A 52,529-nucleotide genomic window follows, 5' to 3' on the forward strand; every position below is an offset into this window, starting at 1 on the left:
ATCGGCGTCCACCTGTCCGAGGAGTTCCAGCTCCACCCCGAGCAGTCCACCGACGCCATCGTGATCCACCACCCCGAGGCGAAGTACTTCAACGCGCGTTAGCGGCGGCCCCACGGCCGTGACCGCCCGTACAGCGAAAGGAGTTCCGTCTTGTCGACCGTGCCCGCGGGCCCTTACACGCGTCCCTCCCCGCGCCGGCTGCCGGTGGAGGGCGAGCCGTCCTTCTCCTTCGAGTTCTTCCCGCCGAAGACCGACGCCGGGATGCACCGGCTGTGGCGGACGGTGCGCCGGATCGAGGCGCTGTCCCCGACGTTCGTGTCCGTCACCTACGGCGCCGGCGGGTCGTCCCGGCAGCGCACCGTCGAGGTCACCAAGCGGATCGCGGCAGAGACGACGCTGCGGCCGGTCGCCCATCTGACGGCCGTCGGCCACTCGGTGGCCGAACTGCGCCGGATCATCGGCCAGTACGCGGACGTCGGCATCCGGGACGTCCTGGCCCTGCGCGGCGACCCTCCGGGTGATCCCGGCGGGCCGTGGGTCGCCCACCCCCAGGGCTTCACCCACGCGCACGAGCTGGTGTCGCTGGTCCGTGAGCTGGGTGACTTCAGCGTGGGTGTCGCCGCGTTCCCGGAGCGTCATCCGCGCTCGCCGGACTGGGAGAGCGACATCCGGCACTTCGTCGCCAAGTGCCGGGCCGGCGCGGACTACGCCATCACCCAGATGTTCTTCCACGTCGAGGACTATCTGCGGCTGCGCGACCGGGTGGCCGCCGCCGGGTGCGAGACACCGATCATCCCGGAGATCATGCCCGCCACGGACGTCCGGCAGATCCGCCGGTTCGCCGAACTCTCCAACGCCGCCTTCCCGGAAGACCTCGCCCACCGCCTCGAAGCCGCCCGGGAGGACCCGGACGCCTCCCGCCGCATCGGGGTGGAGTACGCGACGCGGATGGCCTGCCGGCTGCTCGCCGAGGGTGCCCCCGGCCTGCACTACATCACGCTGAACCAGTCCGACGCGGCCATCGAGATCCACCGCGACGTCATGGCGGAACGCGGTGCGACACCGGCCCTGCGGAGCTGACTCGCCCGAGCCGCACCACCCTTCCCGTATTCCACCGGCCCCAGGCCGCCGACAGCACACGGAGTAGGACATGTCTTCGCAGCGCCCCGCCGATGTCACCGAGTTCAAGGTCGCCGATCTTTCGCTGGCCGAGTTCGGCCGCAAGGAGATCACTCTCGCCGAGCATGAGATGCCCGGTCTGATGGCGATCCGTAAGGAGTACGCCGAGGCGCAGCCGCTGGCCGGTGCGCGGATCACGGGTTCGCTGCACATGACGGTGCAGACGGCCGTGCTGATCGAGACCCTGGTCGCTCTGGGCGCGCGGGTGCGCTGGGCGTCCTGCAACATCTTCTCCACCCAGGACCACGCGGCCGCGGCGATCGCGGTGGGCCCGCAGGGCACGCCGGAGGAGCCGCGGGGTGTGCCGGTGTTCGCCTGGAAGGGCGAGACGCTGGAGGAGTACTGGTGGTGCACCGAGCAGGCGCTGACCTGGCCGGACAGCCCCACCGGCGGTCCGAACATGATCCTGGACGACGGTGGTGACGCCACGCTGCTGGTCCACAAGGGCGTGGAGTACGAGAAGGCCGGTGAGGTCCCCGCGCTGGAGACCGCCGAGTCCGACGAGCACCGTGTCATCCTCCAGCTGCTGCACCGCACCGTCTCGGGCGGTTCGCAGAAGTGGACGCAGCTGGCGTCGGAGATCCGCGGGGTGACCGAGGAGACCACGACGGGTGTGCACCGCCTGTACGAGATGCAGCGCGAGGGCTCCCTGCTGTTCCCGGCGATCAACGTCAACGACGCCGTGACCAAGTCGAAGTTCGACAACAAGTACGGCTGCCGTCACTCCCTGGTCGACGGCATCAACCGTGCGACCGACGTGCTGATCGGCGGGAAGACCGCCGTGGTGTGCGGGTACGGTGATGTGGGCAAGGGCTGCGCGGAGTCGCTGCGCGGGCAGGGTGCGCGGGTGATCGTGACCGAGATCGACCCGATCTGCGCGCTGCAGGCGGCGATGGACGGTTACCAGGTGACGACGCTGGACGAGGTCGTGGAGACGGCCGACATCTTCGTCACCACGACCGGCAACAAGGACATCATCATGGCCTCGGACATGGCCCGGATGAAGCACCAGGCGATCGTGGGGAACATCGGCCACTTCGACAACGAGATCGACATGGCGGGTCTGGCGAAGGTGCCGGGCATCGTCAAGGACGAGGTCAAGCCGCAGGTCCACACCTGGACCTTCCCCGACGGCAAGAAGATCATCGTGCTGTCCGAGGGCCGTCTGCTCAACCTGGGCAACGCCACCGGTCACCCGTCGTTCGTGATGTCCAACTCCTTCGCGGACCAGACCCTGGCCCAGATCGAGCTGTTCACCAAGCCCGACGCGTACCCGATCGGCGTGTACACGCTGCCCAAGCACCTCGACGAGAAGGTCGCCCGCCTCCACCTCGACGCCCTCGGCGTCAAGCTGACCACGCTGCGCCCGGAGCAGGCGGCGTACATCGGTGTGGACGTCGACGGCCCGTACAAGCCGGACCACTACCGCTACTGACACATCGTCACCGCAGCGGTCCCCGCCGCCCGACGCCCCGTAGTGGCCGAGCGCCCGGTCAGACGGCGTCCGTCGTGCGCTCCTCGGTGGCGTCGTAGGCGGCGCGGGCCCGGGCGATGGCGGAACGGTGGCGCTCGGCCCAGTCCACCAGGCCGGTCAGCGAGGCGTACAGCTCGCGGGCCATGGGCGTCAGGCCGTACTCCACCCGGGGCGGCACGGTCGGGTACACGGTGCGCACGAGCAGCCCGTCCCGCTCCAGCCGGCGCAGATTGAGCGTGAGCATGCGCCGGCTGATGCCGCTGACGGCACGCTCGATCTCGGTGAAGCGGAGCGGTCCGTGGGCGGCGGCGATCAGGATGCCGATGCTCCACTTGCCCGCCACATGGTCGAGCACCTCGGTGACCGGACAGGCCTCGACCTGCATGGCCTCGGCAAGACGGGTCGTACTCCGCGACATCGATGTGCCTCCTTGCGCCGGGTGCGTGCCCACGTTACCGAAGCCGGCCGCCGCGGCCTATCGCGCGCCCGGGGGAGGACGCGGTTCCGCGACGGTGCCCGTCCTGCCCGTCGCCCACCAGGGGAGACGGCTGCGGGTGTGGGTGCGCGTGGTGCGCCCCGGCCCGGGAGAGCGCTCTACCGGCCGGGCCCGGCGGGCCGTTAGGGTGCGGGGCATGAGCAGACAGGCCCCGACCCTGGAGGACGTCGCCCGGGAGGCCGGCGTCTCCCGGGCCACCGTCTCCCGGGTAGTCAACGGCGTACGCAACGTGGACCCGGCGATCCAGGAAGTGGTCCGCCAGGCCATCCGGCGCACCGGGTACGCGCCCAACCGGGCCGCCCGTGCCCTGGTGACCCGGCGGGCCGAGACCGTGGCGCTGGTGGTCTCCGGCGCCGGGGACCCCGCGGAGGAGGCCCAAGCGGCGTTCGCGGCCCGGGTGTTCGCCGACCCCTTCTTCGGACGGGTCGTCGCGGGCATCGTCGGCCACCTCCGCCCGCGCTCCGTCCACCCGGTGCTGATGTTCGCCGAGTCCGCCGCCGCCCGCGAGGAGGTGCTGACCTACCTCAGACAGGGACGGGCCGACGGCGCGCTGGTGGTCTCCAGCCATGCCGACGACCCGCTGCCCGCGCTCCTCGCCGATGCCGGGCTGCCCGCCGTCCTCTTCGCCAGCCCCGCCCGTCCCGTCCCGCTCAGCCATGTCGACCTGGCCCACCGGGACGGCGGCCGGCTCGCCGCCGAGCACCTGCTCGCCCGGGGCTGCCGCCGCCCGGCCACCCTCTCCGGACCGCTCGCGGTCCGCGCCGGCCGGGAACGGCTGGCGGGCTTCCGCGACGCCCTCGCCCGCCGGGGCCACGCCCGCGTCCCCGTCGCGGAGGGCGGCTTCACCCACGCCAGCGGAGTCACGGCCATGACCGCTCTCCTCGCCGAACACCCCGAGGTGGACGGGGTGTTCGCGGCCAACGACCTCATGGCCCGCGGCGCCTGCCAGGTGCTGCGGGAGCACGGCCGGCGGATACCCGAGGACGTCGCGGTCGTCGGCTTCGACGACTCCACTGCCGCCGTCGACCGGCACCCCCACCTGACCACCGTGCGCCAGCCCGTGGAGGACATGGCCGCCGAGATGGCCCGCCTCCTGGACGCACACATCCACGGCACCCGCACCGCGCCCACGTCGGTCGTGTTCGCCCCGGAACTGGTCGTACGGGAGTCGGCCTGACCGGCCCCCGCCGCAGCACGGCGGGCCTGCCGCCGGGTCACGCGTGGGTGGCGAGGATCATGTACGGCGCGGTCCGGCACTCCGCCGGCCCCGCCGCCGGGGAACCGGGGGCGTCGGCGGGGAGCGTCGGCAGCTCGACGACGGGGGGCGGGAATCCGGCGTCGGACAGGAAGCGCCGGTACCGGTCGGGGGAGCGGTAGTACGTGGCGCTCGTCATCGTCCCGCCGTCGCGCAGCCGCAGCAGCGTGGGCACGGTGTCGCCGTCGTCGTAGACCGCGCCCGGCTCGCCGTGGCGCAGCGTGGAGAAGGTCACGCCGGTCGCCGCCGGGTTGAGGTCGGCCAGGAGATACGGCGCACCGGGGCGCAGCACCCGGCGGATCTCGGCGGTCAGGGCGGCCAGCCGGCCGTCGTCCGGGTCGGTGCAGTACACCAGGCAGCACACGGCGGCATCGACGCTGTCGTCGGCGAGCCAGTCCAGGCCGCGGCCGTCGAACAGCCGGTAGGAGACCCGGGGGTGGGGGCGGTCCGCGCGGGCGATGCGGAGCATGTCGGCCGAGGGGTCGAGGCCCTGGACCGCCCACTCCCCGGTGTGCGCGAGCCGCGCCGCGACCGCGCCGGTGCCGCACCCGACGTCCAGGGCCAGCCGGCCGGGCCCGGCGCTCCCCGCGAGCCGGCGCAGCACGGCGGGGAAGATCAGTTGTTCGGCCAGCCGCATGTCGCGGTCCCGGTAGGCGTCGGCCACGGTGGTGGTGTCCCAGCCGAGCGGGTCTTCGTCGGTCACGAACGGTCCCTCCTGCGTGAAACGGGCCGGACGGGTGAAGCGGCGCGCGTTCGGTGGCAGCCTGGCACACGACGGCGCCGGTCGGTTCCGCGGTCGGGCGGATTCCCTCGTCGGCGCGTCCCGGAGGCGGACGTTGACGGGCGAGCGAAGGGGGCCGCGGCTGGCCGCCGACCCGGTGTCCGCTCCCTCGAAGCCCTGCCGAAGAAGTCCTGCAGGGCCTTGCGACGGCGCCGGGTACGCGCGCGGGACCGGCAGCGGCCGTTCCGGCCCGAGGGCCGACATGGCGACATGGCGACATCCTGGGGAGACGGCCGGCGGCCGATGAGTTTTCGCGTGACTCACGGTCAGAGATCACGCATGATGTGCCGCGGCCGTCCTGACCCGTCGGCCGGCACACCGATCACGAGATATCGAGGAACCCCAGATGCGCACCCTGATCAGCACCGCCTTCGTCTCGCTCGACGGCGTCGTGGAGGCCCCGGGAGGCGAGCCGGGTTACCGGAACTCGGGATGGACCTTCAAGGACGTCGAGTTCCTGCCCGAGGCCTTCGAGATCAAGGGCCGGGAGCAGGGGGAGGCCACCGCGATGCTGCTGGGCCGGGTCAGCTACCAGGCGTTCAGCCCGGTGTGGCCCGGCATGGCGGACTTCGCGGACTACAAGGCGATGCCGAAGTACGTCGTGTCCACCACCCTCGCCGAGGACGACCTGGTGTCGAACTGGGGCGAGACGACGATCCTGCGCTCGCTCGACGAGGTCGCCGCGCTGAAGGCCACCGAGGGCGGCCCGATCATCGTGCACGGCAGCGCCGCCCTGAACCAGGGCCTGTCCGACGCCGGCCTGATCGACCGTTACCACCTGCTGGTCTTCCCGCTCCTGCTCGGTGCCGGGAAGCGTCTGTTCAGCGCCGCGGACAAGGACGCCCGGAAGCTGAGGCTGGTCGAGCACGAGGCCTACGCCAACGGCATCCAGAAGAACGTCTTCGACGTCGTCCGCTGACCCGCCCGCCCCAGGCGACGGCCGGGCTCAGGTGTCGCGCCGCCACGTGCCCCCGGTGCCCCGCGCCGCCGCCGTCTTGCGCCGGGACGCCCGCCGGGCGAGCGTGGACGAGGGCCGACGACCCGGGCACTCGCCGTATCCGTCGGACAGCGGACCAGCGAACGGAGAGAGCGATGAAGATCGTGGTCGTCGGCGGTACCGGACTCATCGGCTCGCAGGTGGTCGCGCTGGTGCGCGACCGCGGGCACGAGGCCGTGGCGGCCTCGCCCTCCACGGGCGTCGACACCGTCACCGGCCAGGGCCTGGCCGAGGCGCTCGACGGCGCGGACGTGGTGGTGGACGTCTCGAACTCCCCGTCCTTCGACGCCGAGCCCGCGCTGGACTTCTTCACCCGCTCGGCACGGCACCTGAGCGAAGCCGAGAAGGAGGCCGGTGTCCGGCACCATGTGACGCTCTCCATCGTCGGCGTCGACCAGGTGCCCGGCTACGGCTACTACCGGGCCAAGGTCGCCCAGGAGGAGGCCGTGCGGGACGGCGGGGTCCCCTTCAGCATCGTGCGTGCCACCCAGTTCTTCGAGTTCGTCGCTCCGGTGATGGACATGTCGACCGAGGACGGCCGGGTGCGCCTGCCGTCCATCCGGCTGCGTCCGATGGCCTCCGCCGACGTCACCTCCGCCGTCGCCGGGACGGCCCTGGGCGAACCGTCGTACGGCGTGCGCGACATCACCGGTCCCGAGGTCCACCGCCTCGACCGGCTCGGTGAGATCACGCTGGAGGCGCGGCCGGACGGCCGCAGCGTGGTCACCGACGAGTCCGCCGGCCTGTTCGCGGGCATGCCGGACGGGGCGCTCATCGGCGACGACACCGCACACCGCGCGACCACCCGCTACGAGGACTGGCTCCGGGGGAGCCGGGCGACGGACCGTTCCGGTCACTGAACACCCGCTGATCCCGGCAGGGTGCGGGAACGTACGGCGCCGACAGCGGGATCCCCCGGGCGGCAGCCGTGCCACCGCACCGCGGAACGCTCCCGCGCGGAGGCCGGCCGCGCCCGTGGACGGACGGCGGGCCGCCCCAACCGGCTGGCGGCATCGGGTACCGCCTCCGTCCTGTGGTGCCTCCGCCGTACCCCTCGCGGGTGCATGCGGGCAAAAGTGCCGATACCGTCTGATGCACGGACCAGCAGGCCCCAGAGGCCGCCTGGCGGTCGACGGAGGCCCGTTCGACGGTGGACGGCCCGGCCCGGCTGCCAGGCCAGTCAGGGAGACAGGCATGAGCCGAGCCAAGCGCAGGCCCAACGGCACCTTCCGCGGACGGATGACACCCAGGCAGGACGGCGGTTCCGGCCCCTCCGCGAAGACCGGGCCGACCGGCCGCCGGCGCGCGGTGCCGCCGGAAGAACCCGGGGGGCGGGCCGAGCCGGGGCCGATACCCGACGGCGGGCCGCCCCCGCCGCCCGAGCGGTCCGGCCGCGCCGACGGCCCGCGGAAGCCGGCACCGGGGCACCCCGCACCCGCGGGACACGCCGCCCCCGGGGGGCCACCCGAACCGCCGCGACCGTCCGGATCCGGATCCCCCCGACCACCGGGACCACCGGAATCGCCCGGACCGCCCAAGCCGCCGCAACCGTCCGCACCGCTCGCGTCCGCCGCCGCTGCCGGCCGGTCCGGCCCGGTGCCCGGAGCCTGGGCGCGGCGGGTGCCGCGCGGTGGGCCGCCCAGCCGTGCCGGCCGACGGCCGATACGGCTGCGTCTGGAGGAGGCCGATCCCTGGTCGATGATGGTGACGAGCTTCCTCCTGCTGGCCGGGCTCGGTGTGCTCGTGGTCGTCACGGCGGGCGTGTCCTGGCTCATGGTGAACGCCGTGGCCCCCGACGTCCTGCCCGCCTTCGGCACCTTTCTGGCCGTGGCGGTCGGCGTCGTCGTCGTGGAAGTCGTCCTGGGCACGGGCCTGGTGACACTGGGCGCCTTCCTCTACAACCTGTCGGCGCTGTACAGCGGCGGCGTCGAGATAGCCGTGACCGAGGCCCTGACCGGACCGGCCCCGGCCGCCACCAGGGCCCTGCTGCTCATGACCCGCGTCCGCCGCCGTCCGGGTGCCTCCGGCAGCGGCGGCGTCCGTCCCCCGCAGGAGCGGCGCGACACCGGGGAGCCCCGCACCGAAGGCGAGGGCCTGGGCACCCCGGAAGGCGTCTCCGACCCGACCTGACCGCCGTACGGCAGCGGATGCGGACGCCGTGCCCCGGAGGTCCGCGACGGCTCGGCGGCGGACCGCTTCCAGCACCTCGTTCAGGTTGTGCTCGGCGATGGCCGCCATCGCCGCCCGGCCCGGAAAGTCCCCGTCGAGCCGCCGCAGCGGTCCCGCCGTCAGGGAGTGCCGCTGGGCGAGCAGCTACAGCGCGAGCCGGTCTCCGTCCGCGACCGCCGCCAGCCGCCGCCCACCGCCCAGCGCGAGCCGCGCCGCGCCCGCCGACCACTCCCGCACAGCCGCCGTCGCCGCCATGTCCCGACCGCCTCCCCTCCACCACGACCCGCGCACCCTACGCGAACCGCCGATCGGACGGCGGCCCTCACTCGGCCCGCCGGACGGCACGGTCGTGCGCGGGACCGAGGCACCGTGTCCTGCGAACGGGTGAGGGTGCGCGAGGCGTGGCGGCGTGCGGGCGGGGCGGGGCTCTTTGATGGGGGCTGCCCCGGCGGCCGAGTGGCCCCGGCAGTCGCAGCATAGGTACGAGGAGGAGCAATGGGTCGGCTCACCAAGGGAGTTCTGGCACTCGCGGCGGCGGCGTCGATCGCCGTCGTCACGGTGCAGCCTGTGCAGGCGTCGCAGACATCGGACGGTCGCCCCGCGCTGCCCGACACCACGGACGAGGCGTTCAACAAGGAATGCCTCGCGGCGCACAACTCCTACCGCGCCCGGCACGGCGCCCCGCCACTGGCCCTGGACGACGCGGCGGTCGCGCACGCCATGGACCGTGCCCGGGCCGTCTCGAGGCAGGAGGGCCGCACGCCGTCACCGGGGACGCGGGGCTACGGGGAGAACCGCTTCTGGGTCGCGACATACGAGAACGAGCCGGCGTCCTGCGAGGAGGCGGTACGGCTCTGGTACGAGGCCCGCTGGACGGGCGGTTACGACTGGGACCGGCCCGGCTACTCGCCCGACACCGGTTCCTTCACCCAGGTCGTGTGGAAGTCGACCGACACACTCGGCTGCGGCCGGGCCGCGGGACGACCGGCCGGCGGTGAGGCGTACGAGACGTACATCGTCTGCAGGTACGGCCCGGCGGGGAACGTCATCGGCCGGTTCCGGGCGAACGTGGGAGAACCGGTCGGCGAATGAGCGCCCTCCGGTCCGGGGGCCCTGCCGGGCGGCGTGCCCCCGGACCGGTGCGTCCGGCGCGCTCCGGTCGCCCGGAGCCCGGTGGGCGCGCATCCGCGTCCCGGCCACGCCCTGGTCGAAATGGCCGGTTGTCGCCGCTCGCTTCGGCCCGGCGGGCGGGTGCGTCACGTACCGTCCGAGGGCGGTGGTGCCGCCCCGGCACGTCGCCGGTGGGCCTCGGCCGCGGGGCCCGGCCCGCCGCTCACGGCCGTCGCGGCCGTGCCCCATCCGTCCACCGGCCCGAGGAGCAGAAATGAAAGCCGTCGTGATCAGGACGTTCGGCGACCCCGACGGACTGGAGGTCGTCGACGTGCCCGTGCCCGTGCCCGCCCCGGGGCAGGTGCGGATCGCCACGGAGGCGATCGGGGTGGGCGGCGTGGACGCCGTGATCCGGCGGGGAACGCTCGCCGCCCACGGGTTCCGGGCGGGCCATCTCCTCGGCAGCGAGGTCGCGGGAAGGGTCACGGAGGTGGGAGAGGGTGTCGACGCCTCGTGGATCGGGCGGCGGGTGTGGGCGTTCACCGGCCTGTCCGGTGGGTACGCCGAGCAGGCCGTCGCCGCGGTCGAGGACGTCCTCACGCTGCCCGAGGGCCTGACCGGCGCCGACGCGGTGACGCTCGGCGGCTCCGGAGTGGTCGCCCATTACGCCCTGGAACGCGCCTCTTTCGCGCCCGGTGAGACGGTGCTCGTGCGGGGCGCCGCGGGCAGTATCGGCATCACGGCGGTCCAGCTCGCGGCCAGGCACGGCGCGGGTGCCGTGGCGGTCACCACCGCGTCGGCGGAACGCGGCGACCGCCTGCGCGACCTGGGCGCGACCCATGTCCTCGACCGCTCCGGCGAGGGCGGCCCGGACGCACCGGCGGGATTCGACGTGGTGATCGACATCGTGGGCGGGTCCCGGCTTCCCTATTTCCTGGACAAACTGAACCCCAACGGGCGGTTCGTGGCCGTCGGTGTGGTCGGCGGGCCGCCGCCCGCGGACTTCGGCACGCGGCTGATCGACGGCTTCCGCAGGTCGCTGTCGTTCGCCACCTTCAGCTCCGACACCGTGCCCCGCCCCGACCGGCAGGCCGTACGGTCGTCCCAGTTCACCGCTGCCGCGCACGGCGACCTGCGCACGGTCGTCCACGAGGTGCTGCCCCTGGGGCAGGCGGCACTGGCCCACCGGGAGATGGACGCGGGCAGGGTGTTCGGCAGGATCGTGCTGGCCCCCTGAGCCGGTCGGGCACGGCGTCCGCTGCGAACCCCAAGCTGCCACCGCCGACGAAGTGGGGTATTAATTAACTTCACACTCAATATCCCTTTTTTCGGGATGTTTTCCGAGTGGCAGCCCCCTTCGGGGACTCGTCGCCGACGAGGAGAACGGGATGGCGGACTCACGCATCGCGGCGCCGGTCACGGAGGTCGAGCTGCCATCGGCGGCCGATGGCACGTCCGGCACGCCGGAGGAGGTGCTCCGGGCCGGGCTCACCGCGCCCGCTCCGGCGCGGCACCGCAGGATCCCGTCGCTCTTCGGCTACGACGAGACCGGCTCGCAGCTCTTCGAGGAGATCACGCGGCTGCCCGACTACTACCCGCCCCGGGCCGAACGGTGGCTGCTGACCGAGCACGGCGACGACCTGGTGGGCTTGGCGCACCCGGCCGAGTTGGTGGACCTCGGGGCGGGCAGCGCGCACAAGTCCGAGATCCTGCTCGCGGCCATGGACAGGCGGGGCCTGCTGCGGGCGTACACGGGCGTGGACGTCAGCCCCGAGCCGATGCGGCAGGCGGCCGGCCGGATCCGGCGGCGCTGGCCGGAAGCCCGGGTCACCGCCGTGCACGGCGACTTCCTGACGGCCCTGCCCTGGCTGCGCCGGGCGGAGCGGGTCGCCGTCGCGCACAGCGCCGCGACCGCGGGCGACGGCACGGGCGGCCGTCTCCTGGCGTTGCTCGGCAACACGCTCGGCAACCTGTCCGAAGCCGAGCAGGCGCGCTTCCTGCGGGCCGTGCGCGCCGGCTGCGCCCCGAACGACCACCTGCTCATCTGCGTGGACCTGAACGAACCCGCCGAGGCCGTGCGGCGTGCCTACGGGGCCGGGTACACCGGACTGCGCCCCGTCCGCCGGATGTTCGCGCTGAACACCCTCCTCCACCTCAACCGCCGCTACGGCGCCGACTTCGACGTCGACGCCTTCGAGCCGGAACTCACCTACGACATCGCGCGGCGCGAGGTGCTCGGCGGCGTCCGCAGCCTGCGACGGCAGCGGGTGACGTTGCCCCGGCTGGGGCTGACGGTGGACTTCGACGCCGGCGAGCTGCTCCTCCACGACGTGGTGCGCAAGTTCACGGTGGACGACATCGTGCGTGCGCTCGGCGCGCACGGGCTGCGCTGCCGACGGCACTGGGTCGAGGAGGAGTGCGGCTACGGGGCCTTCCTCTTCGGCGTCTCGTCCGGCGCCTGAAGAATCGCCGGGACGAGCACGGCGAGCTGACGCAAGCGCCGGCGGACGGGCTCTAGCGGACCCCGGTCGCCGCGGCCGCCGTCGCGGCCGTCGCCGGGGTCGTGTCGCGCAGGCCGAGGCGTAGGTGTTCGACGTGGTAGAGGGCCTGTTCCAGGAGTTCGGCCACGTGGTTGTCGTAGAGGGCGTAGATGACCGAGCGGCCCCGGCGTTCCCCGGCGACCAGGCCGAGGTTGCGCAACAGGCGTAGCTGGTGGGAGCAGGCGGACTGTTCCATGCCGACGGCCTCGGCCAGCTCGGTCGCCGCGCACGGGCCCTCCTGGAGGCGGGCCAGGATCCGCAGCCGGGACGGCGTCGCCAGGGCCTGGAGGGTCGCGGCCACGTCGGCGGCGCCCACGGTCTCCAGGCGCTGGCGCGCGGTGGCGGTGGTCTTGGCGTCAACTCCGTGGCCCATGCCCCCATCCTACGGAGACGGGCGGGGCCGGGCGCGAATACATGAATAGGTCTTCATTTGGTCCTGTACGGTGGGGGAGCGGTACCGCCCCGCGCGGACCGCCGCCTCCTCATGCCCTCGTGAAGGACTCTGCCGATGACCTCCGCACTCGCCCCGGCCCCGGCCGACCGCGCGGCGCCCGCGCCCGGCGGGGCCGCCCCCCGGCGCCGTACCCCCTTCCTCTCCCTGCCCGAGGCCCGCTGGGCCGCCGCGGCCACCGTCTGCTTCCTGCTCGCGCTGCCCCTGCACCTGACCGGCGCCCCCGCCTGGCTCTGGGGCCCGCTGTACGCGCTCACCTACGCGGCCGGCGGCTGGGAGCCCGGCTGGGCGGGCCTGCGCGCCCTCAAGGAGAGGAACCTCGACGTCGACCTGCTGATGGTCGTGGCCGCGCTCGGGGCGGCTGCGATCGGGCAGGTGATGGACGGCGCGCTGCTGATCGTCATCTTCACCACCTCCGGCGCGCTGGAGGCCCTGGCCACCGCCCGCACCGCCGACTCCGTGCGCGGACTGCTCGACCTCGCGCCCGCCACGGCGACGCGCCTCGGCGCGGACGACGCCGAGGAGACCGTCCCCGTCGCGGACCTCACCGTCGGCGACGTCGTCCTGGTGCGGCCCGGGGAACGCGTGGGCGCCGACGGGCGGGTGCTCGACGGGCGCAGCGACGTCGACCAGGCGACCATCACCGGCGAACCGCTGCCGGTGACCAAGGAACAGGGCGACGAGGTCTTCGCCGGGACCCTCAACGGCACCGGCGCCCTGCGCGTCCGCGTGGAGCGGGACGCGTCCGACACGGTCATCGCCCGGATCGTGCGCATGGTCGAGGAGACATCGGAGACCAAGGCGCCGACGCAGCTGTTCATCGAGAAGGTCGAACAGCGCTACTCGCTGGGCATGGTGGCGGCGACCCTCGCGGTGTTCCTGGTCCCCCTCGCCCTCGGCGACGACCTCACCGGCGCGCTGCTGCGGGCCATGACCTTCATGATCGTCGCCTCGCCGTGCGCGGTGGTGCTGGCCACCATGCCGCCGCTGCTGTCGGCCATCGCCAACGCCGGCCGGCACGGCGTCCTCGTCAAGTCCGCCGTGGTGATGGAGCGACTGGGACAGGTGGACGCGGTGGCGTTCGACAAGACCGGCACCCTCACCGAGGGCACCCCGCGCGTCACCGAGGTGCGGCCGCTGACCGGCTCCGGCGTCGACGCGGAGACACTGCTGCGCCTCGCGGCCGCCGCCGAGCGCCCGAGCGAGCATCCGCTGGCGCGGGCCGTCGTGGACGCGGCACGGGAGCGCGGCACGGACCTGCCGACGGCGGACGGCTTCGCCTCCACCCCCGGGATCGGCGTCACCGCCACCGTGGAGGGGCGGTCGGTCGCGGCCGGCCGGCCTTCCCGGCTGCCGGCCGGGGCCGGCGGGGCGGAGGCCGCCCGGGCGGCGGTCCTGGCCGCCGAGCTGGAGGAGGGCGGCCGGACGGCCGTGCTGGTCACGGTGGACGGCGACCCGGCGGGCCTGCTCGGCATCGCCGACCGGCTCCGCCCGGACGCGGCGCGCACCGTCGCCGCCCTGGTCTCCCGCACCGGCACCGCCCCCGTGCTGCTGACCGGCGACAACCCGCGCGCCGCCGCCCGACTCGCCGCCGAGGTCGGCATCGAGGACGTCCGGGCCGGGCTGCTGCCCGAGGACAAGGTGCGCGCGGTCCGGGAACTCGAGGCCGCCGGCCGCAAGGTGATGGTGGTCGGCGACGGCGTCAACGACGCGCCCGCGCTGGCCGCCGCCCACACCGGCGTCGCCATGGGCCGGGCGGGCTCCGACCTGGCGCTGGAGACCGCCGACGCGGTCGTGGTCCGCGACGAACTCGCCGCCGTGCCCGCCGTGATCTCCCTGTCCCGCCGGGCCCGCGCCCTGGTCGTGCAGAACCTCGTCGTCGCCGGGGTCTTCATCGCCGGCCTGGTGGTCTGGGACCTGGCCGGCGACCTGCCGCTGCCGCTCGGCGTCGCGGGCCACGAGGGGTCCACCGTCCTCGTCGGCCTCAACGGGCTGCGGCTGCTGCGCGAGGCCGCCTGGCGCCGAGCCCGTACGAACGCGCCGGGGTGACCCCCACCGCCCCGCCGAGGTCCGCCGCGTCCGGGAACCGGGCACGTCGTCATACGACGTAACCGGTCCCGGGCGTGTGCACGGCGGGCTTGCCCCCGCAGACGGAGGAGGACGGCCCGGTCGACCCGACGCGGGCCCGGTCCGGCGCCGGTCGCCGGGGCCGGTGCTCAGCCGGCGCAGCAGTCCTGCCGGGACGCGCGGGGCGCCGCGGTCTCCAGACGGCAGAAGCAGGACGCCTCCACCGGTACGTCCGCCAGCGCGGCGGCGAGCCTCAGCTGCCGCGCCACGAGCCGGGCCTCGCCCTCCTTGCCGAGCCGTACGAGGCACTCGTGCAGGCCGTGCAGCGCCCACACGTTGTTCGGGTGCTGGAGCGGGCGCGGCAGCGTGTCGTCGAGTCCGAGGTCGGCGCGGTAGACGGCCTCCGCCTCGGCGACGCGGCCCTGTTCGAGGAGGAGCGCGCCGTACGCGTGCCGGGCCGGCTGCATCCACCCCCACGGCTCGTCGTAGGCCAGGCCGTCGCTCAGCTCGACCGACCGGCGCAGGGCCGCGAACGCCGCGTCGTACCGGCCCTCGCGGTACTCCAGCTCCCCGTCGAGCATGGACGCGGCGATCGCCAGGATGTCCGTGCAGGTGTTGTTGAACAGGGTCCGGGTCCCGGGGACCCGGGCGGCCGCGGCGCGGAACAGCTCGCGTTCCTTCCCGGCCTCGTCGGTGCGGCCGAGGGCGGAGAGCGCGACCCCGCGCGCGTAGCGCAGCATGGCCGTGGTCACGCAGTACAGCCGCGCGTCGGCGGGCATCGGCAGGCACAGGACGTCCTCCCAGCGGCCGAAGCGGACGAGCACGTGCACCCGCATCGCGAGGAAGCCCTCCAGCCAGTCCGCCATCGGCGGGCTCTCCACGCGCAGCAACTCCTCGGGCACCGCCGCCTCCAGCCGCTCCGCCGTCTCGACGGCGTCCCGGAAGCGGCCGAGGAACATCGCGCCGTAGATCTTGAAGTGAAGGTTGTGACACCGGTACAGGGTGTAGAAGTTCATCGCGCCGGCCCGGGCGTGGTACTTCTCGTCGGCCGCGATCGCCGCGCTGTTGTCGGAGACGACCCGGCGGTAGTCGCCGCAGAGCACCTCCAGGTGGGACGGCATGTGCCGGAGGTGTCCCGCGTCCGGCACCAGGTCGCGCAGCCGGTCGCCCGCGGCCAGCGCCGCCTCGGGGGTGGGGGACATCTCCATCAGGTGGATGTACAGGTGCAGCAGGCCCGGGTGCCGGGCGCCCGCCTCCGTGGCGAGCGCCCGCTCCAGCACCCGACCGGCCTCGGCGGTGCGCACGCCCGGGGCCGGCTCACCCGTCCGGATGTCCCACAGCTGCCAGGGCGTCAGGCTCATGAGGGCGTCGGCGTACAGGGCTGCCACGTCCGGGTCGTCGGGCGCCAGCCGGTGCGCGGCCCGCATGCCGTCGGCGTAGGCGGCGTTCCACACCGGGCCCTCCTCGGCGTGCGGGGTCCCGGCGCGCGGGTAACGGGCGGCCAGCGCGTCGACGAGGGCCCGCTCGACCGGGGTGGCGCCGGCCGCCTTCGCGTGCGCGCGCCGCACGGCGGCGTGCGCACGCTCCACCGTCCGTCCGAGTTCCCGCTCGTCGAAGGCGTCCCAGGGCTTGTTGTAGTGGGGGCCGAGCGCGTAGGCCAGCCCCCAGTCGGCCATGGCACAGCCGGGATCCGCCGCGCCGGCGGCCTCGAAACACCGCACGGCCTCCTCGTGGTTGAAGGCGTACGTCCAGTTCAGCCCGCGGTCGAACCAGGTCTGCGCCTCGGCGGACGACGTCGTCACGGGCCGGCCGTGACTGCCGAGGTCGTAGTAGTGCATACGGGCTCCCTCAGGGCCGGCGGTCGCTGCTGCGCGGACACTGCCCCGTCCGCCGGCGGGGAAACGGGTCCGTCACGGCCGGCAGCCGTCCGGACGAGAGGCAAGGTGCCCCGACCGCCCCGGCGCAGCGCCATGCTGACCCCGCCGGGTTGTTGACGACGGCAACGGGTGAAACTACTTTTCACCGCATGGATGAAGGCACGAAGGAAACTTTCCTTCCGTGAGTGTGCGTCAGCTCGACCTGCTGGTGGTCGTCGTCTACCTCGTGGCGATCGCCGTGATCGGACTGCGTCTGGCCGGACGGCAGAAGACGGCCAAGGACTACTTCGTCGGTGAAGGCCACATGCCGTGGTGGACCGTCTCCTTCTCCGTGGTGGCCACCGAGACCAGCGTGCTCACCGTCATCAGCCTGCCGGGCGGCGCCTACGGCGGACAGGGCTTCGGCAACGTCGAACTGGCCCTCGGCTACGTCATCGGACGCGTCGTCGTGGCGACCCTGCTCATCCCGCTGTACAAGCGGGGCGGCTTCGTCAGCGCCTACCAGTACCTGGGCGGCAGATTCGGGCCGAGGCTCCAGGGACTCGCCTCGGTGACCTTCGTCTTCACCCGGTTGCTCGCCGAAGGCGTCCGGCTGTTCGCCTCCGCCATCCCGATCAAACTGCTGCTCGACGAGTTCGGTGCCCACGCGAGCTACCGCCTCATCATCATCGTGCTCACGGCGATCACCGTCGTCTACACCTACCTCGGCGGCATTCGCGCGGTCATCTGGACGGACGCCATCCAGATGGGCCTGTACCTGGGCGGCGCCCTCCTCGCCATCGGCGTGCTCGCCGCCCACGTCGGCGGCGACGGCGTGCGGCGCGCCCTGGACGCGGGCCGGTTCCGGCTCTTCGACACCGACTTCGGCCCGGCGCACATCCTCACCAGCCCGTTCGCCCTGCCCACCGCGATCATCGGCGGCGCCATCTTCGCCATGGCCAGCCACGGCTCCGACCAGCTCATCGTCCAGCGGGTCCTGGCCACCCGCTCACTGCGCGACGGCCAGAAGGCCATGATCGCGTCCGGTGTCTTCGTCACCCTCCAGTTCGCCGCCTTCTCCCTCGTCGGCGCGCTGCTGTGGTCCCACAACCAGGGCAGGACCTTCCGGGAACTGGGCCTGACCAGCTCCGACAACCTCTATCCGGACTTCATCCTGCACGGACTGCCCGTCGTGGTCTCCGGCCTGCTCGTGGCCGGCATCCTCGGCGCGGCGATGGGCTCGCTGTCCTCCGCGCTCAACTCCATGTCGAACTCGACCGTCGCCGACATCATCCACAGCTTCTTCCGGAGCGTGCCCACCGAGGAGTTCCTGCTGCGGCTCGCCCGGCTGATGACCCTGGTGTGGGCGGTGCTGATGGCCCTGTTCGCCTGCGCGTTCAGCACCAGCACGGGCAACGTCTACCTCACCGGCCTGACCATCGCCGGGTACACCTACGGCGCGCTCCTCGGCGCGTTCCTCCTCGGGCGGCTCGTCCGGCGGGCGCGCGAGGCAGACGCCGTCGTGGCGTTCCTGGCGACGGTCGGCGTCATGACGTACCTCGTGCGCGGCGTCAGGATCGACGTCGGCGTGGACGGCACCACCGTGCCCACCGCGATCGCCGCCCAGTGGCTCGTCCCCCTCGGGGTGGCCGTCACCCTCGCCGTGGGCGGCCTGACCAGCCTCTTCCGCCGGGCACCCGGGAGCGCCCCGGCCCCGCTGGACGACGGCACCGACCGTACGACGGCCACCGTGGCCCCCGAGTGACCGGGCCGGCGCCCGGCATCGCGACGCCCCCCCGGGAGGAGCCATGCACCAGCCACAGCCGGCAGCGCCCGGCAGGGAGGCGCCGTGCGCGTGATCGGACTGATGTCGGGCACCTCGTTCGACGCCATCGAGGCCGCCGCGGCGGACCTCGCCCTGGACGACGACACGCTCCTCCTACGGCCCCTCGGACACCTCTCCGTCCCCTACCCGGACGAACTCCGCGACCTCATCGCCACCGCCCTGCCGCCCGCCGGCACCACCACGCGGACCGTCTGCGTCCTGGACACCGGCATCGGCCAGGCCTTCGCCGGTGCGGCGACGCGCGCCCTGCGCGAGCTGTGCGCCGGCCGCGCCGACCTCGTGGTCTCACACGGCCAGACCCTGCACCACTGGGTGGAGGACGGCGCGGTCCGCGGCACCCTTCAACTGGGCCAGCCCGCCTGGATCGCCGAGGCGACCGGACTCCCCGTCGTCTCCGACCTGCGCAGCCGGGACGTCGCCGCCGGCGGACAGGGCGCGCCCCTGGTCGCCCTGACCGACACCCTGCTGCTGTCCGGCCTGCCCGGCACCCCCGCCGCGCTCAACCTCGGCGGCATCGCCAACATCACCGTCCTCGCGCCCGGCGCCGCACCGCTGGCCTTCGACACCGGCCCCGCCAACGCCCTGCTGGACGCGGCCGTCCACCACTTCACCGACGGCGCCGCCGCCTGCGACGAGGACGGCCGCCGGGCCGCCGCCGGCCGGGTCAGCCCCGAACTGCTGCGCGTCCTGCTGGACGACCCCTACTACCGCAGGCCCGCCCCGAAAAGCACCGGCAAGGAACACTTCCACCTGCCCTATCTGCGGCGCGCGCTCGACACCGTGCCCGGGCCGGCCGCCGCGGACGTCCTGGCCACGCTGACCCGGCTGACCGCCGTCACCGTGGCGGACGCCTGCCGCGCCCACGGCGTCACCCGGCTCGTGGTCTCCGGCGGCGGCACCCGCAACCCGGTGCTGATGCGCATGCTCACCGAGGAACTGCCGGGCGTGCCGTTGCGCCCCAGCGACGACCTCGACCTGCCGTCGGCCGCCAAGGAGGCGCTGGCGTTCGCCGTCCTCGGCTTCCTCACCGTCCACGGCCTGCCCGGAACCCTGCCCTCGGGCACCGGTGCGCGCCGCGCCACGGTGCTCGGCAGCATCACCCCCGGCCGGTCACCGCTGCGCCTGCCCGAACCCGCCGCACGGCCACCGCGCCTGCTGCGGATCACCGGCTGACCCGGCCGGCGGCGAAGCGCTGGGAGCCCCGCCCGCCCGGGGTTCGTGCCACCCGGGCGGGCGAGGACGAGGCGACCCGCGCGGGGAAGGCCCCGGCGCGGACGGAGGGGATCAGGCCGGCGGGGCGCCCCGGGCGGCCGTGTTGCCGGGGTGCGCCGGGGCGGAGGTGCCCGCGGTGCCGGTGCCTCGGCCAAGACCGCCGGGCTCGCCCAGGGCGGTGCGAGCGGGGCCGGCGGGGAGGGCGGCCCCCGCGGGCGGGCGGCCGGCGTGTGCCTCGGCCGCCCCGGCGCGCTGCCCGGTGCCGAGCTGGCCCGCCAGCCCCAGGATCAGCACGGCGATCCCCGCGGCGATGGCGGACCTCCGCAGGCGTGGCCGGTCCGGTCCGGGCCGGTAGGCGGGCACGGCCCGGCCGGTACGGTGTGTCACGTGCCCTCCTCGTGGCGATCCGCGGATGTGCGGGGCGGAACAGGGGTGCGGACGGGGCCGGAACGGCCCGCCGGACGCCGGCGGGCCGAAGGGCTCACGTCCCGGCGGGGTTCACGTCCCGGCGCAGCGCGGTGCCGGTGTGCCCGCGGTGCCGTTCGCGGTGAAACCGAACGTGGTCCTGGCGCCGGGGGAGAGGGCGCCGTTGGAGGCCGTGCCGCGGACGGTCGCCCGGCCCTGGGCCGTGGTCAGGGTGCCGTTCCACAGACTGGTGACGGTGGACCCGGCCAGGTCCCAGTCGACCGACCAGCCCGTCAGCGCGGCGGAACCGGTGTTCTCCACGGTGACCTCGGCCTGGTAACCGCCCTGCCAGGAGGAGACGGTACGGAAGGCCGCCGTGCACGCGCCCGCCGTCGGGACCGGAGTGGGCGTCGGGGCCGGCTGCGGCGTGCCGTCGTAGGTCAGCCCGTACCCGTACGGGAACAGCGGGCTCTTGCCGTCGCCGTCGTTGACGGGTTGCTGCGAGGCGGCGCGCATCCAGCTCATCGGCAGCTTGCCGGTGGGGGCGTGGTCGCCGAACAGGACGTCGGCGACGCCGGCGCCCTCGGTGCCGGGCAGCCAGGCCGCCAACAGCGCCTTCCAGTCGGGCAGTTGGGCGGCGATGTCGAGCGGCCGGCCGGAGACCAGCACCACGACGACCGGCACCCCGCTCGCCTTCAGCCGGGCGAGGGTCTGCAGATCCTCCTGGTCCAGTCCCATGCCGCCCGTCCGGTCGCCCCGGCCCTCGGCGTACGGGGTCTCGCCGACGACGGCGACGGCGGCGCCGTAGCCGGAGTCGATGCCGTTGCCGTAACGGTCGTAGGTGACCCGGGAGGGGTCGGTGACGGCGGCCCGGATGCCCTGGAGCACGGTGGTGCCCTCGGTGACGGGACCGCTGCGGCCCTGCCAGCCCACGGTCCAGCCGCCGCTCTGGTTGCCGATGTCGTCGGCGGACTTGCCGGCGACGAACAGCCTGGCCGACTTCGCCAGCGGCAGCACCCCGCCGTCGTTCTTCAGCAGCACCTGGGACTCGCGCACCGCCTGCCGGGCCAGCGTCCGGTGCGCCGCCGAGCCGACCGTGCCGGTGAACGACCGGTCGGTGAGCGGGTGTTCGAACAGACCGAGCTGGAACTTCTTGGTGAGGACACGGCGGTTGGCGTCGTCGATCCGGGCCTGCGGGATGCGCCCGGCGGTCACCTCGCCGCGCAGCAGGCCGAGGAACTTCTTGTAGTCGTGCGGGACCATCACCATGTCGACGCCCGCGTTGACGGCCGTGGAGATCTCGGCGCCGGTGAAGCCGCTCTGCCCGTCGAGCTGGTCCACCGCGGCCCAGTCGGACACGACGAAGCCGGTGAAGCCCAGTTCGCCCTTGAGCACGTCGGTGACCAGGTACTTGTGGGCGTGCGACCGGACCCCGTTCCAGCTGCTGTACGACAGCATCACCGAGCCGACGCCGCGGCGCACCGCCTCCTTGAACGGCGGCAGGTGGATCGCCCGCAGCTCGGCCTCGGAGAGCCGGGTGTCGCCCTGGTCCACACCGCCCGTGGTGCCGCCGTCGCCGAGGTAGTGCTTGGCGGTGGCCAGCACCGACGCGGGCTCCGAGCCGAGGGTGTCGCCCTGCAGGCCGGTGATGAACGTCGTCATCGCTGACGGCAGTTCGGGCGTCTCGCCGTACGACTCGTAGGTGCGTCCCCACCGGTCGTCGCGGGCGACGCACAGGCAGGGGGCGAAGTCCCAGTCGATGCCGGTGCCCGAGATCTCCTCGGCGACGGCGCGTCCGATCCGCTGGACGAGGGCGGGGTCGCGGGTGGCGCCGAGTCCGATGTTGTGCGGGTAGAGCGTGGCCCCGCGTACCGCGTTGTGGCCGTGCACGGCGTCGATCCCGTAGATCATGGGGATGCCGAGCGGCGTGGTCAGCGCGGTGCGCTGGAGCGAGTCGTAGGTGTCCGCCCAGGTCTGGGCGTTGTTGGGGCTGACGGTGGAGTCGCCCCCGGACAGCACCGAGCCGATGCGGTACGCGGCGAGGTCGGACTGCGGGACGAGGGCGTCCTTCTCGATCTGGGTCATCTGGCCGAGCTTGTCGTCCAGTGTCATCCGGGACAGCAGGTCGTTGACCCGGTCGGCGACGGGCAACGAGGCGTCCTGGTAGGGGAGGGCGGCGGCCGGCGCGGCGGCGGCCCGGTCCGGAACGGCCGCGGCCGGCCCGGAGAGGACCAGGCCCGCCACGCACAGGCCCACGGCCGCCGTCACCCGCCGGCGGGCGGACGGGAAGCGCCTGGCGGCGCCGGCGTGGTGCGGGGACAGTCGCATGCGGGTCCTCTCCGGGAGGCGGGAGGGACGTGCGGGAGGGTCCCGCACGTGGTGGGAGCGCTCCCATCAACGGCTCGGTGGGGACTGTAGAGACAGGGCCGTGCCCTGACAAGGTGATCTGTCGAAGGAATTTCGAACCCGCAGGTCACCGGGCAGGGGCGGGGAGGACCGCGCGGGAGGCGCTCCCGGATGCCCGCCCGGTGCCGGGCCGCCCGTCGTCGCGTACGGCGGCCGGGCCGTCGAACACGCCGGCGTAGGCGGTCATGACGTCGCGACACGGGTGGGACGGCGCCGGGCAACCGTCCGCCGGACCCGTGTGTCTCACTCCCCGACGGCGTGACACTTCGACCGAGGGGGACTTCATGCGACGAACCGCGGCGGCGATGGCGGCGCTCGTGCTGGCGGGGAGCGGACTGGGTCTGGCGACGGTGGCCGCCGGCACCGCGTCGGCGGCCACCGGCCGCGCGACGGCCTGCCCGACCGGCTGGGGCAGCGGTGACAAGGGCGGTGCCGCGGCGGGAGCCGTGCCGCTGGAGGACATACGGACCGGCCGGCACGATTGCTTCGACCGCCTGGTCTTCGACGTGCCCGGCGGCGGCACCCTCGACTACTCCGTGCGCTACGTCGACCGGCTCGCCCAGGCGGCCACCGGCGACCACGTCCCGGTGGGCGGCGGCGCCGTGCTCGACGTCCGGGTGGGGGCGCCCGCCTACGACCCGGCGAGCGGCACGGCCACGTACCCCGCGCGGGCCGGCCGGCCCCTCCCGGGCGTGGACGTCAGCGGTTACGGCACCTTCAGGGACACCCGGTTCGCCGGCAGTTTCGAGGGCGAGACGCAGATCGGTCTCGGCGTCCGCGCCCGCCTGCCGTTCCGGGTGGTCCAGCTGTCCGGCCGGCTCGTGGTCGACGTGGCGCACTCCTGGTAGGACGAGCGTCGCGCGGGGCGCGGGCGGGCGGACAAGCGGGCCTCGTCGGCCGTGGGGCGGGCGGACGAGTGGGCCCCGCCGGCCGTTGCGGGGGCGCGGGCGGACGAGTGGACCCCGCGCGGCCCGCCCCCCGGGACGGGCGGGCCGACGCCTCGCGGGCGCTGGCGCGGGGTAGCCGGAACCTACCCTTCCGGCGGTCGTGAGGGAACCCCCCGACCGCCCGCCGACGCCTTCCGGTCGCCGGGCGGGGGTGACGGCCGTTGCCACCGGCCTCATTACGGGTATATGCCCCCTGATGCCGACAAAGCGGCATCGGCGGTCGGTGTCGGCCCGGGAGGCACGATGAGTCAGCAGCCAGTCCTTCTGCCCTATTCCGACCCCGCCTTCCTGGCGGACCCCTTCCCGCTCTACCGGCGGCTGCGCGAGGAGGGCCCGGTCCGGCGCGCCGTGATCGCCGGCGGTCTGGAAGCCTGGCTGGTCACACGCTACGAGGACGCGCTCGCCGCCCTCGCCGACCCGCGGCTGAGCAGCGATGTCCGCGACGCCTCGGACCCCCGCCTCACCGCCCGGCTGCCCCGCTTCGAGCGCGAGTCGATGATGAGCACCATGCTGCGCTCCGACCCGCCCGACCACACCCGGCTGCGCCGCCTGGTCTCGAAGGCGTTCACCGCGCGCCGGGTCACCGCACTGCGGCCCCGCGTCCAGGAGATCACCGACCGGCTGCTCGACGCGGTGGCACCGGCCGGCCACGCCGACCTCGTGGCGGACTTCGCGCTGCCGCTCCCCGTCACCGTCATCGGCGAACTGCTCGGCGTGCCGGCGGACGACCGGGAGGACTTCCAGCGGTGGACCGACGCCATGCTCGTACGCGGCGAGGGCATGCCCGACCCGGCCGTCGTCGACGAGGCGTGGCAGCGGATGCACGCCTATGTGACGAAGCACCTGGAGACCAAGCGCGCCCGCCCGGGCGACGACCTCCTCAGCGCCCTGATCAGCGCCCACGACGAGGAGCGGCGGCTGAGCCACGACGAGCTGATCGCCATGACGTTCCTGCTGCTGGTGGCCGGGTACGTCACGACGGTCAACCTGATCGGCGGCGGCATCGCCGCGCTGCTCACCCACCCCGGGCAGCTGTCCCTGCTGCGGGAGCGCCCCGAGCTGCTGCCCGACGCCGTCGAGGAGTTCCTGCGCCACGACGGACCGGTCAACCCGGGCATCGCCCGGTTCGCCCGCGAGGACATCGAGATCGCGGGCGTGACCGTCCCGCGCGGGGCCACCGTCGTGATCGCGTCCGCGATCGCCGACCGCGACCCGGACCGCTTCGCCGACCCCGACCGGCTCGACATCACCCGGGGCGACAGCGGCCACCTCGCCTTCGGGCACGGCATCCACTACTGCCTGGGCGCGCCGCTCGCCCGGCTGGAGGGCCGGATCGCCATCGGAACGGTGCTGCGCCGCCTCCCGGGCCTGGCCCTGGCGGTGCCGCCGGCCGAGCTGCCCCGGCGGCCCGGCGGCCTGCGCGGCCCGGCACGGCTCCCCGTCACGTTCACCCCCGGCGGCCGGACCGCCTGACCACGGCGGGGCGGACAGGGGGGGGTGACGGCGGCGGGCCGGGCCGGATCGTGGCGGGACCGACCGGGGGCCGGCCACGGGAACCCGATTGCCGGTGGTGCGCCTTCGCCGGCGGGAGTGCGGCGAGCCGGGGCGCCTGACCATGGCGGACCCGATCACGGTGGTGCGCTGGCCGGTGCCGGTGCCGGTGCCGGTGCCGGTGCCGGTGCCGATGTGGGTGGGGGTGGGGGTGCGGGTGCGGCGGGTCGGGGTGGCCTGATCCCCGCCGGCGCGCCGTCGTCGGCAGGGCCGCGGCGAGCCGGGGCGGCCGGCCTTCGTACGCCGTCGTGCGCGGGTTCGGCGTGCGGGACGCCGGGTCCGCCCATGGGCCGGATGCGGGGTGGCACGACGCGTCTTCGCCGGCGGGTGTCCTCACAAGACCGGTGACATTGCCGGTCCGGTCGTGCCGCGCGGCGCCGACAGTGGCACTGCTCACCCCACTGGCGGAGCCCGCCGGCCGGCCTGTGCGTGCCCTCCGGGCCGGACCGGCGACTCGCCGACGACAGAGAGGACGACTCGTCGTGCAGCACCCGCGCACCAGCACCACCGCACCGGCCCACCGGCCGCGCCCCACCCGTCGTACCGGACGGCTCGCGGCCCTCGCCACGGCGGTCACCGCCGCCGTCGGCCTGACCCTGCTCGGCGGGCCGGCGGCCCACGGTGCGGACAACCCCTACGAGCGCGGCCCGGCGCCCACCGAATCCAGCATCGAGGCGCTCCGCGGCCCGTACTCCGTCGCGGAGACGAGCGTCTCCCGGCTCGCCGTCAGCGGCTTCGGCGGAGGCACCATCTACTACCCGACCAGCACCGCCGACGGCACCTTCGGCGCCGTGGCCGTCTCGCCCGGCTACACCGGCACCCAGTCCTCCATCGCCTGGCTCGGCCCCCGGCTGGCGTCCCAGGGCTTCGTGGTCTTCACCATCGACACGCTGACCACGCTGGACCAGCCCGACTCCCGGGGCAACCAGCTGCTCGCCGCGCTCGACTACCTCACCCGGAGCAGCTCCGTCCGCAACCGCATCGACTCCGGCCGGCTCGGCGTCATGGGCCACTCGATGGGCGGCGGCGGCAGCCTGGAGGCCGCGAAGTCCCGTCCCTCGCTCCAGGCCGCGATCCCGCTGACCCCGTGGAACCTCGACAAGACCTGGTCCGAGATCAAGACCCCCACCCTGATCTTCGGCGCCGACGGTGACACGATCGCCCCGGTCGCCACCCACGCCGAGCCCTTCTACAACACGCTCCCCTCGGCCCTCGACCGGGCGTACCTGGAGCTGAACGGCGCCACCCACTTCACGCCCAACACCTCGAACACGACGATCGCGAAGTACAGCGTCTCCTGGCTGAAGCGGTTCATCGACGACGACACCCGCTACGAGCAGTTCCTCTGCCCGCTGCCGAGGCCGAGTCTGACCATCGAGGAGTACCGGGGCAACTGCCCGCACACCTCCTGACCGACCGCCCCGGACCCGGCGGCGACCACCCCTCGCGGCGGTCGCCGCCAAAGCCGCGCCGGGCCGGCTTCCGGGAACCGGTGCTTGTGCCGGTGCAACGGATCACAGGGGTGCGGACGTACGGCTTCCGCCCGTCCTTACGCGTCAGTAAGGTTTCGGGAATGAGCGGACAGACGACTCCGGGACGCGGTGCCGAGGGGTACCGGCCGGGCCTGGTCGCGACGCTGGGGAAGCGGCTGCGGGAGGGCGGCGCGTGCGTCCTGACCGGTGAGCCCGGCAGCGGTCGCTCGACCGTCCTCGCCCGGATCGCCCGCGCGTTCGACGCCGGGCCCGCCGTGGTCGTACCCGCCCTTCCCGAGCGCTGCCGGCAGCCCCTGGCCGGGCTGCGGGCGCTGTGCGGGGCGGCCGGAGTGGCCGCAGCCGACGCCGCGGGCCCGGCCGGAGACCTGGCCGGCGCGGTGCGGGCGACCGCCGCGGGCGGGACCGTCCTGCTCTGCGCCGACGACGCCGACCTGTGGGATGCCGCCTCCCGGACCGCCCTCGGCCGGCTCGCCGCGCGTCTGTCCCCGGGCTGCGGCATCGCCCTGGTGCTCACCGTGGCCGGACACCGGCCGGTGGACCCGGAGTTCGCCGGGCTCCCGCTGCTGCGCCTCGCCCCGCTGTCGCCGGCGGACGCCGCCGCCCTGCTGGACGACGCCGCGCCGGGGGTCCTCGATCCCCGGGTACGCGACGAGATCACGGCCGCCGCCGAAGGCAACCCCGGCCTGCTGCTCGGCGTGGCGCACCGCCTGACTCCCGCCCAGCTCGGCGGTGTCGCGCCCCTGCCGTGTCCCCTGGTCGACACCGAGACCCTCGCCGCACTGACTGCCCCCTGCCCGACCGGCCTGCCACCGGCCGAACGGGACCTGCTGCTCGTGACCGCGGCGGCCCTCCACGTCTCGGGGGAGCCGACCGCCGAGGCCGGGGTCGTGGGGCGCGCGGTGAGCTGCCTCGCTGACGACGGGCCGCGCCCAGGGCCGCCGTCGGAGCGGCGCGCCGGCGGTGGAGCCGCGCCCGGGCGTGGAGGCGATGCGGTGCCGGGCCCGGGTGCCGGGGGCGGGGCCGTCGGGGGCCGTGGCTCCGGTTCGCCGGGGGAGGTGAGCGGCGAGGGCGGGGCCGGGTCGGACGGCGGTTCCGGTACGGCGTCGGATCCGGGCGTCGGCGCGCTGCCGGAGGCGCTGTTCGCCGCCGGGAGCCGGCTGGGGTTCCGCAGCACGGTGCTGGGCCGCGCGGTGTACGCGGGCGCGTCGGCCGAGCGGCGCCGTGCCGCCCATGAGGCGCTGGCCCGGGCGCTGCCCGACGCGCACGGCCTCCCGGCGCTGCTGCACCGTTCGTGGGCCGTCACCGCTCCCGCCCCCGCGCTCGCCGCCGCCCTCGCGTCCGCCGCGGCGGACCCGGCCTCGGCGGCCCCGCCCGCCCTGCGCTGCACGGCCCACACCCGCGCCGCCGAACTCGCCCCGGAGGGCGCCGACCGCGTCCGGCGGTACACGGCCGCCGCCGAACAGGCGCTGCTGGCCGGTCGGTCGGCCCTGGCGCTGCGCCTGCTCGACACGGCCGGCCGCCGACCGGCCCCCGCGCCGGTACGGGCGCACGCCGAGCTGCTGCGCGGCACCGCGCTGCGCTGGGACGGCCCGGTCGACGACGCCCGCGAAACCCTGCTGCTCGCCGCGGCCCTGTCCGCCCCGCACGACCCGGAGCGGTCCGCCGAGGCCGCCCTGGCCGCCGCGGACGCCGCCTGGTCGGCGGGCGACGTCACCGCGTGCCTGCGCGCCCTGGCCCAGGGCCGCTGGTGGACCGGACCCCACCCGGAGGAACCGCCCGGCGCCGACCCCCTGAACCAGGCCCCGCCCGGGAGCCTGCCCCTGCCCCCCGCTCGGCCGGTGGCCGGGCATCTCGGCGCGGCGGAGGAGGCTCCTGGCGCCGGTCTCGCCGGCCAGGCCCCGCCCGGCAGCCTGCTCCTCCCCGCCGGCCGGCCGCCGGCCGGGCGGGATGACGGCTGGATGGAGGGGCCTCCCGGGGCCGGTCCCGCCGGCCGGACACCACCCGGGAGCCTGCCCACCCCCGCCGGCCGGCCCCTGGCCGGGCGGGAGTTCGGCGCGACGGAAGTCTCCGGTGCCGGCCGGGTGGCGCAGGCATCCCCCGGGGCCCCGTTCCCGCCCGCCGGGGCGCTCACGGCCGAGCGGGACGCCGGCGCGGGGGAGGCTCTCGACGCCGGGTTCGTCGGGCGGCCACCGGCCGCGTCCGCCGGACCCTTCACGGTCGTGCGGCAGCCCGGTGCCGTGGCGGCCGCCCTGCGCGATCACCGCGCGGGAATGCGCGCGGTGCTGCAAGGGCGGTTCGACCGGGCCGCGGCCCCCCTGCGGCGGGTCGTGGAGCGCGCGTGGACGGCGGACGGCCCGGAGGAACTGCTGCGGGCGGCCTCCGCGGCCCTGCTGCTCGGTGACACCGCCGCCGCCCGGCGGGCCGGTGCCCGGGCGCTCGCGGTGGCCCGTACGCACGGGTCCGCCCTGCACGAGGCGCGGGCCCTGGAGTACCTGGCCTACGGCGAACTCCGCGCCGGACGGCACGCGCTGGCCCGGGCGCACGCCGAGGAGGGCCTGCGCAGCGCCTCCCGGACCGGGCAGCGCAACACCGCCGCCCACCACCACGCCGTACTGGCCCTGGCCGCGTCGATCGCCGGCGAGGCGCACACCGTCGCCGAGCACGCGACGGCGGCGATGACCATCGCGCGCCGGCACGGCCTGGCCCAGGCCGCCGCGCTGACCCAGTGGGCGCTGGCCCGCGCCGATCTGGGCCACGGCCGGCCCCGCGAGGCGGCGGAACGGCTCGCCCCCCTGGTCCGGCCCGGCTCGGAACGCGGCCACTTCGCCGTCTGGATGCTCGCCGTACCGTGCTACGTGGAGGCGTGCGCGCTCGCCCGGCAGCCGGAGGGCGCCGGGGACGCGGTCGAGGACTTCGCGCTCTGGGTGGCGTGTGAGGCCGACGCCCAGGCCCCCGCCCAACTGCTGCGCTGCCGCGCCCTGCTGGCCCCGCCCGAGGCCGCCGACGCGCTGTACCGGCAGGCACTGCGCCGGCACGACGAGGCCGCCGGGGACTTCGAACGCGCCCGCACCGAGCTGCTCTACGGCAAGTGGCTGCGCAGACGCCGCCGGCTGCGCGAGGCACGGACCCATCTGCGGGCCGCGCTGATCGGCTTCGAGCGTTGCGGTGCCGGACCGTGGGCCCAGCAGGCGGCGGCGGAACTCCGGGCGAACGGGGTGCTCGGGGCGGCCGGTGTGCTCGGCGCGGACGGACCGGGCGGGGCCGTCCCCGGGAGCGCCCCGGCGCCGGACGGGCTGGCGCGGCTGACCCCGCAGCAGTTGCGCATCGCCCGGCGCGTCGCCCAGGGACTCACCAACCGGGAGGTGGCCCTGAGCCTGTCGGTCAGCACCCGCACCGTCGACTACCACCTGCGCAAGGTCTTCGCCGCCCTCGGGGTCCGCTCCCGGGTGGAACTGGCCCGCCTGGTGGAGCAGGCCGAGCAGACCGTGGGACAGTCCTGAGCGGCTCGCCGCGCGGAATGCCTCCCGCGTCCGGCACGCCGGCGTCCGGCGTGATCGGGCCGCCGGGCCATGCCCATGAGCAGTCGGTCCGTGACCGAGCCGAGGGGCGTGAACGAGGAGAGGGGGAGACCGGTGGCCCGGTCTCCCCCTCTTCCGTCACCGGGCTCAGCGCAGGCGCAGGGCCTCGCGGAGCGTGGTGAACAGGTCGGTCTGGTTGGTGACGCCGAGCACGCGGTAGGCCAGCGGCCCCTGCGCGGCGATGCGGACCTCGGTGCCGGTGTGCTCCTGGGACTGGCCCGGGGTGTTGGTCGAGTAGTTGACCTTCAGCTGCTGGCCCTCGTTGGTCACCAGGGTGGAGGACAGGCCGGGCGGGGTGGCCTCCAGCGGGACGATCTGGCTGGTGTGACCGTGGTCGGCGGTGGTGACGACGAGCGTGTCCGGGTGCTTGGCCGCGTAGGCGCGGGCGACCTTCACCGCGCGGTCGAAGGCGGCGGTCTCGCCGATCTGGCCGCAGGGGTCGGCGGCGTGGTCCTGCTTGTCGATGGAGGCGCCCTCGATCTGCAGGAAGAAGCCGTTCTTCGAGTGCTTCCGCCGCTGCTTGTCCTCCAGCAGCTGGATCGCCTTGGTGGCGGAGTCCGCCAGGCTCGGCGTGCTGGAGGGCCGGTTCGGGTTGGCGGTGACGCAGCGCTGCGGGGCGGTGCCGCCGACGGCGGCCGGCTTGCCGGTCCACTCGACCGGCACGTTCCCGGAGGCGAACAGGCCGAGGACGGGCTTGCCGGACTTCGCGGCCTTCATCGACGCGTCGTCGGTGACGACCTGGTAGCCGAGCTTCTTCGCCTGGTCGGTGACGGTCAGGCCCTTGTACCTGCCGTGGGTGACCTTCTGGTCGAAGCGCTGCTTGCCACCGCCGAAGAGGACGTCCACCTTGTGGTCGACGGACTGCTCGGCGATCGAGCCCGGGCCGCCCGCCGCGATCGTGTCGGCGGGGCACTTGGCCATGTCGGCCGGGCCCTGGCAGGAGCGGTCGGTGACGTGCGAGGCGAGCACGGCCGGGGTGGCGTCGGTCAGCTCGGCGGTGGTGACGCTGCCGGTGGCGTAACCGTTCTTCTGTGCCAGCTCCAGGATGGTACGGACGGCCTTGTCGGAGCCGGGCGTCTTGGAGATGCGGCCGTTGACCGTCTTCACACCGGTCGCCCAGCCGCTGCCGCTCGCGGCGGAGTCGGTGACGTAGTCCGGCGTGCCGTCCTTGTGCACGGCGTACGTGGTGTACTCGCCGGTCAGCGGGAACTTGTCCATGTTCAGGCGGCCGTTGGCGCCCACGGTGTAATCACGGGCGAGCGTGATCTCGGAGTCCCCCATGCCGTCGCCGATCAGCAGGATGACGTTCTTCGCCTTGCCGCCCTTGATGGCGTCCTCGGCCTGCCGCTTGGTGTCGGTCGCACCGGCACCGGTCGTGAAGGCGACGGCGGCGGCGGTGGACGCCACCAGCGCGGTGGCGAGGGTGAGGTGACGGCGGGACGGTCTGTGCATGGAAGCGGCTCCTTGGGGCGTCCCGTCCGGGATGGACGGGCGTCGACGGGGGTCAGCCCATCAGCCGTGGGTGAATCACCGGAAAACCCCTGGTGGGGCGCTGGTTTCGGCTGCGTGGCGCCCGCCCGGACCCGCCGGTGCCGTGGCCGCGGCCCACCGGTGGCGCACCCCGGGGATCCGTTTGCGCCGGTACGGCCCGGGGCTTGACGATCGCCTGCTCCAGCAGCCCCCGCGGCGTGCGTCGCCGTGCGCGGGCCGAGGCCGGCCGGCGGTGAGTCCCGGGCGAGGCATCCGAGGAGGCGTTCGCGCGGCGCGGTGCCCTCGGGAGTGAGCGGGAGCTGCTTGGCGCGACGGTCGGTGGGGTGCGGGCGCCGCTCGACCAGGTGCTGCTTCTCCAGCTTGTCGACGACGAACGTGGCGCCGGAGGGCTCGCGGGCCCATCCGCCCGGACACCTGGCCTGCCCGGCGCGAGGAAGCGCGCCCGGGCCGCCGCCCGGACCGGACACCGCCGGGATCCCGCGCACGGTGTCCGAAATCCAGCGCGTCGTCCCGCGTCCGGTCCCGTCGGCCGCCACCATGGACCCGGCCGTGCCGCCGGCCCACCGTGGTGGTGCGCCGGGGACGGTCGTCGGGCGACCTGGTGAGGAGAGCGATGGCGACGGATCACGGACGGGTCAGCCGCCGGGGCCTGCTGCGGGCGTCCGCCGCCGGACTGACGGCGGCGGCGTCCCCGGTGGCACCCCCGGCTATGGCCGCGTCCGCCTCCGGGGGCCGGCAGACCTTGCGCTACCAGGAGACGACGGGCGGATCGGTGACCTCGTCCCGGGACGGGTCCGTGCTGATCGCCGAGGTGCAAGGCGTCCTGTGGCGCGTGCCGCCGGAGGGCGGGGAGGCGGTGCGGATCACCGACTGGGACCTGGAGGCGACCCGCCCGGTCCTGTCCCCCGACGGCAGGCGGCTGGCGGTGGGCGGCTACCGGGGCGGCGGTTTCCACCTGTGGACGCTCGGGACCGACGGCAGCGCACTGCGCCGGCTGACCGACGGGCCCTGGGACGACCGGGGCCTGTCCTGGTCGCCCGACGGCAGCCGCCTGGTCTTCGCCTCCGAACGCGGCGGCGACGCGGTGACCGGTGCGTCGTTCGGGCTGTGGACCGTGGCCGCGGCCGGCGGCGCGGCCGTACGGCTGACCGGCGGCCCCTTCGAGGACAGCGACCCGGTGTGGTGGCCCGACGGGCGCTCGGTGGTGTGCGTCCGCGCCGCCCACACGCCCGACGGCGGCACCGACGGCGGCCTGAGACTGGTCCGCGTGCCCGCCGCGGGCGGTCCCGGTCAGGTGCTCCGCGAGGTGGGGGAGGGCCGGCTGCTGTGCCCGTCGGTGTCCCCCTCGGGCCGGATCGCCTACGTGCACCTGTCCGGCACCACGGCCTCCCCGTCCCTGCCGGCCGCGCGGGCCGCGCTCCTGGTGGACGGCCGGGTGGTGACCGAGGGCGAGGACCTGGCGGCGGCACCGCCGTGCTGGCTCGACGACGACCGGCTCCTGTACGTGGCCGACGGCCGGCTCCGCGTCCGCTCCCTCGGCGCCCCCGGCGCGGTCCGGGACATCCCCTTCACCGCCCGGATGCCGGTCCCGCGACTCCGGCGACGCCCCAAGCCGCCCTCCCCGGAGGCCGCCGGCCCGGTGCGCGGCATCCACCTGCCCGCCCTCGCGCCCGACGGCGGCAGCGTGGCCTTCGTGGCGCTGAACGCCCTGTGGGTGCTGCCCGTCGGCGGTACGCCCCGCAAGCTGCTCCAGGCCGCCGCCGTCCACCATGTGCAGATGCCCGCCTGGGCACCGGACGGCCGCAGCCTGCTGTACTGCACCGACCGCGACGGGCTGACGGCCGTACGCCGGCTCCACCTGGACGGCGGCCACGACGAGCCGGTCACCGGCCCCGGCCGGCTGTACCCGGCGCCGTCCCCGGACGGCACCCGGCTCGCCTGTCAGGACACCCGCGGCAACGTACTGCTGCGCGACCTGGCCACCGGCGCGGAGCGGGTCCTGGCCCGGCCGCTGGCCGCCGACGGACCGCCGGGCGCCCCGACCTGGTCGCCCGACGGCCGGTACGTGGCCTTCTGCGACCGCAACCGGCTCAACCACCGTTTCCGCGAGGGCTACCACCTCATCCGGGTCCTCGACACCCGCACCGGCACCGAGAGGCGCCATCTGCCCGCCGCCCACCAGTCCCTGTCCGACCGCGCCGCCGCCGGACCCGTGTGGTCGCCCGACGGCCGACGGATGGCGCTGGTCGCCGAGTCGGCGCTCTGGCTGCTGCCCGTCGCCGGCGACGGCACCCCGACCGGTCCCGCCCGCCGGCTCACCGACGAACCGGCCGACCACCCCACCTGGGCACGCGAGACCAACACCCTGCTCTACCTGTCCTCGGGCCGGCTCCGTCTCCTCGACCCGGCCCCGTCCGGGCCCCGCACGCTGCCCGTGCCGCTCGTCCACCGCCCGGTCCGCCCCCGGCAGCGACTGCGCGTCCACGCCGGGCAGGTGTGGGACGGCACCGGTACGGCCCCGCGCCAGGACGTCGACATCCTCACCGACGGCCGCCGGATCACCGCGGTCGAACCCCACCGCCCGCGCCGCCCCGGCCACCGCACCGTCGACGCCTCCGGACTCACGGTCCTGCCCGGCCTGTTCGACAGCCACACCCACCCCTACAGCGCCACCTACGGCGCCCGCCACGGCCTCACCGCGCTCGCCTACGGCATCACCACCATGGCCTGCCTGGGCGCGTCCCTGTACGAGGCGATCCGGCTGCGCGAGTCCCTGGCCTCCGGGCACAGCACCGGGCCGCGCCTGCTGGCCTGCGCCGAACTCATCGACGGCGCCCGCACCGCGTACGCCATGGGCCGCGCCCACCGCACCGGTGCCGGTGTGCGGCGCACCCTGGAGCGGGCCACCGCCCTGCGGGTGGACTTCGTCAAGACCTACGTCCGCGCCTCCGGCCAGGTCATGGCGCGGGCCGCCGAGGCCGCACACCGGCTCGGGGTGCCGAGCGGCAGCCACCTGTGCGCGCCGGGCCGGGCCGCCGGGCAGGACCTCACCACCCATCTCCAGGCCACCCAGCGCCTGCCCTACGGCCATGCCACCACCCCCACCGGCCACATCCACCAGGACCTCGTCCAGCAGTACGCCGACGGCCGCTTCGCCCTGATCATGACCCCGTTCACCGCGCAGCCGCTGCTCGGCGCCGACCCCGCCCTGGCCGACGACCCCCGCGTGCCGACCCTCATGCCGCCCTGGGATGTCACCGCCGTCCGCGAACGCGCCGGCACGCCGCCCACCGACGGCCAGCGGCGGGCCCTCGCCACCGAGATGGCCGCCTACCGGCGCCTCGCCGCCGAGGGCGCCCTGCTCGCCGTGGGCACGGACGCGCCCCTGGTCCCGGCCGGACTCTCCCTCCACCTGGCCCTGCGCGCCCTGCACGCCCACGGTTTCACCCCGGCCCAGGCCCTCCTGTGCGCCACCGCCGTCCCCGCGCGGTTGTTCGGCGTCGAGAGAGACCTGGGCACCGTCGAGCCGGGAAAGATCGCGGACCTGACCGTCGTCGACGGCGATCCCTTCACCGACTTCGCCAGCCTTCCGCGCACCCCGCTGGTCCTGCGGGACGGCGTCGCCCACTACCAGAGCGACCTCTTGGACGCCGTCCGGGGCGCTGCCACGACGCCCGCCTGAGCACCACCGCCCGCACGCCGCCCGGCCCGCTCCGCCCGTGCGTCACCCGCGGCCCGGCGACGCGGAACCGGTCCAGCGCGCCTTCCTGACGGACCGCTTCAGGGCCCGCCGGCCCCTTCGACATGACCTACATCGCCGTGGTCACCGTCCGCGACGGCCGCTTCGCCTCCTACCGGGACTACTGGAACCCCCTCGCCGTCCAGGCCCCCGGTCTCGACTTCACCGGGGGCGACGCCCGATGACGGCCACCGGCACCACCCTGGTCATCGGCGCCACCGGAACCACCGGCGGCCGGACCGCCGCACGGCTGACCGCCGCCGGACATCGCGTCCGGGCCGCCAGCCGTCGCGCCACACCGGTCCCGGGCGCGGAACCGGTCCGCTTCGACTGGTACGACCCCGCCACCTTCGACGGCGCCCTCGCGGACTGCGACCGCGTCTACCTCGTCCCGCCCCTCGGCGACCCCGACCCGGCCGCGGTCATGCTGCCCTTCCTGGACCGGGCCCGGGCCGCCGGCGTCCGCCGCGCCGTGCTGCTCGGCTCCTCGGCCATCCCCGAGAGCGGCCCGGGGGTCGGCGCCGTACACCGGGCCCTGCCCGGGCTGTTCGACCAGTGGGCGGTACTGCGGCCCTCCTGGTTCATGCAGAACTTCACCGGCGCGCACACCCACGCCCGGAGCATCCGCGAGCACGGCGAGATCCTCACCGCCACCGGCGGCGGCCGGGTCGGGTTCGTCGACGCCGACGACATCGCCGCCGTCGCCGTACACGCCCTGACCGACGACCGCGCACCGGACACCGACCTCGTCCTCACCGGGCCACAGGCCCTCGGCTACGACGACATCGCCGCCCTCGTCACCGAGGTCACCGGCCGCCCCGTGGTCCACCGCCCGCTGACGTACGAGCAGCTGCGGGACCGGCTGGCCGCGCAACTGCCCCTGGAGTTCGCCGAGATGCTGGCCGGCATGGACCGCGCCATCGCCGAGGGCGCCGAGGACCGTACGACCGACACCGTCCAGCGCCTCACCGGCCGCCCGCCGCACGCCTTCCGGGAGGTCGCGCGGCGCGAGCTGACGCGAGGCGGGTGAGCGGGGCCGGGAAGACGGTGCCGTGCCGCCCCGCACGCGCGGTCCGGTTGCCGCGTGGCGCAGACGTCACCCGAGTGGAGCAGCCAAGGGGGCCGAACGGCCGTAGCCCACCGGGGCAGGGGACCGTTTGGCCGGGCCCGGCCCGGTGGGATCGGTCATGGTGGACGGACGGGCCGACGGTCCGCAGCCCGAGGAGTTCCGCAGCCCGAGGAGTGAGGAACCATGCCCGAGCAGAGACCACCGGGACCGACGGCCGGCCGGCCCCCGCAGGGCGACCTCGGACGCCGCATCGAACAGCGCCGCACGGAGCTGGGCCTCACCGTGGAGGAACTGGCGTTCCGGGCGGCCATGGCCCCGGCCTACATCGAGCACCTCGAGAGGCACAGCACCGCCGCACCCGAGGCCGGCACGCTGATCCGGCTGGCCGGGGCCCTGCGGACCAGCCCCACGGAACTCGGCGGCGGAAACGTCGGCCTGCCGCCGGGCCTCGGGCACGCCGCCCGGGCTCCCCGCTTCACCGAACTGGGCGAGGAGGACTGCCATCGGCTGCTGTCGACCCACGGCGTGGGCAGGATCGCGGTGTCCACCGACGCCGCCCCGGTCGTCGTACCCGTCAACTACACCGTCGTCGACGACGCCATCGTCTTCCGGACGCAGGCCGGGACCGTCTCCCTCCGGGGGCTGGGCCGGGAGGTGGCGTTCGAGGTCGACCGCGTGGACGACGCGCTCAGTCAGGGCTGGAGTGTCGTGGTGCACGGCCCCGCCGAACAGGTGACCGATCCCGACGCCGTACGCCGCGTCGCCGAGCAGGCCTACAGCGCGCCCTGGGCGGGCGGGGAGCGCGATGTCTGGGTCCGCATCCGGATGACCGCGCTGACCGGCCGCCGCATCGACACGTGGTGAGCCGTCCCGCCCTATGGGCTCGGTCAGTGCGGCCGGACCTGGTCCTCCCGGACCACGACGACCGGGCAGGCCGCGTGCTGAGCGCAGCGCAGGCTCACGGAGCCCAGGATCGCGCGGGCGAAGCCGCCCTTGCCCCGGCGGCCCACGACGAGGAGTTCCGCCCCCTCCGAGGCGGCGATCAGCACGTCGGAGGGGTCGCCCTCGACCAGGATCTCCCGCATACCGGCGGGCCGCACGTCCGGGAAGACGGCGCGCATCTCCTCCGCGAACCGCTCCTGCGCCTGCTCCAGGTCGAACTCGGGATCGATCGCGGGCCCGGTCCAGCCGATGGCCGACGGCGTGTCCCAGGCGCACACGGCCTCCACGAAACCGCCGACCATCTCCGCGTACCGCGCCGCCCAGCGCAGCGCCGCGTACGACGACGGGGAGCCGTCCACACCCGCGACCACGCGGATCTTCGGTTCAGGGGGTTGCATGGCCACCTCACCAGCAGTCGTTGTCGGTACCCTCCACGCTGCCCGGACCGACGGAACCGCGCCAGCCGGGGAACCGCCGGCGCCGCGTGGCGGGGCGAGCGCCCTTTTCGCCCGGTCGGATCAGGCTTCCGCTGCCGTAGGGGGCGTACAGGTCGAGCAGCCGGACGCGGGAGGCGTGCAGCCGCTCGACGAGCACGCGGCCGACCCGGACCGCCATCGCGCCGACGACCCCGGGGTCGTCGGCGCACATCGCCCGGACCGTGCCGCCGTCCAGCTCCCACGCCCGGACCGGACTCGTGGCCTCGGCGCCCGGGTGCCACAGGTACGGCGGGTGGTACCAGGACCAGCCGACCAGCTGGCCGTGCCCGAGCGTCGCGACGACGGCGGGCCGCCGGCCCGGGACGCGGACGTCGAGGGCGACCGTGCCGGTGCGGATGATCCACAGCCGGTCGGCGCGCCGGCCCTCCTCGAACAGCCGGGTCCCGGCCGTGATGGACACCTCGGCGGCTACCCGCATCAGCCGTTCGCGGTGCTCGACGGGGAGGACCGCGTTCATGGTGGTGGCGGAGGTCATCACACCGGCTCCCTTCGTGTGGTCTGCCACCACTGTGTTGCCGCACCCGCCTCACCACCACGGGCCGCCCGTCCCGCCTCCAGGGCCTTTCGGCCCCCTGCCGGACCGTCGGGCCGCCTTCCACGGGTGTCCTCAGCGGCCGTCGGCCCGGGCGCGGGCGTGATAGAGGTCGCGCAGCAGGCCGATCTCGGCTCCGTGGTGCAGCAGCTCCTGGTTCACCCACCACACGATGGCGAGGAACGGCTCCTCGGAGTCGCTGCCGTGCGGATAGGTGCAGTACCCCGCCGTGTCCAGCGCGCCGTCGTCGGCGCCGAGCAGCGCCTTGCGCCAGGCCTCCGCCCCGGTGCCGAACGCCGCCACCGCCGTCGCCGCGTCCCCGCTGATCCGGTAGTCGTCCCGGGTGAGCCGGTGGGCGCCGGCCGTGTGGTCGGCGCGCAGGGTCAGCATTTCGCCGAGGTGGCTCAGGCGCCATGCGATGGTGGTGAAGGGCGGGGGCCAGGGGTGCGGGCAGGCGGCGGCGTCCCGTCCCCAGTCCCCGGCTCCCGCCAAGGAGGTGGCGCGCGGTCCCGGCCCGTCCCGCCGCCGCCGTACCGACCAGCAGTCCGGCACCGGCTCCCAGAGGTACTCGGCGTCCGTCATCGGGCCGACCGGCGTGTCCGTCCCGTCGCCGCTGTCCATGACGGGCCCGGTCATCCGGTCGGCCAGACGCTCGCGGGCGAAGTCGAACTGCTCCAGAAGGGGCAGCAGGCGGGGCGGCACCGTCATCGGGGGCTCCTGACTCGAAACCGGTTCGGGCGATCCGCCAGGTTGGCACAGCCGTGCCCCGAGCCGCGTCCCCTTTTCCTGGAGTTCCCGGATTTCCCGGATTTCCCGGAAGCCGCCCCGCGCGGTCCACGCCGCTGCGCGCCCCGCGCGCTTGACGGACGATGGCCTCGACACCACGTCGTCGCTCGTCGCGCGGGGCCGCCGCCGGTTCCCGCCCCGACACCCGTCACACCGGGGAGAACTCCATGAAGATCCACCTCACCAGCGTCTTCGTCGACGACCAGGACAAGGCCCTGCGCTTCTACACGGACATGCTGGGCTTCGTGAAGAAGCACGACGTTCCGCTGGGCGAGGACCGATGGCTGACCGTGGTCTCGCCGGAGGATCCGCACGGGACCGAACTGCTGCTGGAGCCCTCCGGTCATCCGGCGGTGCAGCCGTACAAGACCGCGCTGGTGCAGGACGGCATCCCCGCCGCCTCCTTCGCCGTGGACGACGTCCGGGCCGAGTTCGACCGGCTGCGCCGGCTGGGGGTGCGTTTCACGAAGGAGCCGCTGGAGACGGGCACGGTCACCACGGCCGTCCTGGACGACACCTGCGGGAATCTGATCCAGCTCGTGCACACCACCTGAGCGCGACGAGGCGGCGACCTGGCCGCTGAACGGATCCTCCGCCGTGCGGACTACGGGGCGAGTTCGAGCAGGAGTTCGCTCAGCTCCGCCGGCATGGTGATCATGCAGTCGTGGCCGGTGGGGAGGTGCCGGAGGCGGGCCGGGGAGCCGTTGGGCTGTACCGGGGGGACCGGGCGGCGGGTGATGCCCTCCGGCTGGGCGCCGGTGCAGTGGACATGAGTGCGCGGTATCGCGTTCACGTCCGGGTTGTCCAGCCGCACCGGCTGCTGGAAGCAGCGCACCGGCTGATCCGACAGCAGCGTGCGCAGCCATGCGGCGTCCGCGGGGTCGGTGACCCCGAACAGGCCGAGCGGAGCGGGCAGTCCGGGCGGCGGCGGCACGCGCCAGCCGCCGTCCGACCGGGCGGCCATATCGATCAGCTGCCGGGTCACCGGCATCACGTCGACGGCGGTCTCGCCGTGCTCCGGCACCATCGCGTCCAGGTACACCAGATGCGCGATCCGCCCCGGGACCTCGTTGGCCGCGGAGGAGATGACCAGCCCGGCGTAGCTGTGTCCCACCAGGACCACCTCGGTCAGGTCCGCCTCGCGGATCAGACCGACGACGTCCCCCACATGTGTGTCGAGCCCCACCTCCGGCCCGGCCAGATGTGCCTTGTCGCCGTGGCCGGTCAGCGACGGCGCGAGCACGCGATGCCCGGCCGACTCCAGCAGCGGGACCACCCGCTCCCAGCACCGGCCGCTGTGCCAGGCGCCGTGCACCAGCAGGAATGTCGACATGGGGAAGGGCCCTTCCTGTCGCGGGGCGGAGGCAGTGGGCGCGGACGTACCACGTACCGCTGGTTCCCTTTCGTGCCTCGGTACTCTTTGAGAACCGTCATCATCGTGGTGCACCCCTCGCACCCCGATCAATAAGGCACTTCGCGGTGCCCCGGTTCCCGGGAGGTAACCATGAGCACAACGGACGGCGTGCCGCGGGAGGTACGCCGGGAGGACCCGTGCCGGACCCGCGAAGTACTCGACATCGTCGGCGACAAGTGGTCCCTGCTGGTCGTGCGCCAGCTCAGCCAGGGGCCGCGCCGCTTCACCGAACTCAAGCGCGCCGTCGACGGAATCAGCCAGCGCATGCTCACCGTCACCCTGCGCGGCCTGGAACGCGACGGAATCCTCACCCGCACGGTCCACAACGTCATGCCGCCGCACGTCAGTTACGCCCTCACCCCCATGGGCAGAACCCTCCGCGAGGCCACGGCACCCCTGCTGCGGTGGAGCCTTGCGAACCTCCCCCACATGGACGCGGCCCGCGCCGCCTACGACGCCCGCACCGACACCCCGCACGCCTAGCCCGCTCCGGGGCGCTTGCCTGGGCCACCCGGGCGGCAGGGGCGTGCCGATGGAGGCCGTTTCGGCGCGGTGCGGCCTACGGTGGGGGGACCCGACGGGAGGAGTGCACGTGGAGATCATCGCGTATGGCGTCCTCTCCGACGAGGAACCCCTGCTCCGGGCGGCGTTCGCCGAGGTGTTCGGCGGGCTGCACGCCCTGCGCTGCCTGGGGCTGTTCCTGGACCGGGACACCGCGCCCACCGCCGCCGGCCACGAGATCGTGCTCAGCGGTGTCAACGACACCCTGGACGCCGGCGTGCTGCGCGCCCTGGCCGCGGGCGGCACCCGGATGATCGCCCAGCGGTCCACCGGCTACAACAACATCGACCTCGCCACCGCCGGGGAACTCGGTGTCACGGTTGCCCGGGTCTCGTCCTACTCGCCGTACTCGGTCGCCGAGTTCGCCTGGACCCTGGCCCTCGCGGTCAACCGCCGGATCGTCCGCGCCGCGCACCGCACCCGCGAGTTCGACTTCCGGCTCGACGGCCTGATGGGCCGCGACCTGCGCGGCCGGACGGCCGGTGTGGTCGGCACCGGAAAGATCGGATCCGCGTTCGCCGCGATCGCCCACGGGTTCGGGATGCGGCTGCTGGGCTGGGACGTCGCGGAGAATCCCGACTGCCTCGCGCTCGGCATGGAGTACGTCCCCCGCGAGCGGCTGTTCGCCGAGGCCGACCTGGTCAGCCTGCACGTGCCGCTGCTCCCCGAGACCCATCACCTCGTCGACGCCGGCACGCTAAGCCTGATGAAGGACGACGCGATCCTGGTCAACTCCAGCCGCGGCGGCCTGGTGGACACCGACGCCCTGCTGGCGACGCTGCGCGCCGGACGGCTCACCGGCGTCGGCCTCGACGTGTACGAGGAGGAGGCCGGGGTGTTCTTCCTGGACAAGTCGCTGGAGGTGATGACCGACGAGCGCCTGGCCCGGCTGATGACCTTCAACAACGTCCTGCTCACCTCGCACCAGGCGTACTTCACCGAGGACGCCGTCGGCCAGATCGTCCGCACCACCGTGTCCAACGTCGCGGACTACCTCGCCGGCCGCTCCGGCGACAACACGCTCGTCGCCGCGACCTGAACCCCTCTGCCGCGTACGCTCACCCGGTGTCCTCGGCCGGCAGCACGACGCACAGCTCGTAACCGCCGTCGCCGGTCGGGCCCGAGGTCATCGTGCCCCCCAGGAGTTCGGCGCGCTGACGCAGCCCGAGCAGACCGTGGTGGGCGCCGGGCAGGGGCAGCGGCGGCTGGGTCGGCGCGGTGTTGGTGACCCTGACCCGCACGGAGCCGTCGGCATGGCTCAGGTCGATGTGCGCGGTCGCCCCGGGCGCGTGTTTGCGGGTGTTGGTCAGCGCCTCTTGGACCGTGCGGTAGACCGCGCGCTGGACGGTGGGCGGAAGACCGTCCGGCAGCGCCATGCGCAGCTCGGTCCTGATGCCGCAGTTGTCGGCCAGCCGCCGGATGTCGCTGAGCGCCGGCTGCGGGGTCAGCTCCGTGGGGTGGCCGCTGGAGGCGCGCAGCACACCGACCATGTGGCGCAGCTCGTCCAGCGTCTGCACGCTCAGCCGCCGGATCGTCGCGGCGGCCTCCCTGGTCTCCGGGTCGCCCGCGCCCACCTGCAGCGCTCCGGCGCGTACGGCGATCAGACTGACCTGGTGGGAGACGACGTCGTGCATCTCCCGGGCGAGCTGGGCGCGTTCCTTGGCGAGGACGGCCTGCGCGGTCAGCAACTGCTGGTGGTCACGCGCCTCGGAGATCTCGGTCAGCCGCAGCGACAGATCCCGGCGGGTCCGCACGAGCTGGCCCAGGAAGACGGCCGCCGCCGCCGTGGCCGCGCTGTAGCCGAGCGCGATCAGCGTCGGGGTGCGGGTCAGGTCCAGCTCCGGCGACGGCAGCGAGGTCGTGTCGCTGAACGCGAACGCCAGGGCGCACCCGACCAGCAGTGCCCGAGGGCGGTTGGACGAGGCGAGCGTGTACAGCGCGGCCAGGCAGGCGAAGACCGCGTCGGACAGCAGGACGGCGGGCAGCGTGAGCAGGAAGGTGAGCAACGGCTGCCGCCGGCGCAGCAGCAGGGCGACCGCGGCGGCCAGCGCGCAGGCCATCCGCAACGGCTCGTCGATGTCCCAGTGCGCCCACACGTCGAGGAGCGCCATGGCCACGGCCACACCGTCCAGGAGCAGCGGGGACGGGCGGCGGGTCATCCCGTGCCCTCGGCGAGGAGTCCCGCGCGCTGGGCGAGCAGGGCCGCCTGGACCCGGCCGCTGACCTCCAGCTTGGTCAGGATCGCGCTGACGTGGTCCTTGACGGTGCCGGTGCTCAGGTGCATCCGGGCCGCGATGTCGGCGTTCGACAGGCCCTCGGCGATCAGTACCAGCACCTCGCGCTCGCGCTCGGTCAGCCGTCCCAGCGCCTTGGGCGGGCGCTCCTGCGTCCCGCCGTTCAGATAGCCGTCCACCACCGTGCGCGTGACCTTGGGCGACAGCACCGTGCCGCCGCGGGCCAGGCTCTGCACCGACGGCGGCAGCGCCTCCGGATCGGTGTCCTTCAGCAGGAAGCCGGCGGCGCCCGAGCGCAGCGCCGTCTCCACGTACTCGTCCATGTCGAACGTCGTCAGCATGGCCACCACCGGAGGCTCCGGCAGCCGGCGGATGTCGCTCAGCACGGTGAGCCCGTCCACGTCCGGCATGCGGATGTCCAGCAGGACGACATCGGGGCGCTTCTCCCGCACCGCCCGCAGGGCCTGGCCGCCGGAGACCGCCCCGACCACCTCGATACCGTCGGCGGCGTCCAGGATGCGCTGGAAGCCCGTGCGGATCAGGGCTTCGTCGTCGACCACCAGTACCCGGATCACGTGTGCTCCAGCCTCTGTGGGAGTACTGTGTCCGATTCGTACCACGCCGGACGGGACCGCGCCGCCGGGGGCGTCCGGCGTCCACGGACCGGCACCCACGGGAAGATCCGGGCGTGGCCGCCCGCCGCCGCGGCCGTGGCGGTGGCGGTGGCGGTCAGGTCACGGGAGTGCGGCGAGGCACAGGCGCTCCCGGCCCGTGTGCGGGGTGAGGGCGGCCACGGGGACGGCCTCCTCGGCCGCCGGCGGCCGGCGGGGCGTCGCGGGCCGCCCGAGCCGGACGGTCCAGTCGCCCTCGTCGTTCAGCGTCAGTGTCACGGTCGACAGGGGCGGCACCCGCAGGTGCCAGAAGGAGCGGACGGGTACGGCCAGGGCGTGGACCAGAGCGGCCCGGACGACCGCGGCCTCGGTGATCGTGAGGACCCGCCCCGGGCCGGCCGGCAGCGCCGTCAGCCATGCCGCCGTGCGGGCGCAGAGCCGGGCGACGGACTCGCCGCCGTGCGGTGCGGCCCGCGGATCCCTCAGCCAGGTGGACAGGCCGTGCGGGTCCTCGGCCGCGATGTCCCGGACCAGGCGGCCGTCCCACGCGCCGGAGTCCAGATCGCGCAGGGCTTCCTCCGGCGCGGTCTCGATCGCCAGGGCCTCGGCGACCCGCGCACAGCGGACGGAGGGTGCCCGCAGGGCCCGCGCGTACGGCGGGAGGGCCGCCCGCTCCGGGGTGACCCCGCTCCGGCCGTCGGCGCCCGGGAAGCCGTCCCCGAAGACCCGGGCCGGGCTGCCCGGCGCGGCGGGCGCGCACAGCATCGTCAGTCGCACGGTCACCATCCGAACCTCCTTCTCCGCACGGGCGGCGCCTCACCGGCCCGGTGAGCGGCGGTGGTACTCGTCCAGTTCCCACACTCCGGGAAGGACGAGCGGCTCAGCCATCCGGCAGGTGGCCGGACCACCCCCGCCGGATGGCGGGAGCCGCGCAGAGGGCCTGCACCCCCTGGTGGCGGGTGTGGGGGAGCGGCCCGTTGCCGTGGGCCGGCGGTCAGCGCAGCCCCAGACAGGGCAGCCAGTCACGGGGCGCCCCGTGGGCGGCGGTCAGCAGGGCGGCCAGCACCCCCGGCAGGCCGGTGAGGAGGTCCGCGGGCCATGCGGCGAGCGGGTGGGCGGCCAGCCGGGCCGTCAGATGGCCGACGAGCCGGTCCTTCAGCGCGCAGGCCGCGGGCAGCCGGGCATGGCGGTCGAAGGCGTCGGCGACCGCCAGCACGCCCGCCGCCCCGTGGCACAGCCCGAGACGGTCGCCGGGGGTGTCGCCGAAGAGGTGGAAGGTCTCGTCGTAGTGCTCGGCGAGCGTGGTGAAGGCGGTCGCCGCCCAGTCGGCGGCGGCCCTGTCCCCGAGGGCGTCGGCGGCGTCCCACAGCGCCCAGGCGACGCCCGGCGTGCCGTAGCACCACGCCTGGCGGGGGTCGGCCTCGGGGGAGGGCGGGTGCGCGAGTCCGGCGCCGGGCCAGGTGCGGATGCCCCGCTCGTCGTCGTACGCCTGGCGGACCAGCCAGCGCGTGGCCCGGCCGAGCGCCCCGGTGAGGCCGGCGGCGACGTCCGGGTCGGCGGCGGTGCGGCGCAGTGCCGCGGTGAGCGCGGTGACGAGCCCGGCGACGCCGTGGCCCATGCCGGTGTTGACGCGGCCCTGCATCCAGGCCAGGAGGGGGTGGTCCGCGTACCGGCCCGCGCGCAGCCGCCCCAGTTCCTCCTCGTCGCACAGCAGCGCGAGATGCGCGGCGAGCGGACGCGGCACGGGCCGCGCCGGTTCCGTCGCGCACAGGGCGAGCAGCAGGCCGGACGGGCCGGAGATCAGGTCGTAGTCGGGAAACGCGACCTCGCGGGTGCGGTACCGGAGTGGGCGCCCGGCGAGGTGGCCGCCGAGCCGGTCCGCCGCGGTCCCGAGCCCGGGCAGCACCCGGGCGCCCAGGCGCAGGCCGACGAGCGTGCCGGCCAGGCCCCCGTCGTACAGGGCGGGGTGGGACGGCCCGCGGCCGGCCGTGCGGGACCACACGGCCACGGCGGCGGGCGCCGCCCGTTCGTCCGCGACGAGCCGCGCCAGCACGGGGATCCCGGGGTCGCAGCGGTGTCCTCCCCGTTCGGGCGCCCCGGCCCACTCCAGCAGGTAGCGGACGGCGAGTCCGTGGACGTCCTCGTCCGGCGGGGCGGCCGGTACTGCCGTGTCGTGCGGCATCGTCCTCCTCACGTCGTGCGGGCCGGACGGAGCCGCCCGCACCCGCGGGCGGCTCCTGGAGGTCGTCATCCACAGATGACGACCGTGTCACAGACGACGATCGTGCACAGGCCGCTGCATCCGTGGGTGTACGCCGAGACGGACGGCAGATCCTCGTCGGTGATCCGCTCCTCGAGGTCGCTGATCAGCGTGTCGAGTTCGGTGATCTCGTTTCCGGGCACGGGACTTCCCCTTTCACTGTTCACTCATCGGGTGTTGGCCGCCCCGGCGGGCCGCCTGGCGGACGGGCCGGGGACGTTCGGGCCGGCCGCCGGGGACCAGGGCGTCGGCGGCGGCCTCGGCGAGGCGGTCGGCACACCGGTCGTGGGGGAGCCGGAGCAGAAGCTGGGCGGCGACTTTCGCGCCGCCGTGCAGCGGGTCACGCAGGAGCAGGTCTTCGGGTGCCGGCAGCATCTCCTCCAGGAGCAGCGCGGTGCCCGCCTGACGGGCGCACAGCCGCTCGATCAGCTGGACGGCCGTCAGCGACCCGAGGTCCACCGGGACCGGTTTCGCGCCGGGGGCCGTGCGCGCGAACGCGTGCCGGGGCAGGGCCGCGGACCGGCGCAGCAGGGCGAGGACGCGGACCTTGGCGAGCAGGTCGTCGCCCGGCTCCCACAGCTTGCCGCGGTCGATCCGCCAGGTGGCCGGGGTGAGGACGAGGTCGCCGCCCGCGGTCAGCCGGGGCAGCCGGGCCCGGTCGGGCAGCGCCGCGTCCAGCGCGTCCAGGCGCACCAGGTACGAGGCGGCCGGATGGCTCGCCGCGAGCAGCAGCCGCACGAGGGTGTCGTAGGGCGGGGCGGGGGAGCGGGTGGCCAGGTAGACGGGGAGGACACGCCGGCCGTCCGCCTCGGCGACGATCCGGCCGTGCGCACGCCGCAGGCTGATGCGGTCCAGCGGGAGGTAGCGCGCGTTCCGGCCGGGCGAGCCGTAGTACGGCGTGGGATCCGGGTCGCCGGTCCACCAGCGGGTCAGCGCCGGACGCCGCACGGCGTTGGCGGACCGCTCGGCGAGCGGCGGCACCAGCAGGTCGACGAAGCGGACCCCGGTGCGTTCCTCGACGGCGGCGAGGAACGCGCGGTAGGCGTCGCTGTTGCCGTACCCGCCGTGCAGGGCGCGCAGTCCGTCGGCGAACCGGGCGTCGAGCACTCCGGCGGACGAGGCGGTCTCCAGCACGGCCACCGGGCCGCCGTCGGCGGACGGGGCCAGCGGGCGCAGCAGGCAGTCGACCGGCCAGGGCGGCAGCACGGCGTCGCCGGGGGGTGCGCCGAGCGAGTCCAGCAGCGCGTCGTCCAGGTCGAGGCGGGCCGTGCCGCGGCGGGCGGTGGCGTCCAGGTGGTCCAGCAGCCGGGCGTAGCCGCCGGCGGGGTCGTGGGCGGGGGGCCAGCCGGTGTAGCGACGGGCGGGGGGCGGCGGTTCGTCGGCGCCGAGCCGGTCGGCGAGGAGCTCGCTGATGGGGCGCGCCCGCTCGGTCAGTCCGGCGAACCAGGACTGCCGCTCCGGGGGTTCGGCGGGCCGGTCGGCCTCCTGGAGGGCGGCGATCCGAGCCGCGATCCGCAGCCCGCGCAGGACGCGTGCGGCGGCTGCCGCGGGCACGGCGGCGTCGGTGCCGAGCCGGCGGTAGGAGTCGAGGAACCAGTCGTCCGCCCCGCCCGCCGGCACCGGCGGCAGGGCACCGGTGGCGGTGACGGTCCCGGCCGGCACCCAGCCGGAACAGTGCTGCCGGGGCGCCCGGCAGATCTGTACGACGCCGAGCCCGTGCAGGTGCTGGAGGAACCCGCGCAGCACCGCCGCGGCCACGGGCGGCCGGCCGGGCGGGGCGCTCAGCGGCGGCAGCACACGGTCCAGTTCGCCGAGTGTGCGCGGTCCGTCGGCGAGGAGGGCCAGCACGCTTTCCAGCACGCGGGTGCGGCGCAGCACGATCTGCCGGAGCCGCCCGGGTTCCCGGGGGTCCACGACGTAACAGCGCACCTGGCCGGGCGGGCCGGCGGGGGCGGTGGCGGACGGTTCGGCGAAGTGCAGGGGCGTCGGCGCCAGCAGCGTAGCCGGGTCGGCGGTGCGCAGATCGGCGGGGGCGGCGCCGGCCCGCAGGAGGTGTACGTTCTCCACGGCGATCGCGGCGAGGTCCCCGAGGGGGGTGCCGGGTGCGAGGAGCGGTGGGCAGCCGTCCGGTCCGCCGGCCACCGGGAGCGCGGCGATCTGGCCCGCCCAGCCGCGCGGCGTGGTCTTCACGGCGGCCCGCCCCATGATGCGCCACAGATAGGCGGTACGTTTCCGCAGCTGCTTCCCGGACCAGGACTGGCCCTCGGCGAGCCGTCGTTCGATGTCGTCGGTGAGTCCCGGCGCGGCGCTGTCCAGGAACGCGCGCAGCACCGGGCTGGAGCCCGCCGTACGCCACGCCTGCTCGGCGACGCGCTGCTGCTCGGCCGTGACCGCCTGCCGCAGCCGGGTCAGCGCCGTCCCGGCGGCCTCGGCGCCGCGCAGCAGGGCGCGGGCCTGCCCGGCGAGGTCGGCGGGCACGGCGGGCGAGCGCTCCAGCAGCCCACAGTCCGGGGCCCCGGGGGCCGCGCCGGCGTGCAGCCGCCGCCGCAGGGCGAGCACGGCGCCCCGGTCGGCGGGGGCCAGCGACGGGTGCGGCACCACCTCGGCACCCAGCCGGTCGGCCAGCGCGCGGGCCTGCGCGGCGAGCCGCTCGGTGGTGTCGGCGTGCCGGGCGGCGCCCTCGAAGAGGTGCTCGGCGGCGCCGGCGGTCCAGGCCGCTCCGGGCATGCCGCCCAGCCGCAGCAGCGCCGTGGCCCCGAGTGCCGCGCCGGGGGTGCCGGTGGATCCGGCCGCCCGCGCCGGTACGTGCTCCATGTCAGTCCGCCCCCTGCCGGCCGTCGGCGGCGAGCGCCTCGGTGAGCAGGCACTGGCGTGCCGTGGGGAGCGCGCCCCGGTTCCAGTGGAAGATCACGTGGTGGGCGGCGGCCCGGCGCGGGCCGAGCGTGGCGTCACCGGAGGCGAAGTAGTGGGTGCGCCAGCGCTCCGCGGCCTGCCCCACCGCCGCCAGATGCTCGCCGACCACGTCCCGCCAGGCCTTCGGCAGGGCCTGGAGCCGGTCCTCGGGGCTCTGTTCCCAGTAGGCGCGGATCCCGGCGGCGGCCCGGCGCAGGTCAGGGTCGCCGAGGCCGCCCGGCAGCCGCCGCCCGGTCTCCTCCCGTACGGCCTGCCAGACCCCCCGGTGCTCCCAGCCGACGATCCCCAGCCCGTCGAACACGGCGTGCAGCAGCGCCAGGGACACCCGCCAGCCGGCGGGCGCCGGGTCACCGGCCGCGGCGGTGTGCACGTCCAGCCAGGCCCGGGAGTCGACGGTGAACAACGCGTGCACCCAGGGCATGGAGCGGGGACCGCCGAAGAGATAGGTCTCCGGTTCGTACACACCGGCCACGGGCCGCGTCCGGGCGTCCTCGGCCCGGACCGGCTCCAGGTGCCGCAGCAGGGCGGCGCGCAGTTCCGGTGCCCGGGCCGGCTCCGCCGCGAGGAACCGGACGCGCAGTCCCGGGGGCTTGTGCATGAAGAAGAAGTCGCGGGCCTGCCCGGTGCCGAGCAACTCACGGGCGGCGGCGGCGAGTCGGCCGTAGGGCGGGAAGGGCGCGGCATCCAGGCCGAGCTGCACCCAGCCGGCCTCGGGCGAGTGGGCGCGCAGGGCCTCGAGACCGGCTGCCAGGAAGGTCCGGCGGGCCGCCGCGTAACCGGGGTCCTCCGCCGTGAGGGGGACGGTGCCCAGGGGCTCGGCACGTGCGTCGTCCAGGCAGTCGGCCAGTAAACGCTCGACCCGCACCATGCGGCCTCCTCACCGGGAAGGGCAGTCCACTCCTGTAATGTCCCTGCCGTACCGGTGCCGAAGCGCGAAAGCGAATTGGTCATATGATCAACAGGAGTGCGCGGGAGGTATGCCGCAGACGGTGACAGCCCGTCCGGTGCGCCGCTCTCCCACCGGCGCCGCCGGTGGCCACCACCGGACATCCGCCGTCACGGGCTCCGGCCTCCCCGCCGGAAAACCCGTGTCCCCGGACGGCCTGCCGGCGCGATCATGGACAGGTTCGCACCGCTTCTCCACCGCCGAGGAACCGCCTGTCATGCTCATGCCCGCCGATCCGACGGTCCTGCACCCCATGCCCGAGCAGCCGCGGGTGGTGCTGCTCAAACCCCTCGTGAAGTCTCCGCTGATCGAGGCCGGGGAGTACTCGTACTACGACGACCCGGAGGACCCGACCGCGTTCGAGACGCGCAACGTGCTCTACCACTACGGCCCGGAGAAGCTGATCATCGGCAGTTTCTGTGCCCTGGGCACGGGCGTGCGGTTCATCATGAACGGCGCCAACCACCGTATGGACGGCCCCTCGACCTTCCCGTTCCCCACCATGGGCGGTTCCTGGGCCGACCACTTCGACCTGCTCACCGGACTGCCGAACCGGGGGGACACCGTCGTCGGCAACGACGTCTGGTTCGGCCACGGCGCGACCGTCCTGCCGGGCGTACGGATCGGCCACGGCGCCGTCATCGGCTCCGGTGCCGTCGTCACCCGCGACGTCCCCGACTACGGCATCGTCGGTGGCAACCCGGCCCGTCTCATCCGCACCCGTTACTCCGAGCGGGACGTCGCCCGGCTCCTGGCGGTGGCCTGGTGGGACTGGCCCGTCGAACACATCACCGCACACGTACGCGTGATCATGTCGGGCACGATCACGGATCTGGAGGCGGCCGCGCCCGGCGGAGGGGGCGTGTGAGGGCGCGGAGCGCCCCGCGGGTGTTCGTCGGTGGCGAAGGCGGGCGTGAACCGCGGCGAACGCGGTCAGGGTGTGCGCATGAGGACGACACCTGACGGACGGCCCGTCCCGCCCGTGCACGCCGACGAGCGCGCCACGCTGGAGGCCTGGCTGGACTTCCACCGCGCGACTCTCGCCTGGAAGTGTTCCGGCCTGGACGACCGTCGACTACGGCTCGCCGCGGTGCCGCCGTCGCCGATGACGCTGCTCGGTCTCGTGCAGCACATGGCCGAGGTGGAACGCAACTGGTTCCAGCGGGTGTTCGCCGGCCGGGACCTGCCGCCGGTCTTCGGGGAGGACAACCCGGACGGCTTCGCCCTCCTGCCGGAGCGCGGACTCGGCGAGGCGATGACCGCCTGGCAGGCGGAGGTCGCCCGGGGCCGGGGGCTGATCGCCCGCGCGTCACCGGACGATTCCGGCCGCCTGCCGGAACCGCAAGCGGCCCGCGTCGGCTCCCAGGAGGTCTCCCTGCGCTGGATCCTGGCGCACATGATCGAGGAATACGCGCGCCACAACGGTCACGCGGACCTCATCCGCGAGCGGATCGACGGGGTCACCGGCGCGTGAGTGCCGAGCCGGGAGGACGGCGCGAGCCTCCGGTGTCGGTAAGGCCGTGGACCTCCACGGTGCCGCGCGGCCGGGCGCGGTGGAGCAGCCGCGCGCCGACGGCCGGTCCGGACCGGCCGTCGGCTGCCCGGTCGTCCGGCCGCGCGGCGGCCGGTCACGGGTCATGGACACCAGGCACCCGGCGGCGGGGGCGGCGGAGTGCGGTCACGCGATCCGGAAGATGGCGCCGGGGGCGGCGTAGTCGACGGGGCCGTGGTACCGGGCCGAGGCGCGTGTCACCGCTTCCTGCGGGGTGAGGGAGGGGCCGACGTGGGTGACGAGCAACCGGCCGGCCCCTGCCGCCTTGGCGGTGTCGCCGGTGTCCTCGGGCGTGTGGTGCACTTGTGGGCCCTCGGCCGGCGCCCGGCCGCTCTCGGCCTCGCACAGCAGCGCGTCGCACCCCTCGGCCAGCCGTGTGAGGTTCGCGCACGGCGCCGTGTCCCCCGAGTAGACCAGCGAGCGGCCCCCGGCTTCGACGCGGACGGCGAAGGCCGGGATGCCGTGCTCCACCGCCCGGGTGGTCAGGGTGAGACCGCCGACGCGCGCCTGGTGCCCGTCGTGCAACTCGTGGACTGCGAAGGCGGATTCGACGGGGCTGCGCGTCGAGGTGTTGGTCAGGAAGTGGGCCAGCCGGTCGGCGATCCCCACCGGCCCGTACAGCGGGATGGGCGCCTCGAACCGGGTGTTCGCGAACAGCACCGCGTAATACGCGGTGAGCAGGTCCGCGCTGTGATCGGCGTGCAGGTGCGAGATCCAGATGGCGTCCACCTCGTCGAGCCGGACGTACCGCTGCAACCGCGCCAGCGTTCCGCTGCCCGCGTCCATCCAGAGGCGGGTGCCGCCACCGGACACCAGATAGCCGGAGCACGGGTTGTCCACGGTGGCATGGGGCGTGGCGCACCCCAGGACGGTGAGGCGGAGGGGATCACTGGTCATTCGCGGAGTCTATAGAGCGGATGATCTTATAGGAGCGTCAACCTCTTATCCGTGTATAACCTGCACGGGTGAGGCCGGTTCGCGTCACGTCGGCCTGACGGGGTGCCGGTGCGGACCAGTGGCCCCCGGCGGTCACGCCGGGAAACGCACCCTTCAGGACAATGAAGAGGATCATTCTGTAAATCGGTTCACATGCAGAATCGTTCCGCCCGGAGAGCATACGGGGGCAGCACTTCCCGAGCGGAAAGGAGTCGGCGGTATGGCCGACTGGA

At 74.9% G+C, this 52,529-nt stretch carries 42 protein-coding genes and 4 pseudogenes; 25 read left to right on the forward strand and 21 right to left on the reverse strand.

Going from position 1 to position 52,529, the window contains the following annotated elements:
• Positions 1-159 precede the first annotated feature (159 nt).
• Both metF and ahcY read left to right on the forward strand, forming a co-directional pair.
• The gene (gene metF / locus ACZ4W9_RS16680) at positions 160-1,080 is read left to right on the forward strand and encodes a methylenetetrahydrofolate reductase [NAD(P)H] (protein WP_467936507.1); all 921 of its coding nucleotides are present in this window, start codon (positions 160-162) and stop codon (positions 1,078-1,080) included.
• Between the two features lie 70 nt (positions 1,081-1,150).
• Positions 1,151-2,614 (forward strand): adenosylhomocysteinase, encoded by a 1,464-nt coding sequence (ahcY, locus tag ACZ4W9_RS16685; RefSeq protein ID WP_467936229.1) that lies wholly within the window; start codon positions 1,151-1,153, stop codon positions 2,612-2,614.
• Between the two features lie 58 nt (positions 2,615-2,672).
• Here ahcY and ACZ4W9_RS16690 read toward each other — a convergent pair whose 3' ends face one another.
• A complete protein-coding gene (locus tag ACZ4W9_RS16690) occupies positions 2,673-3,071 on the reverse strand; it encodes a winged helix-turn-helix transcriptional regulator (RefSeq protein ID WP_467936231.1) in 399 nt (132 codons plus the stop codon).
• A gap of 214 nt (positions 3,072-3,285) precedes the next feature.
• Here ACZ4W9_RS16690 and ACZ4W9_RS16695 point away from each other — a divergent pair, with 214 nt between their 5' ends.
• Complete coding sequence (locus ACZ4W9_RS16695) at positions 3,286-4,326, forward strand: LacI family DNA-binding transcriptional regulator (RefSeq protein WP_467936233.1); 1,041 nt, start codon at positions 3,286-3,288, stop codon at positions 4,324-4,326.
• A 37-nt stretch (positions 4,327-4,363) separates the two neighbouring features.
• On the opposite strand, the gene ACZ4W9_RS16700 is transcribed toward ACZ4W9_RS16695, so the two are convergent.
• The gene (locus ACZ4W9_RS16700) at positions 4,364-5,107 is read right to left on the reverse strand and encodes a class I SAM-dependent methyltransferase (RefSeq protein ID WP_467936235.1); all 744 of its coding nucleotides are present in this window, start codon (positions 5,105-5,107) and stop codon (positions 4,364-4,366) included.
• Positions 5,108-5,531: 424 nt separating this feature from the next.
• Between ACZ4W9_RS16700 and ACZ4W9_RS16705 the strand changes: the two genes are divergently transcribed.
• The 3 genes from ACZ4W9_RS16705 (at position 5,532) to ACZ4W9_RS16715 (ending at position 8,312) form a co-directional block, all read left to right on the forward strand.
• On the forward strand, positions 5,532-6,104 hold the full coding sequence (locus ACZ4W9_RS16705) for a dihydrofolate reductase family protein (RefSeq protein ID WP_467936237.1): 573 nt from the start codon (positions 5,532-5,534) through the stop codon (positions 6,102-6,104).
• 173 nt (positions 6,105-6,277) lie between these two features.
• Complete coding sequence (locus ACZ4W9_RS16710) at positions 6,278-7,042, forward strand: SDR family oxidoreductase (protein ID WP_467936239.1); 765 nt, start codon at positions 6,278-6,280, stop codon at positions 7,040-7,042.
• Between the two features lie 838 nt (positions 7,043-7,880).
• Positions 7,881-8,312: a hypothetical protein gene (locus tag ACZ4W9_RS16715; RefSeq protein ID WP_467936241.1), complete on the forward strand. Its 432-nt coding sequence runs from the start codon at positions 7,881-7,883 to the stop codon at positions 8,310-8,312.
• Positions 8,313-8,372: 60 nt separating this feature from the next.
• Here the strand turns inward: ACZ4W9_RS16715 and ACZ4W9_RS16720 are convergent.
• Positions 8,373-8,519, reverse strand: a pseudogene (locus tag ACZ4W9_RS16720) (aminoglycoside phosphotransferase family protein); the annotation flags it as partial.
• A gap of 327 nt (positions 8,520-8,846) precedes the next feature.
• On the opposite strand from ACZ4W9_RS16720, the gene ACZ4W9_RS16725 reads away from it, so the two are divergent.
• From ACZ4W9_RS16725 to ACZ4W9_RS16735, 3 genes are all read left to right on the forward strand, one after another.
• Entirely contained in the window at positions 8,847-9,443 is a 597-nt protein-coding gene (locus ACZ4W9_RS16725; RefSeq protein ID WP_467936243.1) for a CAP family protein, read from the forward strand.
• A gap of 292 nt (positions 9,444-9,735) precedes the next feature.
• A complete protein-coding gene (locus ACZ4W9_RS16730) occupies positions 9,736-10,698 on the forward strand; it encodes a zinc-binding dehydrogenase (RefSeq protein ID WP_467936245.1) in 963 nt (320 codons plus the stop codon).
• Positions 10,699-10,849: 151 nt separating this feature from the next.
• Positions 10,850-11,923, forward strand: coding sequence for an L-histidine N(alpha)-methyltransferase (locus tag ACZ4W9_RS16735; RefSeq protein WP_467936247.1), 1,074 nt, complete (start codon positions 10,850-10,852; stop codon positions 11,921-11,923).
• A 52-nt stretch (positions 11,924-11,975) separates the two neighbouring features.
• Here the strand turns inward: ACZ4W9_RS16735 and ACZ4W9_RS16740 are convergent, their stop codons facing one another.
• Positions 11,976-12,374, reverse strand: a complete 399-nt coding sequence (locus tag ACZ4W9_RS16740) for an ArsR/SmtB family transcription factor (protein ID WP_467936249.1) — start codon at positions 12,372-12,374, stop codon at positions 11,976-11,978.
• 135 nt (positions 12,375-12,509) lie between these two features.
• Between ACZ4W9_RS16740 and ACZ4W9_RS16745 the strand changes: the two genes are divergently transcribed.
• The gene (locus tag ACZ4W9_RS16745) at positions 12,510-14,501 is read left to right on the forward strand and encodes a heavy metal translocating P-type ATPase (protein ID WP_467936251.1); all 1,992 of its coding nucleotides are present in this window, start codon (positions 12,510-12,512) and stop codon (positions 14,499-14,501) included.
• A 167-nt stretch (positions 14,502-14,668) separates the two neighbouring features.
• Here ACZ4W9_RS16745 and ACZ4W9_RS16750 read toward each other — a convergent pair whose 3' ends face one another.
• Positions 14,669-16,357, reverse strand: coding sequence for a hypothetical protein (locus tag ACZ4W9_RS16750; protein ID WP_467936253.1), 1,689 nt, complete (start codon positions 16,355-16,357; stop codon positions 14,669-14,671).
• 226 nt (positions 16,358-16,583) lie between these two features.
• Here ACZ4W9_RS16750 and ACZ4W9_RS16755 point away from each other — a divergent pair, with 226 nt between their 5' ends.
• Together ACZ4W9_RS16755 and ACZ4W9_RS16760 are read left to right on the forward strand one after the other, a co-directional pair.
• A complete protein-coding gene (locus ACZ4W9_RS16755) occupies positions 16,584-18,140 on the forward strand; it encodes a sodium:solute symporter (protein ID WP_467936509.1) in 1,557 nt (518 codons plus the stop codon).
• 84 nt (positions 18,141-18,224) lie between these two features.
• Positions 18,225-19,394, forward strand: coding sequence for an anhydro-N-acetylmuramic acid kinase (locus tag ACZ4W9_RS16760; protein ID WP_467936255.1), 1,170 nt, complete (start codon positions 18,225-18,227; stop codon positions 19,392-19,394).
• Positions 19,395-19,505: 111 nt separating this feature from the next.
• On the opposite strand, the gene ACZ4W9_RS16765 is transcribed toward ACZ4W9_RS16760, so the two are convergent.
• Together ACZ4W9_RS16765 and ACZ4W9_RS16770 are read right to left on the reverse strand one after the other, a co-directional pair.
• Positions 19,506-19,820 carry a hypothetical protein gene (locus ACZ4W9_RS16765; RefSeq protein WP_467936257.1) on the reverse strand — a complete coding sequence of 105 codons (315 nt, stop codon included), beginning with the start codon at positions 19,818-19,820 and terminating at the stop codon, positions 19,506-19,508.
• Positions 19,821-19,931: 111 nt separating this feature from the next.
• Positions 19,932-22,166: a glycoside hydrolase family 3 N-terminal domain-containing protein gene (locus ACZ4W9_RS16770; RefSeq protein ID WP_467936259.1), complete on the reverse strand. Its 2,235-nt coding sequence runs from the start codon at positions 22,164-22,166 to the stop codon at positions 19,932-19,934.
• A gap of 362 nt (positions 22,167-22,528) precedes the next feature.
• Here ACZ4W9_RS16770 and ACZ4W9_RS16775 point away from each other — a divergent pair, with 362 nt between their 5' ends.
• The 4 genes from ACZ4W9_RS16775 (at position 22,529) to ACZ4W9_RS16790 (ending at position 29,735) form a co-directional block, all read left to right on the forward strand.
• Positions 22,529-23,092 carry an AMIN-like domain-containing (lipo)protein gene (locus ACZ4W9_RS16775; protein ID WP_467936261.1) on the forward strand — a complete coding sequence of 188 codons (564 nt, stop codon included), beginning with the start codon at positions 22,529-22,531 and terminating at the stop codon, positions 23,090-23,092.
• A 342-nt stretch (positions 23,093-23,434) separates the two neighbouring features.
• Entirely contained in the window at positions 23,435-24,664 is a 1,230-nt protein-coding gene (locus tag ACZ4W9_RS16780; RefSeq protein WP_467936263.1) for a cytochrome P450 family protein, read from the forward strand.
• Between the two features lie 560 nt (positions 24,665-25,224).
• Complete coding sequence (bdeA, locus tag ACZ4W9_RS16785; RefSeq protein WP_467936265.1) at positions 25,225-26,154, forward strand: bis(hydroxyethyl) terephthalate hydrolase; 930 nt, start codon at positions 25,225-25,227, stop codon at positions 26,152-26,154.
• 161 nt (positions 26,155-26,315) lie between these two features.
• The gene (locus ACZ4W9_RS16790; RefSeq protein ID WP_467936267.1) at positions 26,316-29,735 is read left to right on the forward strand and encodes a helix-turn-helix transcriptional regulator; all 3,420 of its coding nucleotides are present in this window, start codon (positions 26,316-26,318) and stop codon (positions 29,733-29,735) included.
• A gap of 165 nt (positions 29,736-29,900) precedes the next feature.
• On the opposite strand, the gene ACZ4W9_RS16795 is transcribed toward ACZ4W9_RS16790, so the two are convergent.
• Positions 29,901-31,265: an alkaline phosphatase gene (locus ACZ4W9_RS16795; RefSeq protein ID WP_467936269.1), complete on the reverse strand. Its 1,365-nt coding sequence runs from the start codon at positions 31,263-31,265 to the stop codon at positions 29,901-29,903.
• A 208-nt stretch (positions 31,266-31,473) separates the two neighbouring features.
• Positions 31,474-31,696: pseudogene (locus ACZ4W9_RS16800) on the reverse strand (MarR family winged helix-turn-helix transcriptional regulator); the annotation flags it as partial.
• A 221-nt stretch (positions 31,697-31,917) separates the two neighbouring features.
• Between ACZ4W9_RS16800 and ACZ4W9_RS16805 the strand changes: the two are divergent.
• The 4 genes and pseudogenes from ACZ4W9_RS16805 to ACZ4W9_RS16820 all read left to right on the forward strand — a co-directional run bounded on the left by ACZ4W9_RS16805 (position 31,918) and on the right by ACZ4W9_RS16820 (position 36,976).
• Complete coding sequence (locus ACZ4W9_RS16805) at positions 31,918-34,986, forward strand: amidohydrolase family protein (RefSeq protein WP_467936271.1); 3,069 nt, start codon at positions 31,918-31,920, stop codon at positions 34,984-34,986.
• Positions 34,987-35,099: 113 nt separating this feature from the next.
• A pseudogene (locus ACZ4W9_RS16810) lies at positions 35,100-35,228 on the forward strand (nuclear transport factor 2 family protein); the annotation flags it as partial.
• Complete coding sequence (locus ACZ4W9_RS16815; RefSeq protein WP_467936273.1) at positions 35,225-36,073, forward strand: NAD(P)H-binding protein; 849 nt, start codon at positions 35,225-35,227, stop codon at positions 36,071-36,073. The pseudogene ACZ4W9_RS16810 and the gene ACZ4W9_RS16815, both read left to right, overlap by 4 nt.
• A gap of 222 nt (positions 36,074-36,295) precedes the next feature.
• A complete protein-coding gene (locus ACZ4W9_RS16820) occupies positions 36,296-36,976 on the forward strand; it encodes a helix-turn-helix domain-containing protein (protein WP_467936275.1) in 681 nt (226 codons plus the stop codon).
• A gap of 23 nt (positions 36,977-36,999) precedes the next feature.
• Here ACZ4W9_RS16820 and ACZ4W9_RS16825 read toward each other — a convergent pair whose 3' ends face one another.
• The 3 genes and pseudogenes from ACZ4W9_RS16825 to ACZ4W9_RS16835 form a co-directional block, all read right to left on the reverse strand.
• Positions 37,000-37,452: a universal stress protein gene (locus ACZ4W9_RS16825; RefSeq protein ID WP_467936277.1), complete on the reverse strand. Its 453-nt coding sequence runs from the start codon at positions 37,450-37,452 to the stop codon at positions 37,000-37,002.
• Positions 37,453-37,576: 124 nt separating this feature from the next.
• A pseudogene (locus ACZ4W9_RS16830) lies at positions 37,577-38,026 on the reverse strand (Crp/Fnr family transcriptional regulator); the annotation flags it as partial.
• A 132-nt stretch (positions 38,027-38,158) separates the two neighbouring features.
• Complete coding sequence (locus ACZ4W9_RS16835) at positions 38,159-38,791, reverse strand: DinB family protein (RefSeq protein WP_467936279.1); 633 nt, start codon at positions 38,789-38,791, stop codon at positions 38,159-38,161.
• 245 nt (positions 38,792-39,036) lie between these two features.
• Between ACZ4W9_RS16835 and ACZ4W9_RS16840 the strand changes: the two genes are divergently transcribed.
• Entirely contained in the window at positions 39,037-39,423 is a 387-nt protein-coding gene (locus ACZ4W9_RS16840; protein ID WP_467936281.1) for a VOC family protein, read from the forward strand.
• Between the two features lie 50 nt (positions 39,424-39,473).
• Here the strand turns inward: ACZ4W9_RS16840 and ACZ4W9_RS16845 are convergent, their stop codons facing one another.
• The gene (locus ACZ4W9_RS16845) at positions 39,474-40,202 is read right to left on the reverse strand and encodes an alpha/beta fold hydrolase (RefSeq protein WP_467936283.1); all 729 of its coding nucleotides are present in this window, start codon (positions 40,200-40,202) and stop codon (positions 39,474-39,476) included.
• A gap of 171 nt (positions 40,203-40,373) precedes the next feature.
• On the opposite strand from ACZ4W9_RS16845, the gene ACZ4W9_RS16850 reads away from it, so the two are divergent.
• Together ACZ4W9_RS16850 and ACZ4W9_RS16855 are read left to right on the forward strand one after the other, a co-directional pair.
• Positions 40,374-40,766 (forward strand): winged helix-turn-helix transcriptional regulator, encoded by a 393-nt coding sequence (locus ACZ4W9_RS16850; RefSeq protein ID WP_467936285.1) that lies wholly within the window; start codon positions 40,374-40,376, stop codon positions 40,764-40,766.
• A 109-nt stretch (positions 40,767-40,875) separates the two neighbouring features.
• Entirely contained in the window at positions 40,876-41,883 is a 1,008-nt protein-coding gene (locus tag ACZ4W9_RS16855; protein WP_467936287.1) for a 2-hydroxyacid dehydrogenase, read from the forward strand.
• A 19-nt stretch (positions 41,884-41,902) separates the two neighbouring features.
• Here ACZ4W9_RS16855 and ACZ4W9_RS16860 read toward each other — a convergent pair whose 3' ends face one another.
• The 7 genes from ACZ4W9_RS16860 to ACZ4W9_RS16890 all read right to left on the reverse strand — a co-directional run bounded on the left by ACZ4W9_RS16860 (position 41,903) and on the right by ACZ4W9_RS16890 (position 49,730).
• Positions 41,903-43,003, reverse strand: coding sequence for a sensor histidine kinase (locus ACZ4W9_RS16860; RefSeq protein WP_467936289.1), 1,101 nt, complete (start codon positions 43,001-43,003; stop codon positions 41,903-41,905).
• Complete coding sequence (locus ACZ4W9_RS16865) at positions 43,000-43,653, reverse strand: response regulator (protein WP_467936291.1); 654 nt, start codon at positions 43,651-43,653, stop codon at positions 43,000-43,002. The genes ACZ4W9_RS16860 and ACZ4W9_RS16865 overlap by 4 nt, the downstream gene beginning before the upstream one ends.
• 159 nt (positions 43,654-43,812) lie before the next feature.
• The gene (locus tag ACZ4W9_RS16870; RefSeq protein ID WP_467936293.1) at positions 43,813-44,475 is read right to left on the reverse strand and encodes a histidine phosphatase family protein; all 663 of its coding nucleotides are present in this window, start codon (positions 44,473-44,475) and stop codon (positions 43,813-43,815) included.
• 208 nt (positions 44,476-44,683) lie between these two features.
• Positions 44,684-45,871, reverse strand: coding sequence for a lanthionine synthetase LanC family protein (locus tag ACZ4W9_RS16875; RefSeq protein WP_467936295.1), 1,188 nt, complete (start codon positions 45,869-45,871; stop codon positions 44,684-44,686).
• A 65-nt stretch (positions 45,872-45,936) separates the two neighbouring features.
• Positions 45,937-46,092 carry a hypothetical protein gene (locus ACZ4W9_RS16880; protein WP_467936297.1) on the reverse strand — a complete coding sequence of 52 codons (156 nt, stop codon included), beginning with the start codon at positions 46,090-46,092 and terminating at the stop codon, positions 45,937-45,939.
• Between the two features lie 13 nt (positions 46,093-46,105).
• Complete coding sequence (locus tag ACZ4W9_RS16885; RefSeq protein ID WP_467936299.1) at positions 46,106-48,763, reverse strand: thioesterase domain-containing protein; 2,658 nt, start codon at positions 48,761-48,763, stop codon at positions 46,106-46,108.
• Between the two features lies 1 nt (position 48,764).
• Positions 48,765-49,730 carry a thiopeptide-type bacteriocin biosynthesis protein gene (locus ACZ4W9_RS16890; RefSeq protein WP_467936301.1) on the reverse strand — a complete coding sequence of 322 codons (966 nt, stop codon included), beginning with the start codon at positions 49,728-49,730 and terminating at the stop codon, positions 48,765-48,767.
• 295 nt (positions 49,731-50,025) lie between these two features.
• On the opposite strand from ACZ4W9_RS16890, the gene ACZ4W9_RS16895 reads away from it, so the two are divergent.
• Entirely contained in the window at positions 50,026-50,676 is a 651-nt protein-coding gene (locus tag ACZ4W9_RS16895) for a CatB-related O-acetyltransferase (protein ID WP_467936303.1), read from the forward strand.
• A gap of 78 nt (positions 50,677-50,754) precedes the next feature.
• Positions 50,755-51,282, forward strand: a complete 528-nt coding sequence (locus ACZ4W9_RS16900) for a DinB family protein (RefSeq protein ID WP_467936305.1) — start codon at positions 50,755-50,757, stop codon at positions 51,280-51,282.
• Between the two features lie 204 nt (positions 51,283-51,486).
• Here the strand turns inward: ACZ4W9_RS16900 and ACZ4W9_RS16905 are convergent, their stop codons facing one another.
• A complete protein-coding gene (locus ACZ4W9_RS16905) occupies positions 51,487-52,257 on the reverse strand; it encodes an MBL fold metallo-hydrolase (protein WP_467936307.1) in 771 nt (256 codons plus the stop codon).
• Positions 52,258-52,529 lie beyond the last annotated feature (272 nt).

The sequence above is a fragment of the Streptomyces sp. NPDC029296 genome, assembly GCF_055569255.1.

Coding starts and splice junctions, on each gene's coding strand:
- ACZ4W9_RS16860 (WP_467936289.1), bottom strand. CDS start 43,003: ATGACCCGCCGCCCGTCCCCGCTGCTCCTGGACGGTGTGGCCGTGGCC.
- ACZ4W9_RS16690 (WP_467936231.1), bottom strand. CDS start 3,071: ATGTCGCGGAGTACGACCCGTCTTGCCGAGGCCATGCAGGTCGAGGCC.
- ACZ4W9_RS16820 (WP_467936275.1), top strand. CDS start 36,296: ATGCCCGAGCAGAGACCACCGGGACCGACGGCCGGCCGGCCCCCGCAG.
- ACZ4W9_RS16730 (WP_467936245.1), top strand. CDS start 9,736: ATGAAAGCCGTCGTGATCAGGACGTTCGGCGACCCCGACGGACTGGAG.
- ACZ4W9_RS16885 (WP_467936299.1), bottom strand. CDS start 48,763: ATGGAGCACGTACCGGCGCGGGCGGCCGGATCCACCGGCACCCCCGGC.
- ACZ4W9_RS16715 (WP_467936241.1), top strand. CDS start 7,881: ATGATGGTGACGAGCTTCCTCCTGCTGGCCGGGCTCGGTGTGCTCGTG.
- ACZ4W9_RS16770 (WP_467936259.1), bottom strand. CDS start 22,166: ATGCGACTGTCCCCGCACCACGCCGGCGCCGCCAGGCGCTTCCCGTCC.
- ACZ4W9_RS16845 (WP_467936283.1), bottom strand. CDS start 40,202: ATGTCGACATTCCTGCTGGTGCACGGCGCCTGGCACAGCGGCCGGTGC.
- ACZ4W9_RS16780 (WP_467936263.1), top strand. CDS start 23,435: ATGAGTCAGCAGCCAGTCCTTCTGCCCTATTCCGACCCCGCCTTCCTG.
- ACZ4W9_RS16815 (WP_467936273.1), top strand. CDS start 35,225: ATGACGGCCACCGGCACCACCCTGGTCATCGGCGCCACCGGAACCACC.
- ACZ4W9_RS16705 (WP_467936237.1), top strand. CDS start 5,532: ATGCGCACCCTGATCAGCACCGCCTTCGTCTCGCTCGACGGCGTCGTG.
- ACZ4W9_RS16895 (WP_467936303.1), top strand. CDS start 50,026: ATGCTCATGCCCGCCGATCCGACGGTCCTGCACCCCATGCCCGAGCAG.
- ACZ4W9_RS16905 (WP_467936307.1), bottom strand. CDS start 52,257: ATGACCAGTGATCCCCTCCGCCTCACCGTCCTGGGGTGCGCCACGCCC.
- ACZ4W9_RS16710 (WP_467936239.1), top strand. CDS start 6,278: ATGAAGATCGTGGTCGTCGGCGGTACCGGACTCATCGGCTCGCAGGTG.
- ACZ4W9_RS16835 (WP_467936279.1), bottom strand. CDS start 38,791: ATGACGGTGCCGCCCCGCCTGCTGCCCCTTCTGGAGCAGTTCGACTTC.
- ACZ4W9_RS16795 (WP_467936269.1), bottom strand. CDS start 31,265: ATGCACAGACCGTCCCGCCGTCACCTCACCCTCGCCACCGCGCTGGTG.
- ACZ4W9_RS16840 (WP_467936281.1), top strand. CDS start 39,037: ATGAAGATCCACCTCACCAGCGTCTTCGTCGACGACCAGGACAAGGCC.
- ACZ4W9_RS16875 (WP_467936295.1), bottom strand. CDS start 45,871: ATGCCGCACGACACGGCAGTACCGGCCGCCCCGCCGGACGAGGACGTC.
- ACZ4W9_RS16735 (WP_467936247.1), top strand. CDS start 10,850: ATGGCGGACTCACGCATCGCGGCGCCGGTCACGGAGGTCGAGCTGCCA.
- ACZ4W9_RS16890 (WP_467936301.1), bottom strand. CDS start 49,730: ATGGTGCGGGTCGAGCGTTTACTGGCCGACTGCCTGGACGACGCACGT.
- ACZ4W9_RS16775 (WP_467936261.1), top strand. CDS start 22,529: ATGCGACGAACCGCGGCGGCGATGGCGGCGCTCGTGCTGGCGGGGAGC.
- ACZ4W9_RS16870 (WP_467936293.1), bottom strand. CDS start 44,475: ATGGTGACCGTGCGACTGACGATGCTGTGCGCGCCCGCCGCGCCGGGC.
- ACZ4W9_RS16900 (WP_467936305.1), top strand. CDS start 50,755: ATGAGGACGACACCTGACGGACGGCCCGTCCCGCCCGTGCACGCCGAC.
- ACZ4W9_RS16850 (WP_467936285.1), top strand. CDS start 40,374: ATGAGCACAACGGACGGCGTGCCGCGGGAGGTACGCCGGGAGGACCCG.
- ahcY (WP_467936229.1), top strand. CDS start 1,151: ATGTCTTCGCAGCGCCCCGCCGATGTCACCGAGTTCAAGGTCGCCGAT.
- ACZ4W9_RS16750 (WP_467936253.1), bottom strand. CDS start 16,357: ATGCACTACTACGACCTCGGCAGTCACGGCCGGCCCGTGACGACGTCG.
- ACZ4W9_RS16805 (WP_467936271.1), top strand. CDS start 31,918: ATGGCGACGGATCACGGACGGGTCAGCCGCCGGGGCCTGCTGCGGGCG.
- ACZ4W9_RS16725 (WP_467936243.1), top strand. CDS start 8,847: ATGGGTCGGCTCACCAAGGGAGTTCTGGCACTCGCGGCGGCGGCGTCG.
- ACZ4W9_RS16740 (WP_467936249.1), bottom strand. CDS start 12,374: ATGGGCCACGGAGTTGACGCCAAGACCACCGCCACCGCGCGCCAGCGC.
- ACZ4W9_RS16745 (WP_467936251.1), top strand. CDS start 12,510: ATGACCTCCGCACTCGCCCCGGCCCCGGCCGACCGCGCGGCGCCCGCG.
- ACZ4W9_RS16695 (WP_467936233.1), top strand. CDS start 3,286: ATGAGCAGACAGGCCCCGACCCTGGAGGACGTCGCCCGGGAGGCCGGC.
- ACZ4W9_RS16790 (WP_467936267.1), top strand. CDS start 26,316: ATGAGCGGACAGACGACTCCGGGACGCGGTGCCGAGGGGTACCGGCCG.
- ACZ4W9_RS16825 (WP_467936277.1), bottom strand. CDS start 37,452: ATGCAACCCCCTGAACCGAAGATCCGCGTGGTCGCGGGTGTGGACGGC.